The following is a 57,161-nucleotide window of genomic DNA, read 5'->3' as shown; positions in this document are numbered from 1 at the left end:
GCAACCGCAAGTGCAGCGATCTACAGCATCGTAGAGACCGCAAAGGCAAATGGGTTGAGCCCGTACAAATATCTAGTCTATCTGTTGCAGCAGTTACCAGCGATTGCATTTCGTCAGCAGCCGGAGTTGCTTGATGCGTACCTCCCATGGAGTCCGGCAGTCGGGCAACATTGTACATAACGTAGAGCCTGTGGATCCTCAGAGCCATGGGTTTTTCTTTTTCAATACACCTGGTTATTAGACGCTTACCATTGTGATGCGATATTATATACACGAATAACTCCAATACAAGAGAAGTGAAAATTCGCCTTTTCCCTGATTGTTCCTGTGATAATCCGCGTTCTTTACGCAGGTCACGCATTCTAATTCCAATGAGTTTAAGTATTTGGTCGTCGGCCATATCCACACCTCTTAACAGAAATGCAGACAAAACGAGAGTGCGAGTGTAATGCTGGCACTCTCGTTTTTTATTAGCCTTTTATCAGCGTTTAATTGCCATGTAAGTTATTTTCCATGTTTGAACATTTCTAGGCATTAGCACATAGGTTGTGTTGTGTGTCAAGTTGAAACCCAAGGAGAAGTGAACAATGGTGAAACCTCACAAGCCGACGCGGGCCAACGCTAATGGGATTCCAACAATTCGCGGGGTCAATTCGGTCGAGAAGTTCCTGCGGGCTGTAGACCATTTTTATCAGTTGATTTGTCCTGAGAATAAGCCTAATAAGTGTGAGCTCTGGTTTCGAGGCGTCAAGCGCACCGATTATAATCTGGATCCTTCGATTGCCAGAGGTCTTGGCGCGCAAGCCGAAATCGTGTATTTATCCAAATTCCGTTCGCTTGCTTACCCGTATCTGCAGGAAACACCGTACTTCCCCTATTCTGAGGATCGGAATTCTTATTGGGGTTGGCTTTTCATGATGCAGCATTATGGAGTGCCGACCCGGCTGCTCGATTGGTCACGAGAAGCACTGGTGGCGCTGCTGTTTGCCGTAGACCCGAATCGCACCCCCAAAGAAGAAGAAGTAGACTCTGCCGTATGGCTGTTAAACCCGGTCGAGCTGAATAAAGCTTTTCAATTTTATGACTTCTTACAGCGTGGATACATTCCTAACGTCACAGAGCCTGCCTTTAACGCCAAATTCGGTCCGAATGTCCGGAATGAGAATGTAAAAGCAGCAGCAGCCATCGGACCGCTGAATAACCCGCGTATTATTAAACAGGCTGGCACCTTCACCGTATATCCAAAGCGAAGAATTATCGTTCCTCTCAATCAGCTTCCCGACGCCGCTAACTACCTGTACAAAATCGTCATAACTAAAGAGTCCCGCAATGATATTTATCATCAGCTGAACCATTACGGATTAACAGTAAGCGACTTATTTCCGCAGCTGGATAAAGTAAAGGACGAAATCGAGCGCGAAATCAATGCAGAAAACTTAACGAGCAGCAGCTCAGCGGTATTCGTCTCCCGGCGCGTATAATCATTACTTGTGTAGTCGGCGAGGTCTGTGTTTGCCAAGAGAGCGCCGTCTTGACTTTGGCAAAGGAAATACCCTCGCCTTCTCTACATAGGTAACATTGGAGTAGCTTTTAAGCTCCAGCTTGAGGCTGGGGCTGTCACTGAGCGGATTCCTCACAAGCCAATGATAGATCCAAACTGTATTGGGAGGATGATTGCCATTCTTAATCGGACAGAGTATTCGTCCGTTCTTTACTTCCCGGCCCGCCGGATACTTGTCCGAAACCGCTACCTTGAATTTCACGGCGACACAAGAACCAGCCGGAATTGCCGGGTTGTTCACATGGCCGCTGCAGCGTCCTGGCTGATCAGCTGCCCGAAAGGGTGTCTTTCGGATTTCGATGGGTGTAACTGTAATCAATTCCCGAAATAGTTTCCCTGTCGTCCGATTTATGTTGTAATGGAGAATCGTCACATTGCCTTTAAATGTGCTCGTGTCCAACCTTGCGGGCGTAACCAGCACGCCATCATGTACGGTGGCAGGCGCGCCCTCTGTCGTCCAGTACAACACTCCAACACAGTCCCCTGCATTAATAATAGCCAGTAGTCTTCACTCCCCTACTCGTGATATTGCATCGTATGGCAGGTTACGAAGATGTTCTTGTATTCAAGCTTACCCTATGCAAAAAAAGGCAGACGAATCAGATTCTTCGCCTGCCTTCTTGTATTTTATTCTCACATCAAGAACACTTGCTATACCCGCAGTTGGTGCACGTCTTGCAGCCCTCGATGTTGTGCAGAGAGGCCGAGCCGCAGGATGGGCACAAATCAAGCGAGTTGAAGGTCACCGCCAGTTGCTGCGGCGCTGTCAGACCAGGCTCACGCTCTTCGTGCGAGGCGGCGACAGGAGCCGGGTCACGCTCTTCGTCCATACTGCTTTGCAAATGTGTTTCGAGCGCTTTGGCGACCGCATCGGCAATCGATTCCACACGGTTCGCGCCGAAGCCAATTGCACCCGAGCCCCCGATGCCCTTCAAATGCTTGATGAGCAGATCCACCTTTTGCCCATGATCTCCGTAGCGCAGGAACAGGGAGCACACGCGGCCGAGAGCTTCAGCCATAGCGAACACGTCCGAGCCCGCTTTGCCGACGTTAAGGAATATCTCCGCCGGGCTGCCGTCCAAATCGTTAATCGTAATATAGGCCATGCCAAAAGGCGTGTTGATTTTGTACGTGGCCCCCCGCAGCACCTGTGGGCGCTTCTTGTACTGTTTATCAACCACATCGCTGTTCAGGCTGACTGCTAGTTCGGACGAAGCGGCGGCTTGCGAAGGAGCTGCTGCAGGAGCAGGCGCCGAAGCAACAGGCTTGTCTTCATTCTTCCCGTCCTTCTCTTGCTTCTTCTCCGTTTGCAGCACCTGCACATCACGGCTGCCGTCACGGTAAATGGTAACTCCCTTGCAGCCCAAATCGAAGGCAAGCTCATACAAGCGTTTTGTTTCTTCCACGGTAAAATCGGACGGACAGTTGGCCGTTTTGGAAATCGAGCTGTCCACCCAGCGCTGGATAGCGGCCTGCGCCCGGATATGATCCTCCGCAGACAAGTCCATGGCCGTTACGAAATAATCGGGCAGGCTCTCGCCCGGATGCGCATCCATCCATTCCTGGGCGATTGGCACGAATTGCTCATCGAAGCCGAGACGGCTTTGACGGTAATATTTGAAGGCGAAATACGGCTCAATGCCTGTGGACGTGCCTACCATCGTCCCTGTGCTGCCGGTCGGCGCCTGGGTAATGATCGTTACGTTCCGGATACCCTTGCTGCGAACCGCCTGTTCCACCTCCGGATACACGCCGGTCATTACCTTCATGAAGCCGCTTTGCAAATATTTATCGGTATCGAAGGCCGGGAACGAGCCTTTCTCCGCCGCAATATCCGCCGAGGCCAAATACGCCTCCTTGGCGATAAATCCGTACAGCTTATCCAGAAATTCAAGCGATTCCGGACTGCCGTAGCGAATGTTCAGCTTGATCATCAGCTCAGCCAAACCCATCGTGCCGAGACCGACCCGGCGCTCGTTTTTTTGGTTTTTCTCATTTTCTTCGAAATGATACGGTGTCTTGCTAATGACGTTATCGAGGAACCGGACCGAGTACCGCGTCGTAGTAGCCAGCTCTTCCCACGCCACATCATGCTTCTCTTGATCATAGAACTGAGACAGGTTCATTGCAGACAGGTTACAGACGCCCCAGCCCGGCAAGCCTTGCTCACCGCAAGGATTCGTACAAATAATCGGGTTAAAATACCAGCTGTTGGACATCTGGTTGTAGTATTCCATGAAGACAACGCCCGGCTCCGCCGATTTCCAGGCCGACTCAATAATCGTATGCCAAATTTCCCGCGCTTTCACGGTTCTGACGGTAACAACGGGCCTGCCGGCGGCCTTCCATTTGTCCAAATCCCCGTCCCACAAATCGGTGTAATCCGGACTGGTCGTATCCGGGAAGACCAAATCCCAGTCCAAGTCCTCCTTGACAGCTTTCATAAAGGCATTGCTGACGCATACGGACAGGTTCGCATTGGTCACTTGTCCCATCGTTTGCTTGACGGTAATGAAATCCAGCACATCCGGATGCCAGTCGTTTATCATCAGCATCAGCGCGCCGCGGCGGCTGCCTCCCTGCTCGATGAGTCCGGTCGTATAGCTGAACAAACCGCCCCAGGAAACGGCTCCGCTGGACGAGCCGTTTACGCCCTTAACGACCGCACGGCGCGGTCGAAGCGAGCTAAGGTTAATCCCTACACCGCCCCCCCGGGCCATAATCTCGGTCATTTCGGTCAAAGTCTCCATAATGCCGCCCCGGCTATCCTTCGGCGAAGGGATCACATAACAGTTAAACAGCGTCAGCTCTTCACTGGCGCCCGCTCCAGCCGCAATACGGCCCCCCGGAACGAGCTTCCAGCCGTCCAGTATGCCGCGGAACTTCGTTTCCCATTCCTGCTGTAATTCCGGTGTCGCCTCCACCGAGGCCATCGCCTTGGCCAGACGGTCCCACATTTCCTCCGGCGTTTTCTCAATATTCAGCGTCAGCTTCTCCACATCGCACTCTACCTGTCCGCCGCTGCGGGTTTTTACCGTTACCGTGCGGCCGTTCCGGGCCATAATCTCGCCGACCTCTTTTGTAGGAAATTTCGGGTCATCCTTCGTTAGAACAAGCACCACATCGCCAACCTTGGCGTGGCTTGGATCTGGATTTTTCCAAGCATACCGGTCCAGAAAAATTTTCTCGCTCAATCCTTCCAAACGCTGCTTGCTTAAGGTACTCATATGGAAAATAACCTCCTAAAAAGTTGGTGAGGGCTGCTCCCGAATTGTACGTCGTCCCGACTCTCCCGAAAGCACAGGCTGCGTGTGCTGCTGCGCATATTTGGCGGCAAATCCGGGCCATGCAAGCCAGCAGAAAACAAGCCGGAAGCCTGACTGAATCTACCGCCTACATATGTAAATAGCACAACATGTAGTGTCTGGGTCTCATTATACTACACAACATATCGATTTTTCCCCGAATTCATTCTTATTTTCGAGACATAATCGCCTATTCCCTGCGAAGAAGAAGCTTTTTCTCCCGCAAGCTCTCTTTCTTAACATTTCAGCCCGTATCCGAGTACAAAATTACGTAAACTGTAACAACGAATCGAAAGGATTTGCGCTATGTTTTGTTTATTATTTTATTAACAGGCTTATCCACAAAAGACGGTGATTTATTCACATATTACCCACAGCCTGTGGGCTAGATCGGTTATGCATCATCCTTAGCTCCCGATTTGTTCAAGCCGTGCCGCTGAACAGCAGTCCTGGCTTCAGCGCCACATCGCCGGTACGAACAGCTGGATTTTCGCAGAATTTCGCAAAAAAAGCCAGCCGGTTATTCCGGCTGACCCTGATTATCCACAACATTCCGGTCAAGCCGCTTTGTTCAGTCTTGCTTGTATCCGCAAGCCTGCTGCTCTGCCAGTTAGAATACTTGCTTTTATCCCCATGCTTTTATTTATGACCAAGCTCGAAATCGCCGGAATCCGTCTCTACCCACAGCTTATGGTGCCCGCTGCCAAACAGAATAACTTCCCCTAATGGTGGCAATGGTGGCAATGAAGACTCCAACGAAGAACGCGAGCCGGAGCCATCGGTTGGCTCGGTTGGCCGCTCCCTTTTCTCCAGCCACTCCACCTCACGGTCGCCGGAATCCGTCCGGAATTGCAATTGAAGAGACGACGGCTTATCCGCCAGACTTACCTTCACATCCCCACTGTCCGTCTTCACCGTCGTATCATACAGCAAATCCTTGGCCGTTACTTCGACATCCCCGGAATCCGTCTCCATGACAGTATTGCCATCGACACCGTCCAGCCGAATATCGCCGCTATCGGTTTTCACTTGAAGCTGCCCGGCCTTGACACCGGCAATTAGCGCGTCCCCGGAGTCACTTTGTACAGTTAATGCACCTGCTTCAATATCCGTCAGCTCGATATCCCCGCTGTCCGTATTGACGGTCAAGGCATCCCATTGCTTCGCCGGAAGCTCTACCGTAAGCGTCAAGCTGATAAATCTGAAGCCGATACCGAATTTCTTCTCCGTTCCAGCTACTACAAGGGTATCCCCCTCGCGCCTGGTTTGCAGCAAAGCATCGTCGAGAAAGTGTTTGCTCGCCCTGCCTTCCATCCGCAGCTTCATATGATCTCCCTGCCCTTTGACGACCCGGATATTCTCGCCAGTCATCAAAATCCGGATTTGGCGCACATCCGAAGCTTGAACCATTTCTTCCTTGGACACGCTGGAGGCTCGCCAATCGTCCAGACGGAAGGAAAACAGCCCGCCGGCAATGCCGAGTATGAGCAGCACAAGGGCCGTTCGAATCCAGTTCTTCATGGTCATGATTATTTCCCCCTAACGAGCCTGAAATTCAGGCGCACATACTGAACCGTCAGCTTGACAAACATTCGCGACAACCACTGTACACCCGCACCGGCCAGCATACCGAGACCAAGACAGACCAGCGCAGCGGAAATGCCCTGTATAATTTCCAAATCGATTCCGGCGAATCCGGCAGCCGCAGCGGCAACCGCACTGACGAGTAAAGCCAACACGACAGCCCAAAGCGCCGCAATGACACTACATAGCGCTATATATGGACCGACAATAAACACCAGATTAAAAAGAATCAGGCTGACTGCTGCCAGCACCATGCGCGGCGCGGAGCCGCCGGGTTCTCCTGTCCCTAAGCTCACGGCCTGACGGCTGGATAACAGCTCATTGGCAATCATACGCGGATCGCCGAGTTCCAGCACCACTTCATACTCGCTTTTGCCCTCCTCCTCCGCCAACCGGAAATGCTCCTCGTAATCGTACATCCACTGCTGGCGCACGTGTTCCGGCGCGGCTGAGAGCAGCCGCTCCAGCTCTCCTAAATACTGTTGACGATTCATACCTGAACTCCCTCCTCAATCAGCTCATTGACCGCTTTGGTAAACTCCCGCCATTCTACAATCAGCCCGAATAAATGGTTCCTGCCCACAGCCGTCAAGTGGTAGTACTTTCGCGGGGGGCCTTCCTTGGATTCCTTCAAATACGTCGAGAAATAGCCCTCCTGCGTAAGCCGGTTCAACAGCGGATATACGCTTCCTACAGCCATCTCGAACTTGGAGGATATCGCAACCGCCAGCTCATAGCCATAGCGGTCTTCTTTGGCGGTCAGGGCAAGCACGCACAAATCAAGCACACCTTTTTTGAACTGTACATTCATCGTCATTCGCCCCCTATTTCACAATGTTGAGTATTAATTAATAATTAATACCGGAACAAAAAAATAATCCCAAATTCTTCTATACTATACCATTTAGTATTCAACATTGCAATATAGTACTTCGAGAAGAATAACCAATGGACACGTTCTAAAAAAACCGTCATGACGCTCTATCGCATCCCCGGTATGAAAGCAGCTCTTTCACAGAAAAGAGTCAGGCGAAGCAAAACGCAGGTCCCCGTTTGACGGAAACCTGCGTTCTGCTTCGCCTGATGAAGACCGGCCGCCACGCGCGATCGGAGTTCGTCCGGCAGGTCGCAGACGATGGAGAAGCTCATCGCGCCCCAGTGTAATCCGCGCGGCTGACCTCTCACTCCCCCGTTACGGGCGGTATGTCACATAGCTTGTCGGTGTTTCCCGCACAATGACCTGTACGCACCGCGGCTGATTCGACTTCGTATCCAGATGCTCCTGTACAATTTCCCAAATCGTTCTGGCCACCACTTCTGTACTCGGGAACCGGTCCGATCCGCCGTTAAATTCAGCATGCTCATTGAGCAGCGTGTGATCATACCGATCATGCACCAGCGTTTTTAACTGCTTGAAATCGACCAGAAACCCTGCCTCATCCAGGTCATTGCCGCAAATCGTCAAGTTAATGACATATGTATGGCCATGGACCCGCTGGCATTTGCCTGCCGCTTCCACCGGTATATAATGAGCCGCAGAGAAATTCATATCCTTGTTGAGCTCGAACTTGTATCCATGCGGCACCTGCGGATAATATTGATAAATCATGTGCCTTCCTCCTTCCCTGATCGGAGCCGACAGTATAATTTCCCCTTTTTTCGTCCATACTGGAGCCAAAGGAGGTGGGCCGCACCATGTCCAACATTCCGTTCTACACGGAGCTGTTCCACGAAACGGGCGTTAACGATACAACCTACAAAATCATTTCCCGCTCCATTCTTGACGATCATTCCTTAACGGAAGTACAAAAAATCGAGCAGCTCCGGCAGATGGATGAAGCATTCCATGCCGCTGTGCTCGATACGGACGAAACCCTCAGCTGACCTGCATGATTCCGCCGCTTCCGGCGCACCCTAACCGTGTTGGGGAGGTGAGATCAATTATGCCGGATAGCAATAAAGGCGGGCGCTTCAGCACACGCGGACAGCACGGTAAGGGCGAAGTTACAGAGAAGGCTGTCCCGACGAAGGCATCAGGGGCTGCCAAATGGCCGCCAAGCCTGAATGAAATCAGCAAAAATCACCCGAACACCTAACCCGTACACGGACGCAATGCCGGGTTCGGCCAAGATGTTCTCAAGGCAGCTTTTGCACCGGTACCCGTGATGATACGCCATCCCTGCAGCGCCTGCCTCTGTCCGTGCAGGCGCTGTTGAATAACATGATGTCCCCTTCTATGCCTGAGCAAGGGCAGTATGAAGCTCATCGTGAATATGCTTGTTCGCAGCAACGATATGACGCACCGACAAATCGAACGGCTTGCCGTCGATATCCGTAACCCGTCCGCCGGCCTCTTGAATCAGCAGGGCTCCGGCTGCAATATCCCAGCTGTTCAGATTCATCTCCCAGAAGGCACTCAGCCTTCCTGCAGCTACATACGCCAAATGAAGCGCCGCAGAACCGCTTGTACGAATATTGCGGACGCGAGGCACAAGATACAGCATTTGCGCAATGTTGCGTTCCAGCATCCCCGGCCCTCCCGGAAATCCCGTAGCCACCAGGCTTTCACTCAAGGTTTGCTCTGAGGATACGGAGATCCGCTTGCCTTTCATATAGGCTCCCTTGCCCTTTTCCGCCACAAACAATTCGTCCCGGACCGGATCGTAGACAACTCCGACGATGACTTCGCCCTTGTGGGCCAGCGCGAGCGAGACACAGAAAAACGGAAACCCGTGAATATAATTGGTTGTGCCGTCTACCGGATCGACAATCCACAGAAACTCGGATTCGCTCAAATCCTGCAAGGCCTGAATAGAGGCCTCGGGGCCCGGCTCTACGCCTTCTTCCCCAAGAATCGCATGGGTTGGAAAATGAGTATGAATCAGATTGCGAATCATCTTCTCTGCGCCCTTGTCTACCTCTGTAACCAAATCCCGCGAAGAGGTTTTTTGGTCGATAGCTGAAATATCGCCCAGCTTGCTTTTTATCCATTCTCCGGCTTTAGCCGCCGTATTGATCGCAACTGCAGTAAAGCTTTTTCCTGTTACTTGATAGGTTGGTTTTTTTAACTCAGCCATGGCTCATCCCTTTCTTTTGCCGAGACCTGCTTTCAAGCTTAGTATACAAAATATACGTTGAAAAGTCCTCCACGTTTCAACCAAATCTTGTTGTAGAAACTCGCACATTCTGAACGATGAACGATTCTATTCTATTGGGAGGGGGGACGAAGCCGCAGCTTGCACCCGTTCCTGCGCCCGCTTCAAAAAGGCCAAATCCCTTGCCTGTATAAACCTGCCCGAATCACTTGCCGGACAGTCGGTCTCCACCAGGCGGATCGCTTCATCCAGTACCGTCCATTTCAACTGAAATCCGTCGGTAAGCTCCTCCTCGGTAAAAGAAGGCTCCCCTTGTGCGCCGATCACCTTACAGGTGAAGCAGTATGAGATTTGCAGCAGCTCAAACTCATTATGATACTCAATGATGGCGCCAAGCTCGCTCAATACTTCAATCTGAACGCCCGCCTCCTCAAGCAGCTCCCGATGCAGCGCCCCGTACATGTCTTCGCCATCCTCAATGCCTCCGCCGGGAAGCTTGTGATAGCCGTCGCCGGACACATAGAGCAGGGCAACTTGTCCGTCCGGGTTAAACACGACCGCACGGGACGCCCGGCGCAGCCGGAATCGGACCCCCGCTGTAGATTCAGCAGGAAGGCCAATATCGCTTTGGCCGATTTCTTTAATTAGCTCCATTCCCGAGTCCTCCTTTCCTACAGCTTTGACTACAGCTTTGACCACCGCTTCAGCCTACCCGTGTCATACGGCAAGCTGTTCTATCTCCGGTGATTTCCTGATCCGATATACAAAATCCAACGTTATATTATACACGAGACCCCGCCCAAGTCACTACCTACATTTTGGGGCCGATAGGAATCAGCTTTGTTTTTGCGCCGCCCATACAATACGGTGATATGTTCTTCGAATGCCTTGGCCGATCCGACACGTCTCGGCAAGCTGCCGGACAACCTCCCTATCGCGGACGAGATCGAAATCATCCACAATCGGTGTAGAGGACAGCTGCAAAGTCACATCTTCAAGCTCAGGATAAACGGCATCCGCAATGTATTCATGCGCTTCTCTCAGCCTGACCCCCGGGTGGGCTTCAATTTGCGTAACAATGTCCATATATCTGGACGTGTTCCGCTTCGCATACCCTTGACCTCTTCCAAATAGTTCCTTCCACTCCACCGCATCCCGGTTCCCAATCGTAATTTCCACAAGAAACCCGCCCGGCTTTACGACCCGGACCGCCTCTTCCCAAAATCCCGGCTCACTCACAGGCCCGCGGCGGCTGACCACGATATCGAAGGCATTCTCCGGAAAGGGAAGCTGCCGGCCATCGGCCACCAGAAACTCCAGCTGCTCATTTTGCAGGCTTCGGGCCTTCTCAATCATGACCGGTGATAAATCTACAGCTGTCACCTTGCCCGCCAGCGGGGCAATCCGGCTTGCAAATACACCGTCCGCGCAGCCGATATCCAGCACCGTGGATTGTTGATTCAGCTTACTATTAACGAGGGAAACAAATTCCGCCTCCCCTGTCGCCCCTTCGTAGCTTACCCGATATGTGCCCTGGTACCCGTTCAATTTCTCGGCCAGCCTGTTCCACCAGCGGATATCATCAGCTTGTACCGGTTCAGTCATCGAAATCCCTCCTCCTTTCTCTTGTGCAGCGCTTCTTCTGTAGCAAGCCGCCTGCACACCGTCTGTCTTCCTTTATCATAGATGAATTTAAGAGAACGCACATGGAATTTTTTTGACATGGTACCGGGGCCGGGTTCACATCCTCTTTTGGGAATATTATATGTCGAATATTAGTTCTGGAAGACAGCAACAAGGCACCTGATTACACAAGACTGTGCGATCAGATGCCCCTATAATCCAGCCATGAAAAATAACGTTTCTTTACGGTTTGCTACATATTTTTGCCTAGCACCCCGCGCAGCTTCCGTCCCCACTCCTGACTGCTGCGGTATACCAGCAGCACCCCCCAGTAAATAAGGAAGTATACAAGAAGCGCGTCCACAAACCCGATGTACTCTACTGCATGCAGGCTCAGCCCCCATGGACCGCTTGCCGGAATAAGCCCTCCCGCTTTCGGGAGAAAAGGCTCGACGGTGGACCAAATTTTCCCTACCGCCCAAACCATGCCGCACAGCGCGCTAAGCACACAATAGTAGCGAATCCGCAGAACATCTATTTCTGACGCCCATCCTCTGATGCCAGCCACTCCTTTGTGGGCGGCGTATTCCATCAGGCAGGGCATAGAGCATGCAAGAAAAACCGTCATCAGCAAAACAGGAATAGAGCGGAGGTCCAAGGGAAGCAGCACCAGCGCAGGCGCCGCATACTTCAGCATGGAGAGAAGGCCGAAGGTCAGGATGCTCGCCTTGCCCTGCAGCCGGTAATGGACAAAAAGCACGGCCAGAAGCAGTGCCATTGCTCCGGCGAGCAGTCCAAAGGAGTAATACGGATGCCCCCCGATTCCCCAGGCGGCTGTTCCCTGCGCGGCATAAATGCCCGCCCCGCTGGCCAGCCAGACCGAAAACGCAGCCAGTCCTAACGCGACAACCAGCTTCAGTACGGTCAGAGCCCATAGCTGTGCGCGGACCTCGGCTTTTTCTTCCGGAGTGAGCCAAAATACCGGCGCCTGCTTCGTCGTTCTCGCCGACGTATCATGGTGGAGGTGTCCGATTTCATAAACAGAGAATAGACTCAGAACCGCCGGGATAATGCCGGCTGCCGCCAGCAATCCCCCTTGCCCCACCCACCGGGCCGTGCTGGGCGCCATACTGCCGCCAGTAAAAAACCACGCGAGAAGCAGCATAGGAACAAAGTAAATCATGACCCATGACCATTTCCCAACGCCGTTCTTGGAGCGGGTCTTTAAGGTATACAGCAGCGGTACAACGTAGCCAAGCGTTCTGGTTGTCATCATTTCTCTACCTCCACACATGCGTATCTAATTCATAATATAAGTTACTAATTCATATTTATTACATATTTATTGATATATAGATGCATGGCAAAAAACAGCTTGTCATTGATTATAAAAAATTCGACAAAAGAGAGTGATGATACAGAAATGAATTTTGGCCGAAGTTGTCGAAGAAGAATGAAGTAGGGAATAAAACCTAAAGGAGTATATAAAATATCATACCATAGACCTATCAGATTGGTAAACACTTCCTTTGCAAAAGAACGACAAAAAACGACTGAAAATTGTCGTCTGCCGCAGTAACATGATGAATTGAGGACAGTCGCCGTAAGTCCCCTCCTGAATTTCAATTCAATAACAGCAGAAACAAGCCGGGCGGACAGCTCACCGCGCCAGCTTTCTTCCGGAAGCATTAGGACAGACGGCGGATCATCCCGCATCGCGCGCTGCTCCCGGCGCGCGGTGTTTCGCTGCATGACAGCGGGCGATCAGCCGCCTAATTCAACGGCAGCCTCGCCAGAGCGCTTTACGCCGTCCAAGCCGGATAACTCCTCGACCAGCTTCATCAATGCGTCATCCTTGCGCTTCGCCTCAATCATGACATCCAGCCGCGGGGTGGAAGCCGCGATGCTCTGCAAGAAATGATGCAGCGGCCCAGCTTCGACATAATCGGCATGACCCCGCGGGTCAGCTTCGCTTTTGGGGCTGGAAACGTGGATTTTGGGCGCTAATCCGCTGCCGTTCGGGCCGTCCCATGTGGCGGCAATCCGGGGCCATAGGGACTCCGCGCTTTCCCCGTCGTTGTTGACGGCATGGTGATGCACATCCAGCACCATGGGCACCCCTACCTCTTCGCATACCGACAGTGTCTCGGCGGCATTGAACGTCTTGTCGTCATTCTCCAGCGTCAGGCGCTGCCGGACCTCATCGCCCAGCAGGCCGAAATGGCGCACGAACCTTTCGCGCGCGCTCGGCTTATTCCCGTACGTGCCGCCGATGTGAATATTGCTTTTGGCCCGGGTATCCAGTCCCATTGCCTCCAGCATCCGCACATGGCGATTTAAATCTGCGATAGAGCTGTCCAGCACTTCCTTCCGCGGGGTGCTCAGCACAGTGAAATGATCCGGATGAAAGCTGACCCGCATGCCATGCTCCCGGACGTAAGCCCCCAGCTCCGCAAAAGGCCCCGCCAATACCGGGTACGGGTCCCATCCGGCCAGAAGCTCGTGCCCGATAAGCGGAATCAGCCTGGACGAGAAGCGGAACACCTCAATGCCGTGGGCGCGGTTATGCCGAAGCAGGCGCAGCGTATTGTGAATGTTCTCTTCAGCAATACGTTCCAGCTTGCGGATCGCCGCCTCCCGGTCCTGCAGCTTGCTGAAATTGGTGGCCGTCATCGTTTTGGACGGGGATGCATTCTGGACAATAACAGACATGGCGACATAGCCGAAACGGACTTGCATGACGCAGCCTCCTCTGGCCCATCTCAGGCCGGTTTGCATTGTCCTTTAGCTTCTCCGAAATCCAGCTTGCCCATCCGGCCGGAGGCGGCTGCTTCTGGCGCAGTGAAATGCTCCAAAGACAGCCAATAATAATCAGAGAGAACGGATCACAGACGGTGCTGTAGCGAGAGCAGCCGACTTTGGGGAAAAGGGGTTTCCTTTCCGGCCCAACTTTCGGTAGAATAGGAGAGAAAGTTTGTAGAGCGGCTGTGGGCTCCCACGGTCCGACTATGGATGAAGAGAGGAACATATTCAAAATGATAATCCAACCGAAAACACGCGGATTTATTTGTACGACGGCTCACCCGGAAGGCTGCGCCGCTCAAGTCCAGCGCCAAATCGAGTACGTAAAGGCGCAGCAGCCGGTTGCCGGCATCAAAAACGCCCTGGTCATCGGCGCCTCGACCGGCTATGGACTGGCTTCCCGTATCGTCTCGGCATTCGGCGCAGGCGCAAATACCATCGGGGTCTACTTCGATCGTCCCTCAGAGGGCGGACGCACGGCGACCGCAGGCTGGTACAATTCCGCCGCTTTTGAGCAAGCTGCCCAAGACGCCGGGCTGAAATCGTTCAGCATTGTGGGTGACGCCTTCTCCGATGAGATTAAGGCCAAAACCCTCGATTTGATCCGCACCGAGCTGGGACAGGTGGACTTGGTCGTATACAGCGTCGCTTCGCCGCGCCGTACCCATCCGAAAACAGGAGAGACCTTCACCTCGGTACTGAAGCCGATTGGAGAAACCTTCTCCAACAAAACCGTCAATTTCCACAATGGCGAAGTGACCTCCGTCACCATCGAGCCGGCAACGGAAGATGAAATCAGCCAAACCGTGGCGGTTATGGGCGGAGAGGACTGGCAGATGTGGATCGACGCGCTGCAGGAAGCCGGCTTGCTCGCACCGCAAGCGGTTACTGTCGCTTACAACTATATTGGACCGGAAGTAACGCACGCCGTGTACCGGGAAGGCACGATCGGACGAGCCAAGCTCGATTTGGAGAAAACGGGCAAAAGCCTGAACAACCAGCTCGGCGCTACAGGCGGACGCGCATATGTGTCCGTCAACAAAGCGCTCGTCACCCAAGCCAGCGCCGCGATTCCGGTTGTTCCGCTGTACATCTCCCTGCTCTACAAGGTAATGAAGGAAAAGAACATCCATGAAGGCTGCATCGAGCAAATGTACCGTTTGTTCAGCGAGCGCCTGTACGCTCCGCAGGGCACTTCGACCGATGAGAGCGGGCTGATCCGCATCGACGACTGGGAGATGCGCGAAGATGTACAGGAAGAGGTATCGAAGCTGTGGTCTATCGTGTCGACGGAGAACCTGGCGGAGATTTCGGACATCGCCAGCTATCGCCGCGAGTTTTTCCAATTGTTCGGCTTTGAATCCGAAGGCATCGATTACGAAGCGGATACGAATCCGGAAGTCAGCATCCCGAATCTGCGCTAATTGCAATACAGCAAAGCCCCGGAATTTCCCGGTTGACCTCAGAATGAGGCTTCAACCGGAGACTCCGGGGCTATTGTGCGTAACGCCGCGATGTACTTCAGCTTAAGCTTCCTGCTCGCCAAAAAACATCTCATGGGCCAGAGCGGTCTGAACCGCGGACTCCTGCTCGGTCAGCTTGCGGACCAGCTCAATCTCCACCTTGGTCACCTCTTGACCGTGGAAATTAATCTCCGCGATGGACGCCGTAATTTTGACAATGGCAACGGCTTGATTGGCCGGGGAATAGGCAATGACCTTCTGTCCGGTCGGATACACGCGGAACCCTGATTTCAGCATCGCCCCGCGGCCATACTCGAACAACTCGTACAATTCCTGCTCGGATTTGAATTTGCATACCGAATTAAACTCCGTTTGAAAGCCCATCTCTTATGCCCCTCCTGTCCGAATGTCCGGCAGCCTGCACCGGTGTCGCTTCCTTCATCATACCAAATCCGGGCAGCCCATGCTACGTCTTCCGGCTACGCATCAAACGTAAAATTCAGCTTCTGCTTCTCGGCATGGCGCTCCAGCGCCAACCGAATCAAATCATCCAGCAGCTCCTGATACGGCTTGCCCGTTTCCTTCCACAACAGCGGGTACATGCTGAACGGGGTGAAGCCCGGCATAGTGTTGATTTCATTCAAGTAAATTTGGCCGTTATCGCGGGAAATGAAAAAATCCACCCGAGACAGGCCGCTGCCGTCGATCGCAAGAAATGCCTGTACCGCCAGCTCTCGAAGCCGATCCGCCGTTTCCTCCGAAAGCTCTGCAGGAATAACCATCGCCGACTTGCCGTCAATATATTTGGCCTTGTAGTCGTAGAATTCATTCGATGATACGATTTCTCCCGGCACAGAAGCAATCGGCTCATCATTGCCAAGCACGCTCACTTCCACCTCACGGGCATGAATGAATTCCTCCACAATGACTTTGCGGTCAAAACGGAACGCTTCTTCTACAGCCGCAATCAGCTCTTCCTGATTACGCGCTTTCCCTACTCCGACACTGGAGCCCAGATTGGCCGGCTTCACAAAACATGGATATCCGAGTGAAATTTCGATTTCCATTAAGAAGTATGCGCGGTCCTTCGCCCACTGCTTGTTTGTAAAATGCTGGTAATGGCACTGCGGCAGCCCTTCCTGGGCGAACAGCTTCTTCATCGCGACCTTGTCCATCCCGACCGCAGAAGCCAGTACCCCGGCGCCAACGTAAGGAACGTTGGCCATCTCCAGCAGCCCCTGGATGGTACCGTCCTCTCCGTTCGTCCCATGCAGCAGCGGGAACACCACATCCAGACCGCCGACGCCGTAAGCGGCTCCTTCTGTCCGGGCAAGCGAGGCCGATCCGGTGGAATGAAGCACCGCCTTTTCCCCGTCTGCGGCTGCTCCGCTTGCGGCATCTGCAGCCGCAGGCAAGCCCCCGCTGCGTCCGCTGCCGAAAATCGGCGCCAGCGCCAGCACGGCCGGCTCCGCGTCCTGTCCGCTGCCGAATTGCAGCTCTTCCTTGCGCTCCACGGGTCCCGTCAATGGAGGCCCCGAGAACCAGGCGCCTTGTTTATCGATATAAAAAGGATGAATGTCGTATTTGGCATGATCAAATGCTCCGATAACAGCCAGCGCGGTCGACAAAGAGACGTCATGCTCCCCCGACTTCCCTCCGTACACCAGGCCGACACGTATTTTTCTGCTCATAGCTACCTCCGCCGCTCATTTGAATAGTGAAGCTCAGGAAATCCCATGCTAGGTAGTGGGCCTTTCCAAATGTCCTCATTGCGTATGAACCTGAGTAATCTTCATTGCTGCAATACATCCGAGATTCGCAAAAACCGGTACACAGTCTTCGGAGTCCATGCGTAGGAATCCCGATAATCCCAGAAGCGCCGTCTGCTGCTGACCGTCCGGGCGTTCACGAGCGGAAATCCGTCGGCATCCAGATCCGTCACGATCACACTGTGCTCGAATCCGCCGTCGCCGTTCCAGTCATAACAAATGACGTCGCCGGGAGACAGCTCCAGCGGTGAACTCACCTCGTCGGCCCGCAGTCCTATTGTACTGCGTTTCAGAAACGATTGTAAACTGTGGGAGACGCTCCAGCTGTAGCTCCACAGCTCCTTGCTGCCGCTCTTGCCCTCATACCACCAGCCGGTTTCCCTGCGGCCCGTATTGTTCATTGGCGCCCCTCCGGCGTAGAGGCACTGGGATACGTAATTGGTGCAGTCCGACGGAAATTCCTGATAAGCGGGATTGGCGTGATTCCAATAGGCGTCCGCATACCGGCACGCGGCATCGCGGTCATAGTAGGCTTTTTTGGATTTGGCGGTGACCGGAGAATGAACAAGCCGGCGGTTAATAAAAGGAAGCGATTGCGTTCGCTGCGGCTCGGCTACACTCATGCTGGCGTGCGGCTGGGGAATCAGAGCGGCGTCCGGCAGCTCGCTTTTTTCCGGGACATGCACCTTCACGGTCCAAATCAGCCAGCGGGCACCGTCAAAGCGCAGCGAGACACGCTCCTGCTCGATACGCTCCTCCTCATGAAGAATGCCTCCAAGCTCATAATGGTACGTCTTGCGCAAGTCCAGCTCCGCGATGACCTGATCCGGCTGTTCATCGACGCTGTGCAGGCGCAGGCGGGTTTCGTTTTTGCGGGGAACAAGGCCCCGCTCGTTATGGCAATCGGACAGCCTCCGCAAGTAGCTCTCGCGTTCCCGAAGCACCGATGTATCTTTGACCAGTGAAAGGAGCGGCTCGGGCGAGTAATGAATGTCGGTCTGATTGCGGACGTGGACATATTCGTAAAGCGCCGATTTCCAATTGGCCATGACGGCAGTTCTCCTTTCCATGGAATCCGGTGTAAGCAGCAGTTCATTAGTTCAACATATGAAAAGACCGGGGGAAACATGTGCGGACAACCAAGGAAAAATGCTTTACAGCAAAGGGCCGCACGCTTATACTTAAACTGTGAGCAATTTTTGAAATTGTGTTTCACTACATGAAACGGAGGGACATCATCCGATGGCAAACAAAGACCAATTTGGCGCCAAAAAGTCGCTCGCAGTCGGCGGTAAAACTTACGCTTACTACGATCTGGCTGCGGTTGAAAGCAAACTGGGTCCAATCAGCAACCTGCCTTTCTCCATTAAAGTGCTGCTCGAAGCAGCTGTCCGCCAATTTGACGGACGCGCTATTACTGACGAGCATGTCAAGCAAATCGCATCGTGGGCTTCCGGCCGCGACGAAAACAAAGAGATTCCTTTCATTCCTGCTCGTATCGTACTGCAGGACTTTACCGGCGTACCGGTTGTCGTAGACCTTGCCGCAATGCGCGACACGATGAAACGCACCGGCGGCGATCCGAAACGGATTAACCCGCTTGTACCGGTTGACCTTGTTATTGACCACTCCGTCATGGTTGACTCCTTCGGCACGCCTACCGCGCTGGATGAGAATATTAGCCTGGAGTTTGAGCGCAATGAAGAGCGTTACCGCTTCCTGCGCTGGGCGCAAACCGCGTTCGACAATTTCCGTGCAGTTCCTCCATCAACAGGTATCGTTCACCAAGTAAACCTGGAGTACCTGGCATCTGTGGCCGCTACGAAGCAAGTGGACGGCGAAACGGTTGTGTACCCGGACTCCCTGGTAGGTACTGACTCCCACACCACCATGATTAACGGTCTTGGCGTCGTTGGCTGGGGCGTAGGCGGTATCGAGGCGGAAGCCGGCATGCTCGGACAGCCGCTGTATTTCGTAACGCCGGAGGTTATCGGCTTTAAATTGACCGGCAGCCTGGCGGAAGGCGCAACAGCAACTGACCTGGCGCTGACCGTTACCCAAATTCTGCGTAAAAAAGGCGTTGTCGGCAAGTTCGTCGAATTCTTCGGTCCTGGCCTGAGCAACATCAGTCTGGCAGACCGTGCAACCGTAGCGAACATGGCTCCGGAATACGGCGCAACCATCGGGTTCTTCCCGGTTGACAGCGAAACCCTGAACTACCTGCGCAGCACCGGCCGCAGTGAAGAGCAAGTGGCACTGGTTGAAGCGTATTACAAGGCACAAGGCATGTTCCGTACCGATGCGACTCCGGATCCGGTCTTCACCGACATTTTGGAGCTGGACCTGTCTACCATCGTACCGAGCCTTGCCGGTCCGAAACGCCCGCAAGACCGCGTCGAGCTGACCAACATGAAATCGGCCTTCAACGAGATTATCCGCACGCCAATCGAAAAAGGCGGATACGGTCTGAGCGAGGAAAAAATCGCAACAGTTGCTGATGTAAAACATCCCAACGGCGAAACAACTAAGCTCTCTACAGGCTCTGTCGTTCTGGCGGCAATTACATCCTGTACCAATACATCGAACCCGAGCGTCATGCTTGCTGCAGGTCTGGTGGCTCAAAAAGCAGTTGCCCGCGGCCTGAAAAAACCGGCATACGTCAAAAGCAGCTTGACTCCAGGCTCCCTCGTCGTAACCGAGTACCTGAAAAAAGCAGGCGTGCTCACATCCCTGGAGCAGCTTGGCTTCCACGTAGCGGGCTACGGCTGCGCAACCTGCATCGGGAACAGCGGTCCGCTGCCAGAAGAAGTCGGTGCGGCTATCGCTGATAACGACCTGACTGTGGCGGCTGTCATTTCCGGTAACCGGAACTTTGAAGGCCGTGTCCACGCGCAAATCAAAGCCAACTACCTGGCTTCCCCGCCGCTGGTTGTCGCTTATGCGCTTGCAGGCAACGTGAATGTCGACCTGCAAAACGATCCTATCGGCTACGATCAAAACAACCAGCCGGTCTATCTGAAGGACATTTGGCCAACCAACAAAGAAATCGCAGACGCGGTGGCCAGCGCCCTGACAGCAGAAATGTTCAAAGAGAAATACGAGCATGTCTTCACACAAAACGAGCGTTGGAACCAAATCGATGTGCCAGAAGGCGACCTGTACGAGTGGGATAAAAAATCCACCTACATCCAGGAGCCTCCGTTCTTCATGGATCTGGGCACCGAAGTTAGCGACATCCAAGAAATTATCGGCGCCAAAACACTCGCCCTGCTCGGTGATTCCGTCACTACGGACCATATTTCTCCGGCAGGTAACATCAAGGTAGACAGCCCTGCGGGCAAATACCTGATTGAGAACGGCGTGAAAAAAGAAGACTTCAACTCCTACGGCTCCCGTCGTGGTAACCACGAAGTGATGATGCGCGGTACGTTCGCGAACATCCGCATCCGTAACCAAGTGGCACCAGGCACCGAGGGCGGCGTAACCACTTACCTGCCGACCGGTGAAGTCGTCAGCATCTACGATGCTTCGATGCAGTACCAAGCGAACAACCAATCGCTGGTCGTTATCGCAGGCAAAGAGTACGGCACCGGCTCCTCCCGTGACTGGGCGGCAAAAGGAACATTCCTGCTGGGTGTTAAAGCCGTTATCGCCGAGAGCTTCGAGCGTATCCACCGCAGCAACCTGGTCGGTATGGGCGTTCTGCCGCTCCAGTTCAAAAACGGCGAAAGCTGGAAATCCCTCGGCATCGTCGGTACGGAAACGTTCGACATTGCCGGCTTGAACAATGATGTGCAGCCTGGCCAAACCATCACGGTTAAAGCAACCCGTGTTGACGGCAGCAGCTTCACCTTCGACGTTACTGCCCGTCTGGACAGCATGGTTGATGTCGATTACTACCGGAACAGCGGTATTCTGCAAACCGTTCTGCGCCAAATGATGGTAAGCAGCAAGTAATCAGGTTCATAGGCCGGGCATAGCTTGCCCGGCCCCATCAAAAAGAAGGCGTACGCTGATTTAATCGCGTACGCCTTCTTTTTGATGGGGCTTGGATGTTTCCGAACGACATCTTCCAGCGCGCGCGAATCCCAAGCGAGCGTTGCGCCGCTGCACGGCGGCCGTTCGAACCCCAGCCCGTTCCATTCCGAACGAAATTACAGCCGCTTCAGCTCTTTGGACAGTCGAAGCTGCATCAGTAGCACTTATCATTATCGAAGCTCAAAGCACCAGCTCGCCTGTCAGAGAATGTTGTTCCCCTTCTGTGTCCGCAAGCTGCTGTCCGAGCCAGTCCAGAAGCACCTGCGCGGTTCGGCGCTGCTGCTCCTCAGACGTAATCGTTGCCGGAAGATCTCCGTTCTGCGGGCCGTAGCTGCCGAACTGGGCATGGTTTCCCCCGTTAATCTTGGCATGCAGCGCATCAGCCGGCAGCTTATGCTCCTTGCTGTTTTCGAATTTGTCAGGACTCAGAATCCCGTCATTGGTTGCGACAAACGTCAGCACGGGCAGGCCGCTGTCCTTCAGGCTGCCCTTCTTGTCCACGTAGGAGCCGATAAGATATACGCCCGCCAGCTTATCCGGCTGTGCGGCAGCATACCTTGCAGCCATCGCACCGCCAAGGGAATGTCCACCAATGACAAACCTCCTGCCGGGATAGGCTGCAATCGCTTCTGCCGCTCTGTCCACGTCCATAAACGACAAGTACAGGGGCATTTTGATAATCAGAACCTGTCTGCCGCCCCGGGCCAGCTCCATTCCGAAGGGAACATAGGCCTGCGAATTCACCAGCGCTCCCGGATAAAAAATAATGCCCGGCTGCTCACTTGGGCCCGCCTCCGGCTCAACGACAATCCATTTCTCCCGCTCCTCGACCCTATAACCGCTCCCGCCCTGCATCGCCTGCTGCGCGGCGGCATCCGGCCCGTGCGGATGCAAATAGTACAAAGCGCCGCAAATCAGCACCAGGGCAAGCATGATCAAGCCCTGCCGGATACGCCTCGGAAGAGAGCCGCCAAGAACATACAGCATGCATCACCGCTCCTTTGCCCTATCCTTGCCAGGTACGGGGGAGGATGGTTGCCGAGCTGCGTTCCTGTGTGTGTTTCGTCACCCCGTCTCCGTTTGTCGTATTGTGCGGAAAACGGCGGCGTCCTATGCTTTATTTCATCATTTGGCCCATCCGGCGCGCGGCTTCCATAATTTCCGGGGCGTGCTCTCTCATGCTGTCGGGGGTCAGCCTGTTAGCCGGTCCAGAAACCGCCAGCGCCGCGACAAGCTGTCCCGCACGGTTGAAGATTGGCGCTGAAACCGCAGCCGCGCCCGGCTCCCGCTCCTCTACACTGGTCGCATAGCCCAGCTCATGAATCTCGGCGATTTGCCGCTCGAAGGTCTCCCGATCACCGGCATTGGCCCATTCCAGCTCACCCAGCACCTGCAGCTGCAGCGCGCGCTCCGCAAATGCAATCAACACCTTGCTAGAAGCGCCTACATTCAAAGGAAGCCTGGCGCCAATCGGCGCAACCCGCCGGATGGCCTGCTTGCTCTGTACAGCCTGAATCCGGATACGCTCCTTGCCATCCCGGACATACAAGCTAATCGTTTCCCCCAGCAGATCGCGCAGCTGCTCCATTTCGGGCAGCAGCAGCGTCCCGGGGTCATCACTGCTCGACATGCCGGCCGACAGCTCCCAAATACGAAATCCAAGCCGGTATTTATCCGTCTGCACATCCCTTTGCACGAAGCCCTTGCCTTCCAGTGAAGCCAACAGGCGATGCACGGTGCTTTTATGCAGGCCTACCTTGGCCGCCACCTCTGTCAGCGTCATGTCGCTCTCTTCCGTAAAACATAGCAATATATCCAAGGCCCGCTCAACAGCGCGGACCGTCAGTTTCCCGTCCTCCAATTTGCGGTCCCCACCTTCCATCCTGCACAGATCAAGCCTCGCCGAACATGATGCGTCTTTATGAATGAAATTCCATAATTATTGTCCGGTCTGGTATAAGACCCGGTACAGGCTTGGCTTAAATCAGCAACCAAGTTTCACTATATGAAACCGAGTTACAATAAGTATACTCCTATTCTAAAAGGAGGTAAAGAGAAGAAATCCCATGTTACAGCAGCATTACAGGCAGATAACAAATTACGCAAGCGGATTGACGCTCCGCGGACACCGCCTTAGTATAAATGTACGGGTTTTATTTTCTGAAAATTCAATTTAAATGTCATTATTATCCAAAATAATTAAGCTGGCTAATTATTCATCCGAAGGAGGCGTCTCTATGAATATCATGACCCCCACTACTCATCCACCGGCTGCCTCCGTCTCATACCCTGTTACGGCTAAGCCTTCGTTTCTGCGGCGGCATCTGGTTATCGTCATTCTGATCTCCTTTTTGTCCTTATCCGTACTGTCCGTATTGACCTTCCACGGGTATATCGCGTGGGTATTGACCCGGCCGGTGATTGCGCCCTTAGTATCCAATCCTCTTGCCGCCATTGAAACCCCTTATGAAGACGTCACCTTTGCCGCTGCAGGGGGCGGCTCCATGCTGGAAGGCTGGTACATCCCGGCTGCTTCTCCCTCCGCGCAAACCGTTGTTTTCTCTCACGGCTATGGCGGCAACCGCGAAGAAATCTGGGTTCCCATCTATGACCTCGCGGCCGAGCTGCATCGCCAGCAATTTAATGTGTTCATGTTCGATTATGGCTATGTCAAGCCTGAACGCGTCGTAACCGCAGGCATACAAGAAACGAACGATTTGCTCGGCGCCATTGATTATGTTAAAGCCCGCGGAGCCGAGGATGTGTTTGTGTGGGGCTTCTCCATGGGAGCCGGCATCGCCCTGCAAGCCGCACTCCAGTACACCGATATCCAGGCCATGGTCCTGGACAGCACCTTCCTGCTGGAGCCGGACACCTTATACAGAAACCTGACCAATTATATTCAGCTTCCCCGCAATCCGTCACTTTCTCTCGTGGGCATGTTCTTTCCGGTCATGAGCGGCGGAGCCTCACTCAGCCAAATTCCGGCCGCCGCTGTCAAATCCGCCAAATTCAGCATGCCGCTGTTTCTGATTCATGGCAAGGAAGACGAGAAAGCGCCGTATTCCCTGGCTGAAACTATTTTCAAAAACCAATCGTCGGAAACCAAGCTGTGGCTGGATCCGGACGGCACACACGAGCTTATTTACCGGGCGCACAAAAAGCAGTATCTGTCCCGCACAATCGCTTTCCTGAAGGCGCACTCCACCTCAGCGGCCAGTCCGGCCGAGACCGCCCTTTGAGCATCGTGGAATCCAACTTCCCCTTCCTTACCAGGCTCAGGACGTGTATAGTTAACCTGGTCAGCCGTTTAGGCCGGACATTATGTTGATGACTTTATCTATCCGGGAGGGAATAACCGATGCAAGCTATAGAGCTTTTGACTAAACGCCGCGCGGTTCGCAGCGTGCTGCCGCAAGCAGTGGAGGACGACAAGATTGCCGCTCTGCTGGAGGCGGCCACTTTAGCCCCGAACGATCGGCTCCGGGAGCCTTGGCACTTTTATGTGATTCGGGGCGAAGCCAAACAGTCGTATGAAACGCTCGCGCGCCAATTTCTGGAGGAACGTTTCCCGACCAAGCCTCATCTGGTCAAAGAATCGCTGCAGGTTCTGGAAAATACGCCGCTGGTCATTGTGGTGACCTCGGATGTCATCCCCGGGGATGAGGCTTCCTCAGAGGATAATGAATATGCCGCCGCCTGCGCGATTCATTCCATGTGGCTGGCCGCCGCCGATTTGGGCCTGGGGCTAGTATGGAGAACACGCGGCATCGGCCTGGTCCGGGATGAGCGGATGCTTCCATTCATCGGCTCGCCGGAAAACCGCAAAATCGTCGGCACCCTGTTTATCGGCTACCCGGCCGGAGAAACACCTGCAACAGCACGCAAGCCGTATTCAGAGAAAACAACCTGGCTATAAGCCGGTAACAAAGCATGTGAAATCATGTTCTGACCGTCAATTCGGCCATGCAGCAAAGCATCGCCTCTGTCCTTAGCCTCCTGTACTGCACAACAACTGTTGTACTGCACAAGAAAACAAGCCTTCCCGGCAGCCCCAACGGGCCCAGCAGGAAGGCTTGTTTGTTGTTTCCATCCGTATTACCCCTTAATAAGAGACAAGAATTCCGAACGCAGAGCGGCATCTGTACGGAACTGGCCGCGGACAGCCGAAGTCACCGTCTTGCTGCCCGGCTTTTTCACGCCGCGGGCGCACATGCACAGATGCTCGCCCTCCACCACCACCATGACTCCGTTCGGATGGAGAGCTTGATCCAAAATATCCGCGATTTGAGACGTAATCCGCTCCTGCACCTGCAGCTTACGGGTCACCGCCTCCACCAGACGGGCAAATTTGCTTAATCCGGCGATTTTGCCGCTTGGCAAATAGCCGATATGCACTTTGCCGAAGAACGGCGCCATATGATGCTCACACTGGCTGTAGTACACGATATCCTTCACGATAACCAGCTCTTCATGCTGTTCATCGAAGCTAACGCCCAACACCTCGTGCGGATCCACCTCATAGCCGGCAAAAATCTCCTCATACATCCGGGTTACCCGGGCCGGTGTATCCAGCAGCCCTTCACGGTCCACATCCTCACCGATGAGCCGCAAAATTTCCCGCACATGCTGCTCAATAAGCTCACGGTTTTCCGCCACCTTATTGTTACGGTAATCTTTCACTCCTGCCATCACCAAGTTCCTCCCCTCGTCCGCCGCCTGCCGCACCGGCACAATCAGCGGATAGCCTCACGCGTCCGCAGGCTCCATTCTCATCTTATCTGCGGCGCTGTTTATTCATCATTTGCTGCTTGCCCATCATCTGCTGCGCTTTCTGCATCTGCTGTTTGTTGAGATTATAGCCCATTTGCTTGGCCATTTTCATCATCATGTCCGGATCATTCTGCATTTTCTCCATCTGTTTGCGCAGATAATAAACCCCTGCAAAAAAGCCCCCCACGAGCCCGATGAGGAGCGTCACAATCGGAATCACATAATTGTACCACATCGAATTTTCACCTCTGCCAGCATAGTCATTTCATCTTATCATAGCACGTCCCGAAAGGGGATACAAACCGGAAAAACAGGATATCCGCCGGATGGCGGCCTTGCAGACCTCACCGGAACAATGACCGTCATTCCTGACAGATTCGAAGGAGTCATTCCCACGGGTCATTCCCACGGCTTCCCGTCTTCCCCAGAACAGCCTCAATAACCAGTTACAAATAAACGCGAACCGCCCCGGCTGACAGGGCAAAGGTTCGCGCGTTTTGTTCAGGTCAGCACCCCGTCGATGAATACCGTCGTGTGCTTGGCTAAATCCACTTCCTTGACATCAATCTCATTGCCGGTGTCCTGACGAACGACCCGGACAACTGGACGGCCCGGCAAGCCCCGATGCTGTCCGACGACCACGCCGGTTTCCCGGGTGGACAAACGCACCGATGTACCGGTCGGATACACCGAAACGATGCGTAAAAACTGAACCAGCACCTCATGATCAAGCTGGGTCCCGGCCAGCGCCATCATTTGCTCGCAAGCCTCATGCGGCAGCAGACGTTTCCCCGTACTCTCATCAAACAGCAGATTGTCGTACGTGTTGGCGACAGCCACGATTTTGGCATACAGATGAATTTGCTCCTCTGCCAGTCCCCTTGGTATACCTTGACCGTCTATCCGTTCATGATGCTGGAACGCCACATGGGCGATGAGCAGGTTAAACTCCCGCTTCTGCTTCAGCACCTCAAAGCCCCGCCATGTATGATGCAGCTTCATGTCCTTTGACTCGTCATCGGTGATCAGCTCGATTTTGCCGATGTCGTGAAGCAGCGCTCCGATAGCAAGCTCCTTGAGCTGGATGTGGTTCAGGTTCATATTGATGCCTACCAGCACGGACATCATACAGACGTTCATAGAATGCACATAATGCTGATTATCCTGCGTACGGATGTCGGACAGCTGGATCAGCACATCCTTATTGCCCATGATGTCCTCCATCAGCTTGTCCACACTGACGCTAACCGATTTGGTATTGAAATCCTTGCCCGAACGAATCGATTCGAAGGTCTCCGTCATCTGCTTCATGACAGCCCCCTTCGTCTCCTCGGAGATGACATCGACAATTTCGATATCCTCAAACTGCGGGTCCTTGATGTAAATCATCGTTGCGCCGATTCGTTTCAGCGTCGTAATCATAAACACGGTTAGCTGAACGCCTTCGGACAGCATCACCGTACCGTTGCTGGAAAAAATCGTTTTACCCAAATACTGTCCCGGCTCTACCGAGTCAATGTTAATGTACCTCATGATTTCAACTCCAAGCTGACTACGTCTCTTTTCATCTATTATCGGCCATTTTCGTGGTCGAGTAAATATATTTTCACATCAAGGCCGCCCCCATAGCCGACCAGCTCCCCGCTGGCTCCAATAATACGATGGCACGGGACGATAATCGGCACCGGATTGCGGTTGTTCGCGCCGCCTACGGCACGCACCGCACGCGGGGAGCCAATCGCGGCCGCTATGTCCTTATAAGAAGCCGTAACGCCATAGCCAACCTCCTGCAGCGCCCCCCATACCTGAAGCTGAAAAGAAGTCCCGTGCAGGTCCAGAGAAAGGTCAAACTGCCGCCGTTTCCTGGCAAAATACTCGCACAGCTGTCCGGAAGCCTGGGCCAGATGTGCGTTACTGCCCGCTTCCGTTATACTGTCCGCCCCGAATATTTTGGCCGCCCAAGCCTTCAACCGCTGCAGCCGGTGTTCCGCAGAGCCGAATTCAATATTGCAAAGCCCCCGCTCTGTTGCCGCCAGAAGCAGCGTGCCAATAGGCGATTCCAGCTCTTGTATGCTGAGCCTTTCCATCCCGTCTCCCCTTCTCCTTGCCTGTTCATACGCCCGCTGCCCCCGCTCGCGGCATGGCGGCGCATCACGGCGCTCCATTGTAAAAAGGCTTCGCTCCGGCTTCTCCGGGCGCGAAGCCCGACGATACACCGGGTCGATGCCGCCTTGCGAATCTGCTTTTTACGTTGTCCTCCCAAGCCCGCTCTCCGCCTCATTCATTCCGGTCACCCGCCGACCGGCTTCTTCCGGTCACGGGCACTTCCGCAGGCTTGGCCGTTCCAGGGTCAGCCTGGCTTCCCCCGGCCATCGGCTGCGGCGAAGCAGCCAGCAAGGCCCGGCGGATTGCATCAAGCACAGTCGGGTCCGTCTCATGCTTCTGCGCAGCCGAAAGCCCTTCACGCGGGAGCTCGCCCCCGATACGGCCCAGCGCCCAGGCCGCCGCTTCACGCAGCTCCGCGCGCGGATCGGTCCGCAGCAGCTTCACCAGCTGCTCCGCTGCCGTGGCATCGCGGAAAAAGCCGAGCGCGATGACCGCATTGCGCTGTATCGGCTTACGTCCGCGCCAAGCGGAGGACGTATGCCCGAACCGTTCCTTGAAGTCACGGTTCGACAGCTCCAGAAGCGGCACAAGCAGCGGCTTGGCCAGCTCCGGGTCTGGCTGCAGCTCGGGGTGGTGCGTCCAGTTCATGCCTTTATTTTTGGGACAGACGATTTGGCACGTATCGCAGCCGTACAGCCGGTTGCCGATTTTCAGCTTGAGGTCGTCGGCAATGAAGCCCTTCGTCTGAGTTATAAATGAAATGCACCGCTGGGCGTTCAGCTGGCCCGGGCCGACCAAAGCGCCCGTCGGACAGGAATCGATGCAAAGCGTACAATCCCCGCATTCGTCAAGCAAAGGGGCATCCGGCTCGAACGGAATATCGGTAATCATCTCGCCGAGATACACCCATGAACCGAATTCCGGAGTAATGATACAGCAGTTTTTGGCGCTCCAGCCGACCCCGGCCCGCTGCGCCGCCGCCCGGTCCACAAGCGCTCCGGTATCAACCATGCTCTCCAGACGCACATCCGGCACCCGTTCCCGCAAAAACGCCGCTAACCTCTCCAGCCGCCGGCGCAGCACCTGATGGTAATCCTCGCCCCAGGCCGACCGGGAGAGCATCCCCCGGGTCGCGCCCGGCTTCGACTTCGGCGCGTTGTTCAGCTTCGATGGATACGCCACCGCAATCGAAATCATCGATTGGGGGCGTTCCAGCAGCAGCGACGGCTCCGTCCGCTTGTCCAAATCAGGCTCCTCAAACCCGGACTCGTAGCCCAGCTCCCGGTGCCGCTGCAAAATCCCCTTCATATCCACAAACGGGTCTGCCGAGGCAAACCCGATTTTATCAATGCCGAGCCGCTGCGCCGCGTCACGCACCTCACGCTTCAGCGCCGCCCAATCGGCCGGCGTTCCGCCGCTGACAGTCAACGGAGTCATGGGTATATATCACCTCGCTACAGCCGCCGGATCGCCTCACGGGCCAGCTCGTCGCAGCGGTTGTTGTATTCGTTGTCGCTATGGCCCTTTACCTTCACATATTCCACCCGGTGCGGCGCCATGACCTGCAGCAGCGCCTTCCACAAATCCTGATTTTCCACAGGCTGCTTCTTGCTGCTGATCCAGCCGCTGCGCTTCCAGTTCTCAATCCAGCGCTTCTGGAAGCAGTTAACCACGTAAGCCGAATCACTGTACACCTTCACCCGGCAGGGCTCCTTCAACATTTTCAGCGCCTCGATTACAGCCTGGATCTCCATCCGGTTGTTGGTGGTCGCCTTCTCTCCTCCGGACAGCTCCTTGCGGTGCGCCCCGAACATCAGGATAGCTCCCCAGCCGCCGGGACCCGGGTTGCCTGAGCAGGCGCCATCGGTATACACCGTTATTTCCTTCATACCCAGCTCCCCTTTAGTTTAAACCGTCTTACGCCTCAGGCATCCGCCGCACGGCTTCATCACAAGCCTCCCAGCTTGTCCAGCGGCCACACAATCCACTGCGCCCGGCCGGCAATCCGTTCCCGATCCACAGGGCCGAAGCTCCGGCTATCCTTGCTGGCCCCCAGGTGCCGGTTGTCCCCCATGACGAAATATTGGGAGCTGCCAAGCTGATACGGGCCATGGTCAACATCCTGAATAGGAACATCGGTATACTTCTCATCCGTTCGCTTCCCGTCAATATACAGCCTGCCCCCGCGAATCTCCACCTTGGAGCCCGGGCCTGCGACAATGCGTTTCACCAAATACTTCTCGCTTTCGCCTTCCTCCGGGTCACGGATCACCGCTATTTCGCCCGGCTCCGGTTCCGACAGCAAGTAGATGGCCTTGTTCACGATCAGCCATTCCCCGTGAGCCAGCGTCGGGTCCATCGAATGGCCCTCGACCATGGACGGCACAAACAGAAACTGGCGAATAATCAGCACAACAACCAGAGCAATCAGGATCGATTTAATCCATTCCCAGCCTTCCCGGACCAGTCGCGACATTGTCATCCTGCGGACTGCGCCCGCCTCGGACCGGACTTCCTCTCCACGCGGCTCTTGCGGGCTTATACTCATCCGTCACACCCCGGCTTCCCGATTTCTCCACAGCTCGAAGTACTCCATCACAGTCTCCTCCCGGAAAGGCGAGCCCCTCTGGCGGATAAGGTCCAGCAGGCTCTCCAGCCCTGCCCGGACCTTTTGATCCACAATATCGGAATAATGATAATTTAATTTGTGCGCATCATACTCTTCCTGATCGACGATCTGGACTTCTCCCCGCGGATTCACGATAACATCCAGATCGTAATCGATATAAGTGAGCACCCGCTTGTTCAAATAAGGCGGCGATGCAATGTTACAGTAATAACGCACGCCGCCCTCTTCCAAAAGCGCAATTACATTAAACCACTGATTGGGCAGAAAAAAAGCGACGGACGGAATGCGACTGGTCCACTCCTTGCCGTCGGCCTCCTGAATTTTCGTCTGATTATTAACCAGCACCAGTGTCCCTGAGGCCGCTTGCTCCGGATGCAGCAGGCGCGCGGGGACCAGCCAATTTTCCAGCCACATGCGGTGAAGTTTGCCATTATGCTTAAAGCTTTTAATAATATGAACGTGCTCGCTGTTCATAAGCGCCTCCCCCCTGCCTGTCTGCCTTACCTATATAAATAGGAAAGCATATCTTCTACGGAATTGCAACGATTAAACCATACCAGCCCCGTGCCCGGCTCCCCAGCCGTTCCACAAGCACTCCCGGGGCCTGATATCTCGCTGCGAGCACAACCGACCAGCCACGCGCATCGCGCCTTGTGCTGCCTGCCGCTTGGTAGTTGCCCCAAGAACAGCAGGCGCCATTAACAAGGCATTCATGCCATGCGCGGCCATCTGTGAAGAGCTCTGAAGCCGCCCGCGGCGCAACACGACCCGTCCGTGGCTGACCGCCCTCATGCGGCGCCACGCCACCCTGCGATCCGGGAGCTGCCCGCGCCAGCCCGCCATGTTCACCCAGATGCCGGACAAAACAAAAAAAGCGGGCCTAAGCGCCGCTTACAATACGTAATTTTTGAAATGCTCTCGTAAACTGTTCCCTCTGGTAGCCGACCGATTCATACAGCGGGAGAATGTATTCATTATGCGCATCCACGGTCACCATAATCTTGCTGACCTTGCGTTTCTCAAAACGCTTCCGCAGCCCTTCTACCATCGCTGTGCCTATGCCTTTACGTTGATGCTGCTTGTCCACCGCGATCCGGTAGTAATACCCGTTATTGCGATCAATCGTTCCGATGATGACGCCGGTTACCGCACCCTCTTCTTCCGCCACGAGCACCAGCTCGCTGTCCCAGGATAGCTGACGGCCAAACGCTTCCATCGTTTCTCTAAAACAGGACTCCGACAAAACGTCCGACAACAGCCCGGTGATAGGGGCATAGTCGGAAAGCTGAAATGAACGTAAGTACATAACGGTCTCTCCCCATGTCGTTTTTCTCTAAGCTTTATAAATACGACAAAATTCGAGAAAATCCTTCAAAAAATCTTCACAATGTCAGAAAAAATGTGATTTTTTTAACAGATTTTTTTGAAAGCGCTTCAATTTTCTCCAAATTACGCAATTTTTCTAAGTATTAGTATAAAAAATTAAACCTTTGATGGAAAGAGGTTTCTTCTGTATTTTCAAAATAATTGAAACGCGCGAATAGTTCGTAAGTCGGACTTGCATAGTTTTCATCTAAATCGGGATTACTAGCTCAGGGTAGCCCGTTGCCCGATGCGCCCAAATCCGAAATCCGAAATCGGCATCAAAACCGCGGTGCTTCAGCCGAAAAAACTTTCTAAACATGATTGTTTAAAAAGTAGCCCGATTCTGTTGATTTATAGGACGAAATAGGCGATAATGAGAACTGTTGAAACCAAATTTTGGGGAGGTATTTATCCATGGCACATCAATTGCCTGCACTGCCTTACGCAGCTAACGCACTGGAACCGCATATCGACGAAGCAACAATGAACATTCACCACGGCCGTCACCACAACACCTACGTGACCAACCTGAATGCAGCTCTTGAAGCTCACTCCGACCTGCAAAGCAAATCGGTTGAAGAGCTGATCAGCAACCTGGATGCTCTTCCAGAAAGCATTCGCACTGCAGTTCGCAACAATGGCGGCGGACATGCCAACCATACCCTGTTCTGGGAAATCCTCAGCCCCAATGGCGGCGGTCAACCTACCGGCGCACTGGCTGATGCCATCAACAGCGAGCTGGGCGGCTTCGATAAATTCAAAGAAGATTTCACTAAAGCCGGCGCTACCCGTTTCGGAAGCGGCTGGGCATGGCTGTCCGTTGACAAAAACGGCAAGCTTGTTGTCAGCAGCACGCCAAACCAAGACAGTCCTATCATGGAAGGCAACACGCCGATCCTGGGTCTGGACGTTTGGGAGCACGCTTACTACCTGAAATACCAAAACAAACGCCCGGATTACATGGCTGCATTCTTCAACGTAGTCAACTGGGATGAAGTTGGCAAACGTTACGAAGCGGCAAAAAAATAAGTTGATGGCCTCGTCTTCCCAGACGAACCGGATACACGAACAGCCCGCCTCCTCTACAGGAAGGCGGGCTGTTTGTTCTTTAACGCCATCCTGCTGACCTTGGCGTTCGAGAGATACGGCGAGGTTACTTGGAGCTCAGCTTCATCTGCCGGGCCATCTCCAGAACCTGCTCCAGCGACAGATCCGGATTTTCAATGATGATGGTATATCGCAGTCCGTCTTCGTCCCAAGCCACACTACGAATCATCTCCATATACTGGCCTTTGACTTGACGGATTTGGATTTCTTCCCCAAGCGGGTCCCATGCCGCATCCTCCGGCACCTTGAATACACTCAGATGCAGGGATGGCATATGGTCCTTGGCGAAATTCATGTTAATCTCCGTCCGGTTCAAGCTTCCCTTGAATTCAAGCAGCTCTGTTTTGAGCAGAGAAAGCTCCTTATCGTCAAAGAGAAGAAATGGCTGCTTAAGCTCTTCCTCCGCCTCCTTCAGTGAAACCTCACGAGCAGGATGCATGTCCTGTATGGATTGCATAACGACATCGTCTGGCAGCTTTAATCGAAACGTATCGTCTGTAAATTTCGGAGCAAAATCAAGCTTGGTGTACTCGGATTCCACCTTCATATCCCCGCTTGCCGATGAAGACTTCAGGATGAACCATGTTCTGGAATCGACCCAGAACTCCAGCTCCCCCAGCAGCGTGTTCTGCTTCTCCGGAGTCACCTTCACATGGTATGCGCTATTGCCCAGCACCTGCTCCTCTCCAGCCACCTCGTAGTTATGGGTGGACTGCATCGATTTTATTAAATTCATGAGCTGGTCCTTCTGGGACATCGATCCCGTTCCCATACTCTCATCCAATTTCATCGTAAAAGCCGTATTGCTTTTCTTATCATACGTAAGCAGCTCCTGGCCCTCATTGACAGATATGGCCTCGTCATCTCCGCTTTTGATTTCAACCCGCTTCCTCCCGGTTCCTTCTTCAACCCATTCCTTGGAAAATGATTCCGTCAGCAGCTGGTCGTTCTGGTATGTCCGTATGGTGGACTCCGCGTAATAGGAGCCCATTTTCTTCTGCGACTCGAGTACTTTGGATACGACATCCGCCGGTGTGCTTCCGGCTTGCCCGCCAGCCCCCGTATCCTCGCAGCCGGAGGTGATTAAGGAAATGGCCAAGGCTAATCCTGCCGTAGCCTTTTTTAGATTCATCTTCATAGATATCATCCCTTCTGTTGAAGCTGGCACGCGATCAAGGTCCCATACCCCGGCGCTGACCACAGCCTCATCTGTCCTTCATGCTTATCGATAATGAGTTTGGCAATGCTTAAGCCAAGGCCGGACTGCCCTGTCTTGGCCTGGGTCCGGGCGGCGTCCTTTTGATAGAATGGCTCGAATACTTTCTCCTGCATCGCTGCGGGGATATCCTCGCCTTCATTTTGCACCAGCAGCACCACCCCGGATTCATGCCATGCCGCCAATTGCTCCTGAAAAGGGGGGAATACCCAATCCGGATACGGAGACGGAGCCGACACGGCGGCGATGCCGATCCTGCCACCAACCGGAGTATGACGAATCGCATTATTCATCAAATTGTCCACGACGCGAACGACTTGCGATACATGGACTTCAAACACTCCCTCTACCGTGCATGCTTTTTGCAGCTTAATCCCGTTTTGCACGCACAGCTCATCGTAGCCCGACAGCAGCATATCGAACAGCTCGTCTCCGTCCACCTCCACTCGCTCCATCACATGGTATGTGGAGCGTAGAACGGTATAGACGGACAAATCATCCAGCAGCTGCTTCATGTAGTCTGTTTTTTCAAACAAAATGGCGTAATAGCGTAAGCGAGCCTGATCGCGGGCCGAATCCTGCTGCTCCAGCAGCTCTGCATACGCCCGGATGACTGTCAGCGGGGTTTTCAAATCATGCGACAGGGCGGCAACCATGTACTCCTTCTCCTGCTGCTCGGCCTGGATAGTCTCCCGGGACTGTATGATTTGTGTCCGCATCTGCATAAAATGGGCAATCAATGCCCCGATCTCATCCCTGGCCCGGTGGTTCATGGGCTTTGCCGGCCGGTTATAGGCGAAGGAGGTCATCTGTTCCATCAGCTGCCGCAGGGGCCGCGTGAACTTGCGGTGAATGAAATAAATGACAGCGCCATACAGCAGCAGGAAGAAGGCCGCCAGCAGGATCGTAATCCATCGGGTCCGCTGGGCCACCCCCTGCAGCCATTGCTCCCGGGCGACGACGATTTCATAGAAGCCAACCAGCTTGGACCCGCTGAACACCGGGCTTTTTAACGAATACGTCCGGTGATTTTTTTGCAGCTCGTACAGATGCTTATACAGCAGCTCTTGATTCACGCGAAGCAGCGAGGGAGGGGCCGCTTCCGATGTGGACGAGAATAGCATCATGCCGTCATAGCGGTATAAGGTGATTTTCGTGGAATCACTGGCCAGCTCCCGCACCGCCTCATATTGATGCGCAGGCTGAATGTCATAGAGCGAGGGCTTTTGCAGCGCCAGCTCAATCTGGCTCGTCATATTGGCAAACGTCATGTATTCCCGCACATCCTGCCGCTGATCCAGATGGCTCAGCAGCAAATAGTAGGCGTAGATCGCCACGGCAGGCAGCAGCATGACCACCAGAAAGGCAAGCATCAACCAGTAGCTAAGCTTCATCCCTCACCCTGCTCTCCAATAAAACGGTAGCCGCTGCCCCAGACCGTTTGAATGTACACTGCTTCCTTGGCTGTATCCTTCAGCTTGGTCCGCAGGCTCTTGATATGCACCGTGACGGTATTGTTGCCGTCCACCTCCGCTTGCTGCCATACCTGCTCATACAGCTCCTTCTTGGAAAACATCCGATTCGGGTGCCGGGCCAGAAGCAATAGCAGCGCCAGCTCTTTAGCTGTAAGCGGCACTTCCTCCGCTCCCGCGAATACCCGCTGATTCAAAAAATCAATCTTCAGCCCATGCCTGTATTCTACCTGGTGACCGTTCTCTTCCCGCTCACCCTGAAACCGGCGGTACCTCCGGAGGTGCGATTGGATTCGGGCTGAGAGCTCTGACAGACTAAATGGCTTCGTCAGGTAATCATCGGCCCCCAGGTTCAGCCCCCGCACCTTCTGGTGATCTTCCTGATGGGCGCTAATAATCATCATCGGCACATCGCTGGACAACCGGATCTTGCGACATAACGCGAAGCCGTCCATTTCAGGCAGCATCAGATCGATGAGCACCAGCTGATACGCAGCCTGATTGAAATCCTCCCAGCCCTCAAGGCCTGTCGAGGACCAGGTCACCGTGCAGCCCTCCCGGGTCAAATAATCCCGCAGCACACGGGCGATTTCCGGGTCATCCTCCACCAGCAAAATATGGATTGATTCCATCTAACGGGTTCCCCTCCCCTTGGCTCTTATTATAATTTGATCGGCAGACGGCCCCGCCCGATTTAAGAAAAGCTTTATGATTTCCATTTCCGATACGGTTGCATCATCTCATAAATGAACGCTTCTACACAACGGGCTTACCCGCGTACAGCTTGTTTCCTGCCGCAGCCCATCGCGGTCCAGCCCTTTGCCATGAGGCGGACTGGCCGCAGGGTGGATGTGCCGAATCGAGCAGCATGGTTGACGGCACTGTCACAATTCGCGCAGCCCGATTGTCTTAAAGGGCGTACACATTTGAATGGAGGAGATGATTCATGACCTTGAAATTTAATTACCGCAAGCACAATGCCGAAGCCAATGCAGCCATGCTGGGACTGGAGAAAGTCATCGCGTCCAGCGGACTGGACAAAACGCTGTATGCGCTTATCAAGCTGCGCGCCTCCCGGATTAACCACTGCTCCTTCTGCATCGATAGGCACGCCAAGGATTTGCTGAGCATGGGCGAGCCGCTGGAGCGCATCCTTCTTCTGCCTGTATGGCGGGAAACGGCCATTTATACCGACAAGGAGCGCGCAGTTCTGGAGCTGACCGAGGCAGTGACCCGCATTTCCGATGCCGGAGTGCCGGAGGACGTGTATGAGCGTGTCCGCGCTCATGTAGACGAGAAGGAATATATGGATATGATTATGGCCATTAACGTCATTAACAGCTGGAACCGTATCGGCGTCTCGACCGGCATGTTTCCGGGGTGCTTCGGTTAAGCCGTTAAACAGCAAAGCAGGGACTGCTTCCTATGGAAAAGGAGCAGTCCCTGCTTTTATTTTGTCATTGATTTTATCGCAGCTGCGTATCAGCAACGCTTTTAACCATGTATAGTCCGGCATCTTCAAGGTGTCGATCCCATGTATTTGGTTGCCATCCGTTGAGCCGACTCTCCATTCAGCCACGCCAGCTTATCCGGGTTTCGAATCCTGTACATATACTCCACACCGGAGCCGGATGCGTCCCATCCGAAGCACAACGCCATCACGACCCGCCCCTCCTGCCTGAGCAGCAATCCCGTATCGCCATTTAACGAAGCAGCAGCTACCGTTCCATGGAAAGCCCCTTTGGCTTGAACGCCCTTGAAAAAGGACATGACCTTCCGCAGCCCCCGAATCGGCCGGTACGCGGCGCGCACCTTGCCTCCGCCATCCGTTAGCAAGGTCATATCCTCCAACAAAAAATGCAGCAGCGGCTCGAAATTGCCCGTTTGCGCAGCTCGAATGAATACGTCTGCCAGCCGGGCGCTTTGGGGACTCGCCTACGCGTCCTCCACAGTCTTTCCATCCAGCTTTTGTCTGGCGCGGCTGTAAATTTTACGACAATTGGCCTCTTTTTTGTCCAGCACGGACGAAATCTCTTCATACTCCATACCGACCGCATCCCGCCTTTTTCTTCCCCTTAAGAATCAGTGGCGAGGTGTAAAGCGACAGCGCGCGGCGCACTGTGCAGCCGCCTGCCCGAGCCGTCCGAATTCAGGGTTATCCTGTATAGACAAGCAAGCATGGCCGATTGTGACAATTCAGCCATAGCGCACAAATTTTTCGTAAAACGACTGCCACCTGAAATAAGACGGCAGACCAAGCGGCAGGCCCCCGATTCAAGCCCCGAAAGCATGATGATTCCCAAATTCTATACTATTTAAAATTTTGCTGCGAATTCCAAAAGCCGCGCCCGCTGCCCGTCCTGCAGGCCGAATGCTTCCCGGTGCGCGGCGTGACGGCGCATGACGGCGGTCAATCGCTGTTCGAAAGCCATGTCATGCTGCTTTTCCGGCCGCGTCCAGTCTCCCTTGGCTTGCCATGTATTCATTATCACTCTGCTGCGGGGCCGCATATACTGGAACCAGACCGATGCCTATTTCAGCGACAGGAAAGGATGACTCCGATTCATGGCCAAATCGAACCGCGGCCGCTCTCTATGGCGTTTGCCCTCACGGGGCCGGGGCACGTGCCCCCGCTGCGGAGCTACCCGCATCAAACTGCTGTACACAAGCAGGCTTGAAGACGGCGCATCAGCCAAAGTATGCAAATACTGCCGTAAAAAGTAGCTCCTCCGGCACAATATTCGCGGTTGAGATTACACGGACTGCTTACTCTGCCGCAGCTCGATTCTCGTCGCCTCACCGACCTATATTGTGAATAACGGCAGTCGGAACACCCCGCCTTTTTCAGCCTATAGCATTTCGGTATCCCAGCCTCATTCGACCATATGTAAAGGGCTATCCTGCAGACCTGCAAAGGTGCTGCCGGATAGCCCGTCTTTTGTTTCATGCTGTGAATAGCTTATGCGCGATATGAATTCCCCCTGAATAGACTACAGCAGCCCTGCAGCCGGCAATACGGAGCTGGCCTACTTCCAGCTCCCCGCCTCCACGCTTCTTTTTTTGAGCCGCCATTTCCGCTCTAATCTTCGGATCAAGCCAAGGTTCCGTTTCTCTTCATAGATGCGCCTCAGTCCCATCATCAACAGCCGGTACCGCTGATCGTCATCATGGCCCAGCTTCTGAATTTCATCGAAAAATTGTGTATTCATTCCCTCAGCTCCATGCAGCAGTTTGTATATGCTTCTGATGACATCCATTATAAAAAACGGCACTAGACAAATTCTCAACAAAGTTCGGACAAATCCGACAGCGTTTTACAAAAAAACAATTTCACAGCTGCCGCTCATAGATCTACTCCATGAAATAAATGATTCTTATAAATAAAACATGCAGAACACTGCTTAAAAGCAGATTATTCCGGTTAAAATGGTTTTAATTATTTATAATAAATGCTGATATCATTCATCAAAAGGAACAATTTTATTTTGTATGTCCTCCTGGGGTATCCTTAAATTACAAATTACATCTGCTCCCTTCAGCAAGAACAACTCCACCGGAAAAGAAGGATGACTATGATTCAGACACAGCTGCAACGATGGATAACGATGCATAGATGGACCAGCTTCGCTTACGGGATCGGTTTAACCGTCTTACTGGCCTGGGCGGCCGGCTTGATGGTGGGACTGCCCGCAGTAGCCGTTCTGGGTCAAATGGTACTGGCCATTCTGCTCGGCATGGCTTGGCGTCAAATCGCTTTCGTCCCGGAGCAGAGCCACTCCGGGATTGCCTTCGCCAGCAAGCACCTGCTCCGTGCCGGAATCGTACTGCTCGGCCTTAGGCTCGACTTCAACGAGCTGGCATCAGCCGGCTTAACGGCCATCCTGCTGTCGGCCGTCAATATCGTCATCACCATTGCCGTCATTGCCGGTCTGGCCCGGCTGTTCAAGCTGGATCGCAAAACCGGATTCGTCACCGCTATTGGTACAGCGATTTGCGGGGCGGCAGCTATTGCAGCCATCTCCCCGGTGGTGAAGGCCAATCCGGATCAAGCTGCCGTCGGGATTGCTACAGTTTCGATTCTAGGCACCGTCTTCACGCTCGGCTTCACGGTTCTCAAGCCGGTTCTCGGGCTGCCTGACAATGCCTTCGGTTATTGGGCCGGCGCTTCCCTGCATGAAATCGCTCATGTCGTCGCCGCAGCCGCCCCGTTCGGCGAGAGCGCCCTGAACACAGCCGTCATGGTCAAATTAACCCGCGTCTCGCTGCTCGTGCCCGCAGCCCTGATATGCGCCGTGGTGATGAACCGCGCCGAGCGCCAAAAAGCGGCCAAGGCCGGACAGCCTGCAGAATCCAACATTAAGATTCCGTGGTTTGTCGTCTGGTTTCTGGTTGTCGGCATCATTCATTCCCTCGGCCTCATCCCGGCTGCAGCCGTTTCGCCGCTTCTGACAGCGGCCTACTTCGCTCTGGCGGCGGCGATGGCCGGCATGGGCTTATCTTTGAACCCCAGCTCCCTGCAAAAGGGCGGACTAAAGGCGATGGCCGCCTGTCTGGCCGGTTCAGTGCTGCTGTCCTTCATCAGCTACGGTTTTATGAAGCTTTTGTATTAAACAGGTGAGGGCTTCACTATCCCGGGCTTGCGCCGCAAGCAGTCAAATCCCAAAACAAATCACCCCGTTTCAAGCAAAGCTCCCTTGCTTGAAACGGGGTGATTCAGTTTTATACCGCTACTCGGACGCAGCCGTGGCCAGAAGCGGCGAAGGCTCGCCGGTGTAAAACAGGGTCAACCGGTGCAGCGCCCGTGTACAGCCGACATAGAGCAGCTTGGCATCCCGCTCGCTGCGGGTGTAAGCCTTCCCGTCTACACCGGCAATAAGGACCGCGTCAAATTCAAGCCCCTTCGTCAAGTATACCGGGACCACCGAAATCCCCCCGAGATACGCCTGCTGTCCCGCCTCAATGCGGGTAAGCTCCAGTCCGGCTTCCGTTAATTCCGCATTGAGACGCGCACAGTCACGGTCCGTACGCCCGACAACAGCAATCGTCACCGCTCCGGCGGCCTGCGCCTGCCGGATTTCGTCCACAATAGCCGTAACTTCCTGCGCCGCCTCCACCTCGCGCACAGCCACCGGCTCCCCGCTTCGGAATACAGGCACCGGCAGCGGCAGCGCCGCCCCGCTGCGCTTCAGAACTTCGGCGGCGAAATGAACAATTTCCATTGTAGAACGATAGCTCCGGTCCAGCTCATAGTACGCCGAAGCAGCTTCTCCGAACAAATCTATAAATTCATGCCATGCCGTGATGCCTCGGTAATCATGAATGCTTTGCGACAGGTCACCCAGGATCGTAAATGAATTGTTTCGTACGTGCCGCTGAAGCAGGGCAATCTGGAAGGGAGAGAAGTCCTGCGCCTCATCCACAACGAGATGGTCGTACATTTGCGCCGAATCCACACCATGCAAACGGTCATGCAGATACAGCAGCGGCGGCAAATCCTCCGGAGTCACCCGCTTTTTGGCAAGCAGCTTGACAGTATCCCGGGCGATCTCCTCAGGAATGCCGGCCAGCAGCTCTCCAGGCAGCCTCCCCCGTCTATCCGGGTCAAACAAGCGTCTGTACAAGCCGATCACCGTATCCTGCTCCCACGCTTTGAGCCAGCTTTTGAGCTTAGCCCCCGCCTTCTGCTTCATCTCCTTGCGCCGCTTCGGATCGCCTATTTCATTGACCTGCATCTCCACCCAGCGCTTCATCCGGGCTTCCAGGCGCTCCCGGCGCTTGGCTATCGGATAATGCTTATACTCCTCATAGAACCAGGTATGAAGCTGATCCCCGCTGATTCCTTTCCCTTCCCAAGCCGCAAAGGGGCCCCACGGCAAGTAAGCCTCCTCATAAGCATCCATGCACGCTTCCAGCAGCTTCAGGAAGTCCGCCGAGCCCTTCCAGCGGCCCGGTAGAACCGGTCCTCCGGCAGACTCCGAATCCAATCCGCTCCGGCCTGAAGCCTCCACTGCAGCGGCGTCCTCTGCAGCGCCAGCCCGTTTCCTGCCCTTCGCCGATGGCGTCGCGCCCTCCCCGGCCGGGGCAAAGCGAGCATCCAGCTCATCCCGCTCATCTACCAGAGCGACAGGCTCGCCGATCAGCTCCAGCGCCCAATCGGAGAAGGTGGTCTGGCGAATATCGCCAACACCAAGCTCAGGCAATACACCGGAAATATAGTCCAGAAACATGCGGCTCGGCGCCAGAATCATCATTCGCTCCGCCCGCATCGAATCCCGGTATTGGTATAACAAATACGCCAGACGATGGAGCGCCACCGTCGTCTTCCCGCTTCCGGCCACCCCTTGAATAATCAGCCCCAGCTGGCGCGGAGCCCGGATAATGCGGTCCTGCTCCGCTTGTATCGTAGACACGATATCGCGCAGCTTGTTGTCCTTGTTCTCCCCGAGCCGATACAGCAGGAAATCGTCCGCCAAACCCGCCTGTCCGCCTTCGCGGTCGTACGTGTCCACCATCCGCTGCAGCTCACGGTTGCGTACAACAAGATTGCGCTTCAAATGTACAGTCCCCTCTATTACACCTTCCGGAGCCTCGTACGTCGCTTTCTCGTCACTGCCGGTGAAGGAATAGAACACGCTTGCCGCCGGAGCCCGCCAATCGATAACGAGCAGACGGCTGCCTTCCTCCTCCTGCACACCCGTCTTGCCGATGTACAGGGCCGAAACGTCATGGCCATCCTCCTGAAAATCAAGCCTTCCGAAATACGGCTCCTTCTCCGCAACCGCCAGCTGCTGGCGGGCGGCTTCCCGCGAAGCCTCCATCACCTGCTCGATAAAGACATCTCCGGTGTACCGGGGCACTGCCTCCAGCCTTGCCCGCTGCATGTCAATCACACCCAGCGTCTTGTCCAATCGGGCCTCTTCTTCTTGATAGGCACTTTGAGCTTTGTCCTCCAAGTCAGTTACCTCCTAAGAATCGTATACAAAATATAAAATGAAGGCGATAATGAACCGCACTGGAGGAGCTGCACCGTCCGGCGCGCAAGAACCGGACCCGCTTATAAACCAGCGCAAATTTTTTTATGAGCGTAGACGCCATCACTGGGTTGCAGCACAGATAACCGGGCACCCGCAAGCGGTCCCGGATTCAAAAAGGAATCTAACTATACCATACGTCCCCTACAATCGCAACGCTTTATATTGTTACTTTTACAGTTATCCCCACATCGGCATAAATGAATTCAGTCTATCGGCCAACAAGCAAAGCGCGCCGCTTCATAATCGCCGTTTTCAAGCCCGATCACCGGATATCAAATGTTTTTTATGTAATTATTTATAACACAAAATGGACTCCTCCCTTGATTATCGCCCGTTTTCGTCCGTTTTCCGAATTTAAATGTAAGATATATTGACATTTATTCGGATTCAGGTTACTATTTGCTTACAACAAGCTCAATTTACCCTGAAAGAACAGATAAATCCTCACATAACCTTATAACTGCTTTCAACATGTCTTCTAGGGTTCCGCAGGCCATGGTCTGGACTGGTCCGAGAGAAGACACACAGCTGACACTGTGCACACGGAGGGATAAAAGCCCGGGAGGATATCAATAGATATCTTCTCCGGGCTCTTTTTTTACACAAAAGAGAGGGTGGAGAAATTGATGATGAACCATTGGAAACGCCGCACAGCCGCCTTGCTGTCCCTCATTCTGATTAGCACGGCCATGCTCGCCGGATGCGCGAAAAGCAGTGAGACAACCGGAGGGGCAGATGCTTTTCGCGCTCCCATCAAGCTGGCGCTCAGCGCATGGCCAGGCTGGTTCGTATGGTACCTGGTCAAGGAAAAGGGCTTTTTCGAAAAAAATAACGTGAATGTGGAGCTTGTCTGGTTCCCCGTCTACAGCGATTCACTGCAAGCACTCGCCACCGGCAAGGTAGATGCAAACAGTCAAACGCTCAGTGACACCCTGGCTCCGGCCAGCAAAAACATCGGCATCAAGGCCGTCCTGGTCAACGATAACTCCTTCGGCGGCGACGGTATCGTAGTCAAGCCTACTATAAACAGCTTGTCCGATCTGAAGGGGAAAAAGGTTGCCACCGAGCTCGGCACGGTCGATCATCTGCTGATGCTGACCGCGCTTAGCAACGCAGGTCTGACCGAGCAAAATGTCAATTACACGAACATGACTGTCAATGATGCCGGACCGGCCTTCATTTCCGGCAATCTGGATGCCGCGGTATTGTGGGAGCCCTTCCTGAGCAAAGCGGTTGAGGAAGGCAAGGGCAAGCTGCTATTCTCCTCCAAGGATACGCCAGGGCTCATTCCCGATCTGCTCGTGTTCCGCGACAAAACACTGAAGGAGCGTCCCGAGGATGTCAAAAACATAATTCGCGCCTGGTTTGACGCGCTGGATTATTGGAAGCAAAACCCGGAGGAGTCCTTGCAAATTATGGCCAAGGCCGCGGAAACCCCGCTTGAGGAGTACAGATCAAGCGCAAACAGCATCAAGGTATTCAGTCCGCAGGACAATCTGAATGCATTCAAGGAAGGCAAGGACTACACCTCCCTTCACTACACCGGCAAGAAAACGGCTGAATTCCTCAGTAAACTCGGCATGCTGTCATCCATTCCGGATCCGAAGTCGTATCTGGACAGCTCGTTTGTGGAAGCCGTCGCCAAGGAACGTCAATAAAACGGTAACGGAGGATTGCTATGCGCAGCAAATTGTTTGTCATCCGGGGCGAGATTCACCGCTCCTGGTATACAACCGGCATAATTACCACCTTCGCGGGCTGCCTGCTCCTGTGGAGTGTACTGAGCTACGGCAGCTTTGTTGAGCCCACCTTCCTGCCCACGCCCACATTGGTGCTCCAGCAGTTTCTTCATCAGATGGTAAACCCGGAATTTTGGAATCACGTGGGCATTAGTATTTTCCGGGTCTCGATGGGCTTTCTGCTGGCCGTCATTCTGGGGGTGCCGCTCGGTATTTTGGCCGGCACATACCGCTTTGCCGAAGCGCTGGTCGTGCCCTCAACCGAGTTTATCCGCTATATGCCCGCCACCGCCTTCGTCCCGCTCATTATGGTGTGGGCGGGTATCGGTGAACCGGCCAAAATTTTAGTCATTTTTATCGGCTGCTTCTTTCAGCTGGTGCTGATGGTCGCCGATAACACGCGGGCGGTGTCCAAGGACTTGCTTGAAGTGTCCTACACCCTCGGCGCACGGCCAGGGCAAACCATCGAGAAGGTGCTGATAAAAGCCATGCTTCCCGATCTAATGAACACACTTCGCCTGATCCTCGGCTGGGCCTGGTCGTATCTGGTCGTCGCGGAGCTTGTAGCCGCCAGCAGCGGCCTCGGCTTCTCCATCATGAAGGCGCAGCGTTTTTTGAACACGGACGTCATTTTTGTCGGCATCTTCGTTATCGGCCTGCTGGGCCTGCTGACAGATCGGCTGTTCGCCTTGTGTCACCGCCGCTTTTTCCCATGGCTGGAAGGAGGTAAATAAGATGACTCTGCCCGCAAAAAACGCCAGTAATCTCGCATCTCACTCCCAATCGGCTCATCCCGCCTTTACGGAGGAAAGCAGCACCGGAGATACGACAACAAGCCGCAGCCCGGCCAGCAGAAGCGCCACAGCCAAAATATCCGTCAAGGCCGTAGGCAAAGTCTTCGTAACCACGAAACCAAAGCAGCAGTTTCAGGCCTTGGCCGGCATCTCCTTCGACGTTCAGGACGGCGAGTTCGTCAGCATTGTCGGACCTTCCGGCTGCGGCAAATCAACGCTGCTGCGTATTTTGGCCGGACTTGAGGACATGTCCGAAGGCACTATCGAGGTGTCCGGCAAGCGGATTGACGGCCCCGGCGCCGATCGGGGCATGGTGTTCCAATCGTATACCTTATATCCGTGGCTGACGGTGCGAGAAAACATTGAGTTCGGCCTGACACTCAAAAAAACACCTTTATTTGAAAAACGCGCCATTGCCGACCGGTTCATGGAGCTTGTCTCCTTGACCAGGTTTGCCAAGTCATTCCCGAAGGAGCTATCCGGCGGCATGAAGCAGCGTGTAGCAATTGCCAGAGCCCTCGCAAACAATCCCGAGGTGCTGCTGATGGATGAGCCGTTCGGCGCACTGGATCCCCAGACCAAAGAAAACATGCAGGAAATGCTGCTGAACATCTGGAAAAAGGAAGGCATGACGGTAGTTTTCATCACACACGACATCGAAGAAGCCGTGTATTTGTCACAGCGCATCATCGTGCTGGACGCCCATCCGGGCCGCATCCGCCAGGAATTCCAAGTCCCGGCGCAGCTGAAAACCGCAGGCCGCGACAGCGCCGCTTTCCTGCAGTTTAAAAAGCAGGTCGTTTCCGTTATCGGCCATCAGCACGATTAATTCAGATTTCCACGCTGCATAGCCGCATTCCCCGGAGCGCCCCCTTACGGCCAACGAATCGGCTGCAGAGCAGTAAATCAGTTATGCACAAGAAGCACTTGTCAACGGAATACACATGGAATCATCCATAAACCCTTGCTTACAACCCTAATTTATGTCATAACACGTTATGTTAATGTTATATAAAGATAGATTAGCTTGGGTTAATTTGAAAAACCGAATTTTAATGTTATGTATATTGACATAAATTCAGATTTTGAGTAAGATGTAGTTATAACTTCACACCGCATTAGACAAAGTTTTCTAGGGTTCCGCAGACGCCCGTCTGGCTGGTCCAAGAGGAAACACACAGCGGCCGCTGTGCACACGGAGGGATAAAAGCCCGGGAGGATATCGATTATGATATCTTCCCGGGCTTCTTTTTTTCTCCCGATCCATCATGGTTATTCCCGAACGTTCGTAAAGCATCATTTCAGCTTCGGTATTTGTGCAGGCGGTTATGTCCTGCATGGACAATTAGCCTTGCGAGGAGGAGTACACGTATGAATTGCATTTGGAGTACAACGCTTGGACCCGGCGGCAAATGGTCGGGGCAGATCGCCCGGGGCCGGCTGCTCCGGTTCACAGCCCTGCAAGGCGGCGCTAACGTATCGGCGCTTCTGTATAACGCCCGGGACTTGACCGAGCGCTACAACATGCCCGATACCCTAAAGGCCCAGTATACCTCCCGCCTCTCCGCTGGCAATGTTCTGATGAGCGACAACGGGCGCGTGCTGGCGAGCATTGTCCAGGACAGCCTTGGCTGGCACGACACAATGGGCGGCTATACAACCCGGGAGTCCACGGACGTCAAATACGGGCGAACCACGTTCCAGGAGCTGCGGGGCGGATGGTTGCGGAGCGGCCAGGAGAACTTCGCCGTCGAGCTCGTCAGACACGGCCTCGGTATCCGCGACCTGGTTCCGGTCGTAAACCTGTTTTCCAAAGTGTCCTGCGACGAGTACGGAAATATGGGCTTCAGCCTGGATCACTGCCAACCCGAGGCCACAGTGACGCTTCGAACGGAAATGGATTTGCTGCTGGTGCTGTCCAATACCCCCCACCCGCTTGATCCGCGGACTGAGTACCCCTCCGTGCCGGTTCAGCTGGAGATTTTGCCGGCCGCACCGGTCGATTCACTCGACTATTGCGTCAACTACCGTCCGGAAAACCGCCGTGCCTTCGAAAATACCTGGGAATATTACACCCTGTCAGGCTTCTAATATCTGCCTTTTACCGATTGATACCGATTGAGCATTTATCATATCAGGGAGGAATCAAGATGGCTCTTTTTAACCGTGTTGAAAGCACCCGCAAGCCGGCGGATGCCGTTGTGGATCAAACCATTCTTGCCGGCGATGGCTGGATGTACGATTTGGAGCCGGGCCAGGTTCTCCGCATCGTGGATCTGGAGGGAAATCAAGCGGCCGATACCTTATTTTTTGATGCCGATCATCCGGAGGATCACTATAGCGCTGTAGCCACTATCGCCGGGCAGGGCAACATTTATTTATCCACCGGTTCTGTCCTTCGCTCCGAATCCGGCAAGCCCCTCGCCACCATCGTCGCCGATACATGCGGTCGGCACGACACCTTAGGCGGGTCCTGCTCCGCCCAAAGCAATACCGTGCGCTACGCTCATGACAAGCAGCACATGCACAACTGCCGGGATACCTTTATGCTGCAGTTGGCGGAGCGCGGTCAGGGCTATTCCAAACGCGACTTGGCCCCGAACGTCAACTTCTTCATGAATGTCCCGGTAACTCCCGAGGGCGGCCTGCAATTCGCGGATGGCGTCTCATCCCCCGGCGCTTATGTCGAGCTGCAGGCTGCCGGTCGTACGACTGTGCTGATCAGCAACTGTCCTCAACTGAACAATCCGTGCAACGCCTACAACCCGACTCCGATCCGGCTTCTCATCTGGGACAGCTGATTTTCCGGGAATTTGTATAAGCGCTTCAGAATAAATGACCGGGCCATTTCAAAAAAGACACAAAAGACCGGTATTTCCCGGTTCATCTATAAATCGTTTTTGAATATCGGAATATTCCAACCTTTATGTACGGGAGTGTGACCGCTTATGTTTACCAAGGTTCTGATTGCAAATCGCGGCGCCATTGCCGTACGCATTGAGCGCACCCTGCGCAGACTCGGCATCGCCTCCGTTGCCGTTTATACCACTGCTGACCAGGACAGCCTTCATGTCGATCTGGCGGACGAAGCGGTGCTCATCGGTGACGGCGCAGCAAAGGACAGCTATTTGAACGCAGATCTGATTCTGAAAACCGCTCTGGCCACCGGCGCGCAGGCTATCCACCCCGGGTACGGCTTTTTGAGTGAAAACGCCGATTTCGCCCGTGCCTGCCGGGAGCATGGCATCACCTTTATCGGCCCGACGCCGGAGCAGATGGAGCTGTTCGGTTTAAAGCATTCCGCCCGTGAAATCGCGCAGCGGGCCGGGGTGCCCTTGCTGCCGGGAACCCCTCTCATTACAGATCTGGACGAAGCGGTGCGTCAGGCATCCGCTATCGGCTATCCGGTTATTTTGAAAAGCACAGCCGGCGGCGGCGGCATCGGTATGCGAGTCTGCGCCGATGAAGCTGCGCTGCGCTTGGCTTTTGAAGGTGTCATTCATTTGGCCGAGACAAATTTCAAGAACGGCGGCGTGTTTCTGGAGAAATATATCGCCAGGGCACGCCATGTGGAGGTGCAAATTTTCGGAAACCGGTTCGGCGAGGTAGCGGCCCTCGGCGAACGAGACTGCTCTATACAACGTCGCAATCAGAAGGTCATTGAGGAAAGCCCGGCTCCGCTTCTCTCCGAGGACGTGCGCAAAGAAATGCTGGCATCGGCTCGCCGTCTTGCGTCAGAGGTCGGCTACCGAAGTGCGGGTACAGTTGAATACTTGTACGATCCTGAAAGCTGCGGCTTTTATTTCCTGGAGGTGAACACGCGGCTGCAGGTCGAGCATGGCGTGACCGAGGAAGTGCTCGGCATCGACCTTGTGGAATGGATGGTACTGGAGGCGGCGGATGAGCTGCGCGATTTGCCCGCCCGCTTCGGCCAACCGGAGGGACACAGTATGCAGGCCCGGATTTATGCGGAGGACTGCCTGAACCATTTCCGCCCCAGCGCAGGACAGGTGGACAAGGCGGCGTTCTCTCCCCGGGCCCGGGTCGAAACCTGGCTGCGGGACGGCATCACCGTCACCTCCCTGTATGATCCGATGCTTGCCAAAATAATCGTACACGGCAAGGACAGGGCCGATGCCATCCGCAAGCTGATTCACGCTCTGGAGGAGACGCGCCTGTACGGAATTACGACAAACTTGTCCTACCTGCAGGCTCTGCTGAAGGAGCAGTCGGTCGAGGAAGGCCGGGTATACACCCGCTTGCTGGAGGGCTTCGCGCCTGCGGAACGGGCGCTGGAGGTCATCGACGGCGGCGTACAGACAACCGTGCAAGACTGGCCCGGGCGCACCGGACACTGGGATGTCGGTGTCCCGCCCTGCGGCCCGATGGACCCGTATTCCTTCCGCATCGGCAATAAGCTGCTCGGTAATGAGGATCGCGCTCCCGGCCTGGAGCTGACCCTGCGCGGCGGGTCTTACCTGTTCCGCAGCGACTTGTGGTTCTGCATTACCGGCGCCGATATGCAGGCGGAGCTGGATGAAGCCGCCGTGCCGATGTACACGCCGCTGCTCGCCAAGCGCGGTCAAGTGCTCCGGTTTGGCGAGGCGCAAACGGGGATGCGCGCGTATTTGCTCGTCGGCGGGGGATTCGATATGCCGCACATTCTCGGCAGCTCATCCACCTTTACGCTGGGCGGCTTCGGGGGGCACGGCGGCCGCGCCCTGCGCACCGGCGACGTGCTCGGTGTGAAGCAAGGCTCCGCCCCGCAAGGATTTTCCCCACTTGAGGAGCCGCACCGTCCGGCGCTTACCCGGACATGGACTATCGGCGTTATCCCCGGCCCTCATTGCACCGGAGAATTTCTTAAGCCTGACTATTTAACCGCCTTAACAGAAACAGAGTTTGAAGTTCATTTCAACAGCTCCCGGACAGGAGTGCGCCTGATTGGCCCGGCCCCGCTATGGACTCGGGAGGACGGCGGAGAAGCCGGTCTCCATCCTTCCAATATCCACGACAACGCCTATGCCGTGGGCACGCTGGATTTGACCGGTGACATGCCGATCCTGCTCGGTCCTGACGGTCCAAGCCTGGGCGGGTTCGTATGTCCGGTCACTACCGCTTCCGCCGAGTTCTGGAAGCTCGGCCAGCTTCACCCCGGCGATAAAGTGAAGTTCCACCTGCTGACACTCGAAGCGGCTGACGCCCTGCGAGAGCTGCAGGAGCGAAATCTGCAGGCCATTGGCGAGCTTGGCCGGGTACAGCTGAGTCCGATCCAGCTGCCAGAAGCCGATCCGTCCATCACGCCGGAATATCCGGTGCTTGCGAGAGCGGAGAACAATTCTGGCTTTCCGATTACGATCCGGTGCAGCGGAGACGAGAACTTGCTCGTTGAATACGGCTCCCTTGAGCTGGATTTGCTGCTGCGCTTCCAGGCCCACGCCCTGATACAGGCCATTCAGGAGAGCGCCGCCATCCCGGTACTGGATTTAACTCCCGGCATCCGCTCCCTGCAGGTGCACATTGACCGGACCCGAATCACGGTCAGCGAAGCCTGCCGCCGGATACTGGATTTGGACAGCAAGCTGCCGCCGCTGGAATCGATTAAAGTGCCGTCGCGAATTGTCCGCCTGCCGCTTTCCTGGGACGATCCGGCAACCCAGCTTGCCATTCAGCGCTACCAGCAGGGCGTACGGCCTGATGCGCCGTGGTGTCCGAGCAATCTGGAGTTTATTCGCCGCATTAACGGCCTGGACAGCATGAACGACGTAAAAGAAATTGTTTATAACGCGAATTATTTGGTGCTGGGACTGGGCGATGTGTATCTCGGCGCTCCTGTCGCAACCCCGACCGATCCGCGGCACCGGTTGGTAACGACCAAGTACAACCCGGCCCGGACCTGGACGCCCGAGAATGCCGTAGGAATCGGCGGTGCCTATATGTGCGTGTACGGTATGGAAGGCCCCGGCGGGTATCAGTTCGTCGGCCGGACCATCCAGATGTGGAACCGTCTCCGCTCAACGGAGAGCTTCCAGCCCGGCAAGCCGTGGCTGCTCCGTTTCTTTGACCAAATTCAGTTTTATCCTGTTACAGCAAGCGAGCTGCTTCAGCTTCGGGAGGATTTCCTGCGTGGCCGCTTTGAAGCGGACATTACAGAAACAGTATTCGATTTGGGCAAGTACCTTCAGTTCCTGAGCTCGATTGAGGACAGCACCGAAGCGTTCCGCAGCAACCAGCAGGCGGCCTTCAAGGCAGAACGGGACAGCTGGAAGGCGCTTGGCTTGGCCGAATACGCAGTCGAACAGGAGCCGGCCAGATCAGCGCAGGAAGAAGAGCTTCCCGCCGGGACAGCGGCGCTGCGCTGCACAATGCCGGGCAGTGTCTGGAAGGTGCTTGCTGCACCCGGCGAAGAGGTGAAAAAGGGCGACCCGCTGGTCATCATCGAGAGCATGAAGATGGAATTTTCACAGCCTGCCCCTTGCGACGGCCGGGTTGCCGTTGTGCTTGTCGAGCCCGGCGACGAAGTACATGCCGGACAGCTCCTCCTTGGCATTACGCAAGAACAGGAAAAGGCGGTGCCTCTGGCATGAACAAGACCATCATCCCACAAGAGCTGAGCCTCGCCTGGCTGCGGGAGCAGTATGCCCATTGCCGACTGACGCCCTCGGACGTCATGGCCACCATTATAGAACGGACGCAGCAGGATCACGCCATGAACATATGGATTACCCCGCCTTCGCTGCAGTTTATTCAGCCGTATTTGGATCGGCTGGCCGATCAGGACCCGGCAAGCTTGCCGCTTTGGGGCATCCCATTTGCCGTCAAGGACAATATTGATGTAGCAGGCCTGCCCACAACAGCGGCCTGCGCTGAATATACGTATGTGCCCGGGGATCACGCAGCCGTTGTAGAACGGCTAATCGCTGCCGGAGCCATCCCCGTCGGCAAAACCAATCTCGATCAGTTCGCTACCGGGCTTGTCGGCATTCGCAGTCCTTATGGCGAGACGCACAACGCCCTTCGGCCGGAGCTGATCAGCGGCGGATCCAGCTCTGGATCGGCCGTGGCCGTGGCCCGCGGACATGCCGCCTTCTCGCTTGGCACCGATACTGCCGGCTCCGGACGTGTCCCGGCTGCGCTGAACCGCCTGATTGGCTATAAGCCCAGCCTGGGCGCCTGGTCAACCAAAGGCGTTGTGCCCGCCTGCGCCAGCCTCGACTGCGTTACCGTATTCGCCCGCCACCTCGACGATGCCCTTGCCGTAGATGCTGTGGCACGCGGTGCTCATGACGGGGACCCTTGGTCACGAGCCATGGCGCCTCCTGCTTCGAAGCTTCCGGTCAAGCTCTGTCTGCCGAAGGAGGAGCCTGAATTTTACGGTCCGTTTGCCGAGGCGTACAGATCGGCTTGGGCTTCGGCGGTAGAGCGAATTCAAGCGCTCAGTATTCCGGTAGAGACGGTGGACTATACCTTGTTTTCCGAGGCGGCGGCGATTTTGTACGAAGGGCCGTGGGTCGCCGAACGCTGGGCCGCTGTAGGCGGGTTCATTGCTGCCAATCCGGGTGTTGCTTATCCGGTAACGGAGCAAATCTTGCGTTCGGGCGCCGACGGACGGTTCGATGCCGTTTCCGTGTTCGAAGCCATGCACCGGCTTCAGGATATGAAGCGAAAGGCTCGCAAGCTGCTTCAAGACGCGGTGCTCATCATGCCGACGGCTGGCGGAACCTGGACGCGCGAGCAGGCAAGGCAGGAGCCGGTTGCCGCGAATCGCGAGATGGGCCGCTATACGAATCATTGCAACCTGCTGGACCTGTGCGCGGTCGCCGTCCCCGCCGGCGATGCCGCTGCCGAGACGCCGTTCGGCATCACACTGTTTGCGCTGGCCGAGAATGAAGGCCTGCTCAGCGGAGCCGCAGCGCTGTTCCTAAACCCGGCGTCCGCCCGGCCGGAGCCCGTATACCCCATGCGGGACGTGCTCCCGGCCGCTCGCAGCACAACGACCTACATTGCTGTATGCGGCCTGCACATGCGCGGTTACCCGCTGGAAAAGCAGCTGCTGGCCTGCGGCGCGCGGTTCGTGCGCGAAGCGGCTTCGGCAGCCAGCTACAAATTCGTGAAGCTGCCCGGGCTTCCCGCCAAGCCGGGCATGGTCAAGCAGGAGCACGGCGGCGCTTCCATTCAGCTGGAGGTATGGGAGATGCCGCTGGAGAACTTCGGAGCTTTCGCCGCCTCGATTCCAGCCCCGCTCGGAATCGGCAAAGTGGAGCTGGAGGACGGCTCGGAGATTCCCGGCTTTATATGCGAAGCCTATGCCGCCGGAATGGCCGAGGACATTTCCGCCCTCGGGAGCTGGCGCAGGGTGGAAGGGGTCTAAAGCCCGCCAGCCCCCTCGCTGCAACAGCGAGCGGAGCCCCTTCCCCGCCGCAGACAGGCTTTCTTCGCCGCACTTCTAAAGTGCGGTTAAAGAGCAAGGACGAAGGACAGGACAGACCTCTTGAATACAGCGCAAAAAAAGCCTCCCGCACCCACCGGGTACAAGCCGATCGGGTGCGGGAGGCTTTCTGTTCAAGTGCTATTCCGTTCCATTTCATGAGCTTTCCGCCCGAACTCATTATTTCTTCATTTTGGCGTAGGACTCTTCATATTCTTTAATCATTTGATCCCCGCCGGCTTTGCGCCATTTCGATACGGCTTCTTCCCAGCCCGCGTCATCGATTTTGCCCATAATATATTTCGTCTGGGCATCATTAATCATTTGCTCCAGCCCTTTGCCGCGCTCAGAGAAGGTCGCGGAGGTAAGCGTAAGCACCGGATTTGCAATGGCATATTTCACGTTCTCACGGGCCAGACGCGTTCCCTTTTCGCCAAGCGGCGTATCCTTCAGAAGCGGCACGTTGTAGCCTTCAATGTTAAGCAGATTGTCACGGTATGGCTTCACTTCACGCTGGAAGGCGGCGAAGTCCTTGAACTCCGTTCTGCCGTCCGGCAGCTTCACATAATGCGTCCCTTCAATACCGCGCATTTGCAGCGTGGACATCGGCTCATCCATCAGCTTATCCATGAAGGTCAGCACCTGCTTCAGCTCAGCCTCGGTTTTGACTGCGGATTTCGGAACCGCCAGGAAGCCGTTATGTCCCGGTTCTGCGGCCAGACGGATGCCCTGCGGCCCTTCAAACGGCGCGTTATCGACTACCGCTGACGGAACGGCCTGCGAAGTGCGGTCGTGCTGGCTTTTGGCTGCGCCCGCTACGGAATTGCCGATACCGATACGGCCGGAATCGAACATTTTACCGGTTTCCGTTCCGTCTACAGCCGGGAAATCCTGATTAATCAATTTCTCGGCGAACATTTTGCGGAACAGCTTCATGACGTCCATGTATTCCTTGGTCATAAACTCCGGAGTCATTTTGCCGTCAATCACGCCCCAGCGGTTTACGCCCCCGATGCTCACCGCCAAACGGGTCATCAGCGCCGAAGCGCCGTCCAGATAGCTTTTATTCAAGACCATACCGTAAGTGTCGTTTTTCCCGTTTTTGTCCGGGTCCTTCGTCGTAAGCGCTACCTGAATGTTGTACCAGTCATCCAGGCTCTTCGGAAGCTGCAGACCCATGCTGTCGAACCAGTCCTTGCGGTAGTTGTAGGTGGCACGGCCGATATCCCGGAAGAGCGGCACGCCGTACAGCTTGCCGTCCACGCTGATGTTGTCGTAATGCTGCTGGTTTTGGGAGGATAAATTTTTGTAATCCTTCAAGTAAGGCCCGATTTCCCAAAACAGATCGGACTGAATGGAAGACACGACGGTCGGGACATAGTTGAGCTTAATAATTTTTGGAAGCTCGCCCGACGTAATCATTACATTCACCTTCTCGTCATACGCCGAGTTCGGTATCCACTGAATGTCCAGCTTTGTATTGGTATAGCTTTCGATAGCTTGTTCCACTGCATTGCCCTTAGCCGGAATATCCCCGACCTGCGGCATCGCAATCGAAATGGCTACTGGAGAATTGTCCTTTGCGCCCTCGGCTGCTCCGGGAGCTTCGCCCGAATTGCCTGAGGAGCATGCGGCCAAGCTGCCTGTAAGCAGCACCGCTGCGCTAACTGATGCCGTCCATGTTTTCACTTTCATTTTGTAACAGCCCCTTTTGTCTTTTTCGCGTTGTGTTTTCTAGAAATCGCTTACAAAAAGCAGTGTTTACTAGGGTCCCATCCGGCGCCATACGCCCGGCATCCGCCTTGCCTGTTCAGCATTGCGGATGCCATCGGGACAGCCTTCGGGCCTGCCCTCAACAAACGGATGCGGACTCTATTCCCAGCCCGGGAGATAACGCTTCGTTGCCTCGAACATCCGGTTAAACATTTCTGTCGCCTGATCCGGAGGAATGGAGGAAGCTAACGGATCGTTTAGCATTGCGGCCAGCGCCAAAGCTTTATTTTTCGTCAAAGCCGCCTCTAGAATCGTCTCCTGATTCAGCACATGCCGGTTGACAAGAGCGTTGACTGCCGCAGGCAGCGTACCCGCCATGACCGGGCGAAGAGAAGCCTCGCTGAACAGAGCGTTGGTCTCTACAACGGCGCCAAGCGGCACACCGCCAAGCTGGCCTTGGTTCGGAAGGTTCACATTGGTAGCCAATTCACCCAGGCCGAGCAGGGCTTTGATCATCTTCACGCCTTCTTCGCCGGTTTCTTTCAGCTCGAACTCCTGCTCGCCCCTGACGAGACGGCCCGCTTTTTCCAGCAGCTGGACCTTGTTCTTCACCCGCCAGTCGACGGTCGTCAGACCGAACTTCCAGCTTTTGACCGTTTCGGGGTCCTTCAAGTACCAGTTCAGCGGCATAAACTCCGCCAAATGCCTGTCTCCTGCGGCTGCAATCAACCCGTATTTGTTAAACAGGTCGAAATGAATGCGGTTGGCCGAAGAGAACGTGCTGTTCATCCAGTGCCCCTTATCTCTCAGCTCGAAGCCTTCCTCCGCATACTGGATGGACAAATCGCGATACAGCGGGAACAAGTCCCGGCCTTGATAGGTCGCACTGTCCAGCCATGTAAAATGGTTAATCCCAAGCACATTGACCTTGATGTCTTCCCGTTTGACATCCTGCTCCCCGTGGAGCTCGGTCAGCATTTTGGCCATCAGCTTCTGGGTGCCGAACACCTCATGACAGCAGCCGAACGCTTTGATGCCCGGGAACGCCGCATATAGTGTCCGCACGCACAGTGTCATCGGGTTGGTGTAGTTAATGACCCATGCCTCCGGCGCATACCGCTCAATGTGCTTGGCGATATCGGTATAAATCGGGATTGTGCGCAGCGCCCGCATCAGTCCGCCCGGACCTACGGTGTCGCCGACGGATTGATAAATGCCGTATTCCTCCGGCAGATGCACATCCGTCCTCATCTCTTCCAGCGAGCCCGGCACAATGGAAATAATGACGAAATCGGTTCCCTCCAGCGCTTCGGACAAGCTGAGAACAGCCTCATATGTCCAGTTTCCCACAACATCCGGACGCTGGGATAACCGGTTTCCGATAATGGCATTATTTTGAGCGGATTCCGCATCAATATCGTATAATCGGACCGTTCCGGCCAGCTCGGGCTCTACGGCCAAATCACTCATCAGCCCCCATGCCCAGCCTTTGGAACCGCCTCCAATATAGGTGATGGTTAAGTTTTTGCTTTTCGGGTTTTGGTT

The 57,161-nt window shown here is 54.8% G+C and carries 51 protein-coding genes, 1 pseudogene and 2 riboswitches (1 of these 54 only partly in view); of the genes and pseudogenes, 18 read left to right on the top strand and 34 right to left on the bottom strand.

Annotated features, from left to right (window positions below; translation table 11 throughout):
- Together WBG83_RS09335 and WBG83_RS09330 are read left to right on the top strand one after the other, a co-directional pair.
- Positions 1-180: transposase domain-containing protein (locus WBG83_RS09335; protein WP_336744726.1), on the top strand; the 180-nt coding region annotated here is incomplete at its 5' end.
- A gap of 407 nt (positions 181-587) precedes the next feature.
- Positions 588-1,481 (top strand): FRG domain-containing protein, encoded by an 894-nt coding sequence (locus WBG83_RS09330; RefSeq protein ID WP_336744724.1) that lies wholly within the window; start codon positions 588-590, stop codon positions 1,479-1,481.
- A 718-nt stretch (positions 1,482-2,199) separates the two neighbouring features.
- On the opposite strand, the gene WBG83_RS09325 is transcribed toward WBG83_RS09330, so the two are convergent.
- From WBG83_RS09325 to queD, 5 genes are all read right to left on the bottom strand, one after another.
- A complete protein-coding gene (locus WBG83_RS09325) occupies positions 2,200-4,788 on the bottom strand; it encodes an adenosylcobalamin-dependent ribonucleoside-diphosphate reductase (protein WP_336744722.1) in 2,589 nt (862 codons plus the stop codon).
- 717 nt (positions 4,789-5,505) lie between these two features.
- Positions 5,506-6,393 carry a DUF4097 family beta strand repeat-containing protein gene (locus WBG83_RS09320; RefSeq protein WP_336744720.1) on the bottom strand — a complete coding sequence of 296 codons (888 nt, stop codon included), beginning with the start codon at positions 6,391-6,393 and terminating at the stop codon, positions 5,506-5,508.
- Positions 6,394-6,395: 2 nt separating this feature from the next.
- Positions 6,396-6,944, bottom strand: coding sequence for an HAAS signaling domain-containing protein (locus WBG83_RS09315; RefSeq protein ID WP_336744719.1), 549 nt, complete (start codon positions 6,942-6,944; stop codon positions 6,396-6,398).
- Complete coding sequence (locus WBG83_RS09310) at positions 6,941-7,261, bottom strand: PadR family transcriptional regulator (protein WP_336744717.1); 321 nt, start codon at positions 7,259-7,261, stop codon at positions 6,941-6,943. Before WBG83_RS09310 ends, WBG83_RS09315 begins: the two co-directional genes overlap by 4 nt.
- Before the next feature lie 381 nt (positions 7,262-7,642).
- A complete protein-coding gene (gene queD / locus WBG83_RS09305; RefSeq protein ID WP_336744715.1) occupies positions 7,643-8,059 on the bottom strand; it encodes a 6-carboxytetrahydropterin synthase QueD in 417 nt (138 codons plus the stop codon).
- Positions 8,060-8,145: 86 nt separating this feature from the next.
- On the opposite strand from queD, the gene WBG83_RS09300 reads away from it, so the two are divergent.
- Positions 8,146-8,334: a hypothetical protein gene (locus WBG83_RS09300; RefSeq protein ID WP_336744713.1), complete on the top strand. Its 189-nt coding sequence runs from the start codon at positions 8,146-8,148 to the stop codon at positions 8,332-8,334.
- A gap of 59 nt (positions 8,335-8,393) precedes the next feature.
- Entirely contained in the window at positions 8,394-8,546 is a 153-nt protein-coding gene (locus tag WBG83_RS09295) for a hypothetical protein (RefSeq protein WP_336744711.1), read from the top strand.
- 138 nt (positions 8,547-8,684) lie between these two features.
- Here WBG83_RS09295 and WBG83_RS09290 read toward each other — a convergent pair whose 3' ends face one another.
- From WBG83_RS09290 to uvsE, 5 genes are all read right to left on the bottom strand, one after another.
- Positions 8,685-9,527, bottom strand: a complete 843-nt coding sequence (locus WBG83_RS09290; RefSeq protein ID WP_336744709.1) for an inositol monophosphatase family protein — start codon at positions 9,525-9,527, stop codon at positions 8,685-8,687.
- Between the two features lie 126 nt (positions 9,528-9,653).
- A complete protein-coding gene (locus WBG83_RS09285) occupies positions 9,654-10,199 on the bottom strand; it encodes an NUDIX hydrolase (RefSeq protein WP_336744708.1) in 546 nt (181 codons plus the stop codon).
- Between the two features lie 180 nt (positions 10,200-10,379).
- Entirely contained in the window at positions 10,380-11,150 is a 771-nt protein-coding gene (locus WBG83_RS09280; protein WP_336744706.1) for a class I SAM-dependent methyltransferase, read from the bottom strand.
- A 271-nt stretch (positions 11,151-11,421) separates the two neighbouring features.
- A complete protein-coding gene (locus tag WBG83_RS09275) occupies positions 11,422-12,444 on the bottom strand; it encodes a hypothetical protein (protein ID WP_336744705.1) in 1,023 nt (340 codons plus the stop codon).
- Positions 12,445-12,932: 488 nt separating this feature from the next.
- Positions 12,933-13,907 carry a UV DNA damage repair endonuclease UvsE gene (gene uvsE, locus WBG83_RS09270; protein WP_336744703.1) on the bottom strand — a complete coding sequence of 325 codons (975 nt, stop codon included), beginning with the start codon at positions 13,905-13,907 and terminating at the stop codon, positions 12,933-12,935.
- 296 nt (positions 13,908-14,203) lie between these two features.
- On the opposite strand from uvsE, the gene fabV reads away from it, so the two are divergent.
- A complete protein-coding gene (gene fabV, locus WBG83_RS09265; protein ID WP_336744701.1) occupies positions 14,204-15,394 on the top strand; it encodes an enoyl-ACP reductase FabV in 1,191 nt (396 codons plus the stop codon).
- Positions 15,395-15,496: 102 nt separating this feature from the next.
- Here fabV and WBG83_RS09260 read toward each other — a convergent pair whose 3' ends face one another.
- The 3 genes from WBG83_RS09260 to WBG83_RS09250 all read right to left on the bottom strand — a co-directional run bounded on the left by WBG83_RS09260 (position 15,497) and on the right by WBG83_RS09250 (position 18,251).
- Positions 15,497-15,817, bottom strand: a complete 321-nt coding sequence (locus WBG83_RS09260; RefSeq protein ID WP_336744699.1) for a hypothetical protein — start codon at positions 15,815-15,817, stop codon at positions 15,497-15,499.
- A 95-nt stretch (positions 15,818-15,912) separates the two neighbouring features.
- Positions 15,913-17,124, bottom strand: coding sequence for a D-alanine--D-alanine ligase family protein (locus WBG83_RS09255; RefSeq protein WP_336744698.1), 1,212 nt, complete (start codon positions 17,122-17,124; stop codon positions 15,913-15,915).
- A gap of 101 nt (positions 17,125-17,225) precedes the next feature.
- A complete protein-coding gene (locus WBG83_RS09250; protein WP_336744696.1) occupies positions 17,226-18,251 on the bottom strand; it encodes an amidase domain-containing protein in 1,026 nt (341 codons plus the stop codon).
- A 193-nt stretch (positions 18,252-18,444) separates the two neighbouring features.
- Between WBG83_RS09250 and acnA the strand changes: the two genes are divergently transcribed.
- Entirely contained in the window at positions 18,445-21,159 is a 2,715-nt protein-coding gene (gene acnA, locus WBG83_RS09245; protein ID WP_336744694.1) for an aconitate hydratase AcnA, read from the top strand.
- Positions 21,160-21,420: 261 nt separating this feature from the next.
- Here acnA and WBG83_RS09240 read toward each other — a convergent pair whose 3' ends face one another.
- Together WBG83_RS09240 and WBG83_RS09235 are read right to left on the bottom strand one after the other, a co-directional pair.
- The gene (locus WBG83_RS09240; RefSeq protein WP_336744692.1) at positions 21,421-22,227 is read right to left on the bottom strand and encodes an alpha/beta fold hydrolase; all 807 of its coding nucleotides are present in this window, start codon (positions 22,225-22,227) and stop codon (positions 21,421-21,423) included.
- Positions 22,228-22,357: 130 nt separating this feature from the next.
- Entirely contained in the window at positions 22,358-23,101 is a 744-nt protein-coding gene (locus tag WBG83_RS09235) for an IclR family transcriptional regulator (RefSeq protein WP_336744690.1), read from the bottom strand.
- Positions 23,102-23,477: 376 nt separating this feature from the next.
- Between WBG83_RS09235 and WBG83_RS09230 the strand changes: the two genes are divergently transcribed.
- Together WBG83_RS09230 and WBG83_RS09225 are read left to right on the top strand one after the other, a co-directional pair.
- Positions 23,478-24,482 (top strand): alpha/beta hydrolase, encoded by a 1,005-nt coding sequence (locus WBG83_RS09230; protein ID WP_336744688.1) that lies wholly within the window; start codon positions 23,478-23,480, stop codon positions 24,480-24,482.
- 119 nt (positions 24,483-24,601) lie between these two features.
- Complete coding sequence (locus WBG83_RS09225; protein ID WP_336744687.1) at positions 24,602-25,159, top strand: nitroreductase family protein; 558 nt, start codon at positions 24,602-24,604, stop codon at positions 25,157-25,159.
- A gap of 179 nt (positions 25,160-25,338) precedes the next feature.
- Here WBG83_RS09225 and folE read toward each other — a convergent pair whose 3' ends face one another.
- From folE to WBG83_RS09180, 9 genes are all read right to left on the bottom strand, one after another.
- Positions 25,339-25,932 carry a GTP cyclohydrolase I FolE gene (folE, locus tag WBG83_RS09220; protein WP_336744685.1) on the bottom strand — a complete coding sequence of 198 codons (594 nt, stop codon included), beginning with the start codon at positions 25,930-25,932 and terminating at the stop codon, positions 25,339-25,341.
- An 85-nt stretch (positions 25,933-26,017) separates the two neighbouring features.
- On the bottom strand, positions 26,018-26,248 hold the full coding sequence (locus WBG83_RS09215; RefSeq protein ID WP_336744683.1) for a YneF family protein: 231 nt from the start codon (positions 26,246-26,248) through the stop codon (positions 26,018-26,020).
- A 266-nt stretch (positions 26,249-26,514) separates the two neighbouring features.
- Positions 26,515-27,546 carry an HD-GYP domain-containing protein gene (locus tag WBG83_RS09210; RefSeq protein WP_336744681.1) on the bottom strand — a complete coding sequence of 344 codons (1,032 nt, stop codon included), beginning with the start codon at positions 27,544-27,546 and terminating at the stop codon, positions 26,515-26,517.
- Between the two features lie 38 nt (positions 27,547-27,584).
- Positions 27,585-28,229 carry a methylated-DNA--[protein]-cysteine S-methyltransferase gene (locus WBG83_RS09205; protein ID WP_336744679.1) on the bottom strand — a complete coding sequence of 215 codons (645 nt, stop codon included), beginning with the start codon at positions 28,227-28,229 and terminating at the stop codon, positions 27,585-27,587.
- 61 nt (positions 28,230-28,290) lie between these two features.
- Positions 28,291-29,556: a tRNA epoxyqueuosine(34) reductase QueG gene (queG, locus tag WBG83_RS09200; protein WP_336744677.1), complete on the bottom strand. Its 1,266-nt coding sequence runs from the start codon at positions 29,554-29,556 to the stop codon at positions 28,291-28,293.
- A 17-nt stretch (positions 29,557-29,573) separates the two neighbouring features.
- A complete protein-coding gene (gene rnhA / locus WBG83_RS09195; protein ID WP_336744676.1) occupies positions 29,574-30,008 on the bottom strand; it encodes a ribonuclease HI in 435 nt (144 codons plus the stop codon).
- 59 nt (positions 30,009-30,067) lie between these two features.
- A complete protein-coding gene (lepB, locus tag WBG83_RS09190) occupies positions 30,068-30,667 on the bottom strand; it encodes a signal peptidase I (RefSeq protein ID WP_336744674.1) in 600 nt (199 codons plus the stop codon).
- Positions 30,668-30,670: 3 nt separating this feature from the next.
- Positions 30,671-31,222, bottom strand: coding sequence for a DUF402 domain-containing protein (locus WBG83_RS09185; RefSeq protein WP_336744673.1), 552 nt, complete (start codon positions 31,220-31,222; stop codon positions 30,671-30,673).
- A gap of 406 nt (positions 31,223-31,628) precedes the next feature.
- Positions 31,629-32,054, bottom strand: coding sequence for a GNAT family N-acetyltransferase (locus tag WBG83_RS09180; RefSeq protein ID WP_336744671.1), 426 nt, complete (start codon positions 32,052-32,054; stop codon positions 31,629-31,631).
- Between the two features lie 473 nt (positions 32,055-32,527).
- Here WBG83_RS09180 and WBG83_RS09175 point away from each other — a divergent pair, with 473 nt between their 5' ends.
- Positions 32,528-33,142: a superoxide dismutase gene (locus WBG83_RS09175; RefSeq protein ID WP_336744669.1), complete on the top strand. Its 615-nt coding sequence runs from the start codon at positions 32,528-32,530 to the stop codon at positions 33,140-33,142.
- A 124-nt stretch (positions 33,143-33,266) separates the two neighbouring features.
- Here the strand turns inward: WBG83_RS09175 and WBG83_RS09170 are convergent, their stop codons facing one another.
- The 3 genes from WBG83_RS09170 to WBG83_RS09160 are packed head-to-tail and all read right to left on the bottom strand — an operon-like array spanning position 33,267 to position 36,540.
- Positions 33,267-34,358 (bottom strand): LolA family protein, encoded by a 1,092-nt coding sequence (locus tag WBG83_RS09170; protein WP_336744667.1) that lies wholly within the window; start codon positions 34,356-34,358, stop codon positions 33,267-33,269.
- A 5-nt stretch (positions 34,359-34,363) separates the two neighbouring features.
- A complete protein-coding gene (locus WBG83_RS09165; RefSeq protein ID WP_336744665.1) occupies positions 34,364-35,830 on the bottom strand; it encodes a sensor histidine kinase in 1,467 nt (488 codons plus the stop codon).
- On the bottom strand, positions 35,827-36,540 hold the full coding sequence (locus WBG83_RS09160; RefSeq protein ID WP_336744663.1) for a response regulator transcription factor: 714 nt from the start codon (positions 36,538-36,540) through the stop codon (positions 35,827-35,829). Before WBG83_RS09160 ends, WBG83_RS09165 begins: the two co-directional genes overlap by 4 nt.
- A 314-nt stretch (positions 36,541-36,854) precedes the next feature.
- Here WBG83_RS09160 and WBG83_RS09155 point away from each other — a divergent pair, with 314 nt between their 5' ends.
- Positions 36,855-37,301, top strand: a complete 447-nt coding sequence (locus tag WBG83_RS09155) for a carboxymuconolactone decarboxylase family protein (RefSeq protein WP_336744662.1) — start codon at positions 36,855-36,857, stop codon at positions 37,299-37,301.
- Positions 37,302-37,426: 125 nt separating this feature from the next.
- Here the strand turns inward: WBG83_RS09155 and WBG83_RS09150 are convergent, their stop codons facing one another.
- The 4 genes and pseudogenes from WBG83_RS09150 to WBG83_RS09135 form a co-directional block, all read right to left on the bottom strand.
- The gene (locus WBG83_RS09150; RefSeq protein ID WP_336744660.1) at positions 37,427-37,750 is read right to left on the bottom strand and encodes a hypothetical protein; all 324 of its coding nucleotides are present in this window, start codon (positions 37,748-37,750) and stop codon (positions 37,427-37,429) included.
- Between the two features lie 93 nt (positions 37,751-37,843).
- Positions 37,844-37,957: pseudogene (locus WBG83_RS09145) on the bottom strand (sigma factor-like helix-turn-helix DNA-binding protein); the annotation flags it as partial.
- Between the two features lie 266 nt (positions 37,958-38,223).
- Positions 38,224-38,394, bottom strand: a complete 171-nt coding sequence (locus tag WBG83_RS09140) for a hypothetical protein (RefSeq protein WP_336744659.1) — start codon at positions 38,392-38,394, stop codon at positions 38,224-38,226.
- A 540-nt stretch (positions 38,395-38,934) separates the two neighbouring features.
- On the bottom strand, positions 38,935-39,117 hold the full coding sequence (locus tag WBG83_RS09135; protein ID WP_336744658.1) for a hypothetical protein: 183 nt from the start codon (positions 39,115-39,117) through the stop codon (positions 38,935-38,937).
- 363 nt (positions 39,118-39,480) lie between these two features.
- Here WBG83_RS09135 and WBG83_RS09130 point away from each other — a divergent pair, with 363 nt between their 5' ends.
- Positions 39,481-40,518, top strand: coding sequence for a YeiH family protein (locus WBG83_RS09130; RefSeq protein ID WP_336744656.1), 1,038 nt, complete (start codon positions 39,481-39,483; stop codon positions 40,516-40,518).
- A gap of 117 nt (positions 40,519-40,635) precedes the next feature.
- On the opposite strand, the gene WBG83_RS09125 is transcribed toward WBG83_RS09130, so the two are convergent.
- Positions 40,636-42,861, bottom strand: a complete 2,226-nt coding sequence (locus WBG83_RS09125; RefSeq protein WP_336744654.1) for a HelD family protein — start codon at positions 42,859-42,861, stop codon at positions 40,636-40,638.
- A 548-nt stretch (positions 42,862-43,409) separates the two neighbouring features.
- A riboswitch (guanidine-I (ykkC/yxkD leader) is annotated at positions 43,410-43,509 on the top strand.
- 59 nt (positions 43,510-43,568) lie between these two features.
- On the opposite strand from WBG83_RS09125, the gene WBG83_RS09120 reads away from it, so the two are divergent.
- From WBG83_RS09120 to atzF, 7 genes are all read left to right on the top strand, one after another.
- Positions 43,569-44,600: an ABC transporter substrate-binding protein gene (locus tag WBG83_RS09120; RefSeq protein ID WP_336744652.1), complete on the top strand. Its 1,032-nt coding sequence runs from the start codon at positions 43,569-43,571 to the stop codon at positions 44,598-44,600.
- Between the two features lie 20 nt (positions 44,601-44,620).
- Positions 44,621-45,415 carry an ABC transporter permease gene (locus WBG83_RS09115; RefSeq protein WP_336744651.1) on the top strand — a complete coding sequence of 265 codons (795 nt, stop codon included), beginning with the start codon at positions 44,621-44,623 and terminating at the stop codon, positions 45,413-45,415.
- A gap of 1 nt (position 45,416) precedes the next feature.
- Entirely contained in the window at positions 45,417-46,304 is an 888-nt protein-coding gene (locus WBG83_RS09110) for an ABC transporter ATP-binding protein (protein WP_336744650.1), read from the top strand.
- A gap of 292 nt (positions 46,305-46,596) precedes the next feature.
- Positions 46,597-46,695: riboswitch (guanidine-I (ykkC/yxkD leader) on the top strand.
- 151 nt (positions 46,696-46,846) lie between these two features.
- A complete protein-coding gene (locus WBG83_RS09105) occupies positions 46,847-47,566 on the top strand; it encodes an urea amidolyase associated protein UAAP1 (RefSeq protein WP_336744648.1) in 720 nt (239 codons plus the stop codon).
- Positions 47,567-47,625: 59 nt separating this feature from the next.
- Positions 47,626-48,276: an urea amidolyase associated protein UAAP2 gene (locus WBG83_RS09100; protein WP_336744646.1), complete on the top strand. Its 651-nt coding sequence runs from the start codon at positions 47,626-47,628 to the stop codon at positions 48,274-48,276.
- A gap of 147 nt (positions 48,277-48,423) precedes the next feature.
- Positions 48,424-52,062 carry an urea carboxylase gene (gene uca, locus WBG83_RS09095; RefSeq protein WP_336744645.1) on the top strand — a complete coding sequence of 1,213 codons (3,639 nt, stop codon included), beginning with the start codon at positions 48,424-48,426 and terminating at the stop codon, positions 52,060-52,062.
- Positions 52,059-53,846: an allophanate hydrolase gene (atzF, locus tag WBG83_RS09090; RefSeq protein ID WP_336744643.1), complete on the top strand. Its 1,788-nt coding sequence runs from the start codon at positions 52,059-52,061 to the stop codon at positions 53,844-53,846. The genes uca and atzF overlap by 4 nt, the downstream gene beginning before the upstream one ends.
- A 237-nt stretch (positions 53,847-54,083) precedes the next feature.
- Here the strand turns inward: atzF and WBG83_RS09085 are convergent, their stop codons facing one another.
- On the bottom strand, positions 54,084-55,598 hold the full coding sequence (locus tag WBG83_RS09085; protein WP_336744641.1) for an extracellular solute-binding protein: 1,515 nt from the start codon (positions 55,596-55,598) through the stop codon (positions 54,084-54,086).
- A 177-nt stretch (positions 55,599-55,775) separates the two neighbouring features.
- Positions 55,776-57,161, bottom strand: the 3' portion of a protein-coding gene (locus tag WBG83_RS09080) for a family 4 glycosyl hydrolase (RefSeq protein WP_336744639.1). 6 nt of this gene lie beyond the right edge of the window; the window shows 1,386 of its 1,392 coding nt (coding positions 7-1,392); its start codon lies beyond the right edge, outside the window; it ends in the stop codon at positions 55,776-55,778.

The organism is Paenibacillus sp. y28 (genome assembly GCF_037137075.1).
Taxonomy (GTDB): domain Bacteria; phylum Bacillota; class Bacilli; order Paenibacillales; family NBRC-103111; genus JBBBNV01.
This window is presented reverse-complemented; position numbering and strand designations above follow the sequence as displayed.

Excerpts from the sequence above, each read along its gene's own strand:
- WBG83_RS09330 (WP_336744724.1), top strand. The coding sequence starts at position 588 with ATGGTGAAACCTCACAAGCCGACGCGGGCCAACGCTAATGGGATTCCA.
- WBG83_RS09325 (WP_336744722.1), bottom strand. The coding sequence starts at position 4,788 with ATGAGTACCTTAAGCAAGCAGCGTTTGGAAGGATTGAGCGAGAAAATT.
- WBG83_RS09320 (WP_336744720.1), bottom strand. The coding sequence starts at position 6,393 with ATGACCATGAAGAACTGGATTCGAACGGCCCTTGTGCTGCTCATACTC.
- WBG83_RS09315 (WP_336744719.1), bottom strand. The coding sequence starts at position 6,944 with ATGAATCGTCAACAGTATTTAGGAGAGCTGGAGCGGCTGCTCTCAGCC.
- WBG83_RS09310 (WP_336744717.1), bottom strand. The coding sequence starts at position 7,261 with ATGAATGTACAGTTCAAAAAAGGTGTGCTTGATTTGTGCGTGCTTGCC.
- queD (WP_336744715.1), bottom strand. The coding sequence starts at position 8,059 with ATGATTTATCAATATTATCCGCAGGTGCCGCATGGATACAAGTTCGAG.
- WBG83_RS09300 (WP_336744713.1), top strand. The coding sequence starts at position 8,146 with ATGTCCAACATTCCGTTCTACACGGAGCTGTTCCACGAAACGGGCGTT.
- WBG83_RS09295 (WP_336744711.1), top strand. The coding sequence starts at position 8,394 with ATGCCGGATAGCAATAAAGGCGGGCGCTTCAGCACACGCGGACAGCAC.
- WBG83_RS09290 (WP_336744709.1), bottom strand. The coding sequence starts at position 9,527 with ATGGCTGAGTTAAAAAAACCAACCTATCAAGTAACAGGAAAAAGCTTT.
- WBG83_RS09285 (WP_336744708.1), bottom strand. The coding sequence starts at position 10,199 with ATGGAGCTAATTAAAGAAATCGGCCAAAGCGATATTGGCCTTCCTGCT.
- WBG83_RS09280 (WP_336744706.1), bottom strand. The coding sequence starts at position 11,150 with ATGACTGAACCGGTACAAGCTGATGATATCCGCTGGTGGAACAGGCTG.
- WBG83_RS09275 (WP_336744705.1), bottom strand. The coding sequence starts at position 12,444 with ATGATGACAACCAGAACGCTTGGCTACGTTGTACCGCTGCTGTATACC.
- uvsE (WP_336744703.1), bottom strand. The coding sequence starts at position 13,907 with ATGCAAGTCCGTTTCGGCTATGTCGCCATGTCTGTTATTGTCCAGAAT.
- fabV (WP_336744701.1), top strand. The coding sequence starts at position 14,204 with ATGATAATCCAACCGAAAACACGCGGATTTATTTGTACGACGGCTCAC.
- WBG83_RS09260 (WP_336744699.1), bottom strand. The coding sequence starts at position 15,817 with ATGGGCTTTCAAACGGAGTTTAATTCGGTATGCAAATTCAAATCCGAG.
- WBG83_RS09255 (WP_336744698.1), bottom strand. The coding sequence starts at position 17,124 with ATGAGCAGAAAAATACGTGTCGGCCTGGTGTACGGAGGGAAGTCGGGG.
- WBG83_RS09250 (WP_336744696.1), bottom strand. The coding sequence starts at position 18,251 with ATGGCCAATTGGAAATCGGCGCTTTACGAATATGTCCACGTCCGCAAT.
- acnA (WP_336744694.1), top strand. The coding sequence starts at position 18,445 with ATGGCAAACAAAGACCAATTTGGCGCCAAAAAGTCGCTCGCAGTCGGC.
- WBG83_RS09240 (WP_336744692.1), bottom strand. The coding sequence starts at position 22,227 with ATGCTGTATGTTCTTGGCGGCTCTCTTCCGAGGCGTATCCGGCAGGGC.
- WBG83_RS09230 (WP_336744688.1), top strand. The coding sequence starts at position 23,478 with ATGAATATCATGACCCCCACTACTCATCCACCGGCTGCCTCCGTCTCA.
- WBG83_RS09225 (WP_336744687.1), top strand. The coding sequence starts at position 24,602 with ATGCAAGCTATAGAGCTTTTGACTAAACGCCGCGCGGTTCGCAGCGTG.
- folE (WP_336744685.1), bottom strand. The coding sequence starts at position 25,932 with ATGGCAGGAGTGAAAGATTACCGTAACAATAAGGTGGCGGAAAACCGT.
- WBG83_RS09215 (WP_336744683.1), bottom strand. The coding sequence starts at position 26,248 with ATGTGGTACAATTATGTGATTCCGATTGTGACGCTCCTCATCGGGCTC.
- WBG83_RS09210 (WP_336744681.1), bottom strand. The coding sequence starts at position 27,546 with ATGAGGTACATTAACATTGACTCGGTAGAGCCGGGACAGTATTTGGGT.
- queG (WP_336744677.1), bottom strand. The coding sequence starts at position 29,556 with ATGACTCCGTTGACTGTCAGCGGCGGAACGCCGGCCGATTGGGCGGCG.
- rnhA (WP_336744676.1), bottom strand. The coding sequence starts at position 30,008 with ATGAAGGAAATAACGGTGTATACCGATGGCGCCTGCTCAGGCAACCCG.
- lepB (WP_336744674.1), bottom strand. The coding sequence starts at position 30,667 with ATGAGTATAAGCCCGCAAGAGCCGCGTGGAGAGGAAGTCCGGTCCGAG.
- WBG83_RS09185 (WP_336744673.1), bottom strand. The coding sequence starts at position 31,222 with ATGAACAGCGAGCACGTTCATATTATTAAAAGCTTTAAGCATAATGGC.
- WBG83_RS09180 (WP_336744671.1), bottom strand. The coding sequence starts at position 32,054 with ATGTACTTACGTTCATTTCAGCTTTCCGACTATGCCCCTATCACCGGG.
- WBG83_RS09175 (WP_336744669.1), top strand. The coding sequence starts at position 32,528 with ATGGCACATCAATTGCCTGCACTGCCTTACGCAGCTAACGCACTGGAA.
- WBG83_RS09170 (WP_336744667.1), bottom strand. The coding sequence starts at position 34,358 with ATGAAGATGAATCTAAAAAAGGCTACGGCAGGATTAGCCTTGGCCATT.
- WBG83_RS09165 (WP_336744665.1), bottom strand. The coding sequence starts at position 35,830 with ATGAAGCTTAGCTACTGGTTGATGCTTGCCTTTCTGGTGGTCATGCTG.
- WBG83_RS09160 (WP_336744663.1), bottom strand. The coding sequence starts at position 36,540 with ATGGAATCAATCCATATTTTGCTGGTGGAGGATGACCCGGAAATCGCC.
- WBG83_RS09155 (WP_336744662.1), top strand. The coding sequence starts at position 36,855 with ATGACCTTGAAATTTAATTACCGCAAGCACAATGCCGAAGCCAATGCA.
- WBG83_RS09150 (WP_336744660.1), bottom strand. The coding sequence starts at position 37,750 with ATGACCTTGCTAACGGATGGCGGAGGCAAGGTGCGCGCCGCGTACCGG.
- WBG83_RS09140 (WP_336744659.1), bottom strand. The coding sequence starts at position 38,394 with ATGAATACATGGCAAGCCAAGGGAGACTGGACGCGGCCGGAAAAGCAG.
- WBG83_RS09135 (WP_336744658.1), bottom strand. The coding sequence starts at position 39,117 with ATGAATACACAATTTTTCGATGAAATTCAGAAGCTGGGCCATGATGAC.
- WBG83_RS09130 (WP_336744656.1), top strand. The coding sequence starts at position 39,481 with ATGATTCAGACACAGCTGCAACGATGGATAACGATGCATAGATGGACC.
- WBG83_RS09120 (WP_336744652.1), top strand. The coding sequence starts at position 43,569 with ATGATGAACCATTGGAAACGCCGCACAGCCGCCTTGCTGTCCCTCATT.
- WBG83_RS09115 (WP_336744651.1), top strand. The coding sequence starts at position 44,621 with ATGCGCAGCAAATTGTTTGTCATCCGGGGCGAGATTCACCGCTCCTGG.
- WBG83_RS09110 (WP_336744650.1), top strand. The coding sequence starts at position 45,417 with ATGACTCTGCCCGCAAAAAACGCCAGTAATCTCGCATCTCACTCCCAA.
- WBG83_RS09105 (WP_336744648.1), top strand. The coding sequence starts at position 46,847 with ATGAATTGCATTTGGAGTACAACGCTTGGACCCGGCGGCAAATGGTCG.
- WBG83_RS09100 (WP_336744646.1), top strand. The coding sequence starts at position 47,626 with ATGGCTCTTTTTAACCGTGTTGAAAGCACCCGCAAGCCGGCGGATGCC.
- uca (WP_336744645.1), top strand. The coding sequence starts at position 48,424 with ATGTTTACCAAGGTTCTGATTGCAAATCGCGGCGCCATTGCCGTACGC.
- atzF (WP_336744643.1), top strand. The coding sequence starts at position 52,059 with ATGAACAAGACCATCATCCCACAAGAGCTGAGCCTCGCCTGGCTGCGG.
- WBG83_RS09085 (WP_336744641.1), bottom strand. The coding sequence starts at position 55,598 with ATGAAAGTGAAAACATGGACGGCATCAGTTAGCGCAGCGGTGCTGCTT.